At 68.4% G+C, this 54,250-nt stretch carries 57 protein-coding genes (1 of these 57 cut by a window edge); 34 read left to right on the forward strand and 23 right to left on the reverse strand.

Features of this window, described 5'->3' with window-relative positions; translation table 11 throughout:
• Positions 1-281: 281 nt before the first annotated feature.
• From mdeB to AC3WL8_RS04810, 3 genes are all read right to left on the reverse strand, one after another.
• Positions 282-2,978, reverse strand: coding sequence for an alpha-ketoglutarate dehydrogenase (mdeB, locus tag AC3WL8_RS04800; protein WP_211981313.1), 2,697 nt, complete (start codon positions 2,976-2,978; stop codon positions 282-284).
• Between the two features lie 183 nt (positions 2,979-3,161).
• On the reverse strand, positions 3,162-3,641 hold the full coding sequence (locus AC3WL8_RS04805) for an Lrp/AsnC family transcriptional regulator (RefSeq protein WP_010809356.1): 480 nt from the start codon (positions 3,639-3,641) through the stop codon (positions 3,162-3,164).
• A gap of 168 nt (positions 3,642-3,809) precedes the next feature.
• Positions 3,810-4,742, reverse strand: a complete 933-nt coding sequence (locus tag AC3WL8_RS04810; RefSeq protein WP_153956198.1) for a LysR family transcriptional regulator — start codon at positions 4,740-4,742, stop codon at positions 3,810-3,812.
• A gap of 166 nt (positions 4,743-4,908) precedes the next feature.
• On the opposite strand from AC3WL8_RS04810, the gene AC3WL8_RS04815 reads away from it, so the two are divergent.
• The 6 genes from AC3WL8_RS04815 to AC3WL8_RS04840 all read left to right on the forward strand — a co-directional run bounded on the left by AC3WL8_RS04815 (position 4,909) and on the right by AC3WL8_RS04840 (position 9,600).
• A complete protein-coding gene (locus tag AC3WL8_RS04815) occupies positions 4,909-5,673 on the forward strand; it encodes an SDR family oxidoreductase (protein ID WP_153956199.1) in 765 nt (254 codons plus the stop codon).
• 128 nt (positions 5,674-5,801) lie between these two features.
• Positions 5,802-6,656, forward strand: a complete 855-nt coding sequence (phnC, locus tag AC3WL8_RS04820) for a phosphonate ABC transporter ATP-binding protein (RefSeq protein WP_492377967.1) — start codon at positions 5,802-5,804, stop codon at positions 6,654-6,656.
• 55 nt (positions 6,657-6,711) lie between these two features.
• Complete coding sequence (gene phnD / locus AC3WL8_RS04825) at positions 6,712-7,704, forward strand: phosphonate ABC transporter substrate-binding protein (RefSeq protein WP_013952926.1); 993 nt, start codon at positions 6,712-6,714, stop codon at positions 7,702-7,704.
• 81 nt (positions 7,705-7,785) lie between these two features.
• Positions 7,786-8,598, forward strand: a complete 813-nt coding sequence (gene phnE, locus AC3WL8_RS04830) for a phosphonate ABC transporter, permease protein PhnE (protein WP_492377968.1) — start codon at positions 7,786-7,788, stop codon at positions 8,596-8,598.
• Between the two features lie 4 nt (positions 8,599-8,602).
• Positions 8,603-9,139, forward strand: coding sequence for a phosphonate degradation HD-domain oxygenase (locus AC3WL8_RS04835; protein WP_013952924.1), 537 nt, complete (start codon positions 8,603-8,605; stop codon positions 9,137-9,139).
• Complete coding sequence (locus AC3WL8_RS04840; protein ID WP_228772686.1) at positions 9,136-9,600, forward strand: GNAT family N-acetyltransferase; 465 nt, start codon at positions 9,136-9,138, stop codon at positions 9,598-9,600. Before AC3WL8_RS04835 ends, AC3WL8_RS04840 begins: the two co-directional genes overlap by 4 nt.
• A 41-nt stretch (positions 9,601-9,641) precedes the next feature.
• On the opposite strand, the gene phnN is transcribed toward AC3WL8_RS04840, so the two are convergent.
• From phnN to phnF, 3 genes are all read right to left on the reverse strand, one after another.
• Positions 9,642-10,232 carry a phosphonate metabolism protein/1,5-bisphosphokinase (PRPP-forming) PhnN gene (phnN, locus tag AC3WL8_RS04845; protein ID WP_013952922.1) on the reverse strand — a complete coding sequence of 197 codons (591 nt, stop codon included), beginning with the start codon at positions 10,230-10,232 and terminating at the stop codon, positions 9,642-9,644.
• Complete coding sequence (locus AC3WL8_RS04850; protein ID WP_153956201.1) at positions 10,229-10,954, reverse strand: DUF1045 domain-containing protein; 726 nt, start codon at positions 10,952-10,954, stop codon at positions 10,229-10,231. The genes phnN and AC3WL8_RS04850 overlap by 4 nt, the downstream gene beginning before the upstream one ends.
• 129 nt (positions 10,955-11,083) lie before the next feature.
• Positions 11,084-11,818, reverse strand: coding sequence for a phosphonate metabolism transcriptional regulator PhnF (phnF, locus tag AC3WL8_RS04855; protein WP_041228631.1), 735 nt, complete (start codon positions 11,816-11,818; stop codon positions 11,084-11,086).
• 178 nt (positions 11,819-11,996) lie between these two features.
• Between phnF and phnG the strand changes: the two genes are divergently transcribed.
• From phnG to AC3WL8_RS04890, 7 genes are read left to right on the forward strand one after another with little or no spacing between them, the layout of a single operon-like run.
• Positions 11,997-12,482: a phosphonate C-P lyase system protein PhnG gene (gene phnG / locus AC3WL8_RS04860; RefSeq protein WP_153956203.1), complete on the forward strand. Its 486-nt coding sequence runs from the start codon at positions 11,997-11,999 to the stop codon at positions 12,480-12,482.
• A gap of 1 nt (position 12,483) precedes the next feature.
• Positions 12,484-13,101 carry a phosphonate C-P lyase system protein PhnH gene (gene phnH, locus AC3WL8_RS04865; RefSeq protein WP_153956204.1) on the forward strand — a complete coding sequence of 206 codons (618 nt, stop codon included), beginning with the start codon at positions 12,484-12,486 and terminating at the stop codon, positions 13,099-13,101.
• 1 nt (position 13,102) lies between these two features.
• Complete coding sequence (locus tag AC3WL8_RS04870) at positions 13,103-14,227, forward strand: carbon-phosphorus lyase complex subunit (RefSeq protein ID WP_211981309.1); 1,125 nt, start codon at positions 13,103-13,105, stop codon at positions 14,225-14,227.
• Positions 14,224-15,126, forward strand: a complete 903-nt coding sequence (locus tag AC3WL8_RS04875; protein ID WP_211981307.1) for an alpha-D-ribose 1-methylphosphonate 5-phosphate C-P-lyase PhnJ — start codon at positions 14,224-14,226, stop codon at positions 15,124-15,126. Before AC3WL8_RS04870 ends, AC3WL8_RS04875 begins: the two co-directional genes overlap by 4 nt.
• Positions 15,123-15,899, forward strand: coding sequence for a phosphonate C-P lyase system protein PhnK (gene phnK / locus AC3WL8_RS04880; protein ID WP_211981305.1), 777 nt, complete (start codon positions 15,123-15,125; stop codon positions 15,897-15,899). The genes AC3WL8_RS04875 and phnK overlap by 4 nt, the downstream gene beginning before the upstream one ends.
• Positions 15,900-15,904: 5 nt before the next feature.
• A complete protein-coding gene (gene phnL, locus AC3WL8_RS04885) occupies positions 15,905-16,630 on the forward strand; it encodes a phosphonate C-P lyase system protein PhnL (RefSeq protein ID WP_013952914.1) in 726 nt (241 codons plus the stop codon).
• 37 nt (positions 16,631-16,667) lie between these two features.
• Positions 16,668-17,885 carry an alpha-D-ribose 1-methylphosphonate 5-triphosphate diphosphatase gene (locus AC3WL8_RS04890; protein WP_013952913.1) on the forward strand — a complete coding sequence of 406 codons (1,218 nt, stop codon included), beginning with the start codon at positions 16,668-16,670 and terminating at the stop codon, positions 17,883-17,885.
• A 185-nt stretch (positions 17,886-18,070) separates the two neighbouring features.
• On the opposite strand, the gene AC3WL8_RS04895 is transcribed toward AC3WL8_RS04890, so the two are convergent.
• A complete protein-coding gene (locus tag AC3WL8_RS04895) occupies positions 18,071-18,907 on the reverse strand; it encodes an IclR family transcriptional regulator (protein WP_492377969.1) in 837 nt (278 codons plus the stop codon).
• Positions 18,908-19,041: 134 nt separating this feature from the next.
• Here AC3WL8_RS04895 and AC3WL8_RS04900 point away from each other — a divergent pair, with 134 nt between their 5' ends.
• Both AC3WL8_RS04900 and AC3WL8_RS04905 read left to right on the forward strand, forming a co-directional pair.
• Complete coding sequence (locus tag AC3WL8_RS04900) at positions 19,042-20,028, forward strand: Bug family tripartite tricarboxylate transporter substrate binding protein (protein WP_211981302.1); 987 nt, start codon at positions 19,042-19,044, stop codon at positions 20,026-20,028.
• Between the two features lie 71 nt (positions 20,029-20,099).
• Entirely contained in the window at positions 20,100-22,442 is a 2,343-nt protein-coding gene (locus tag AC3WL8_RS04905; RefSeq protein WP_153956209.1) for a cytochrome P450/oxidoreductase, read from the forward strand.
• A gap of 11 nt (positions 22,443-22,453) precedes the next feature.
• Here AC3WL8_RS04905 and AC3WL8_RS04910 read toward each other — a convergent pair whose 3' ends face one another.
• The gene (locus tag AC3WL8_RS04910) at positions 22,454-22,960 is read right to left on the reverse strand and encodes a GNAT family N-acetyltransferase (RefSeq protein WP_013952909.1); all 507 of its coding nucleotides are present in this window, start codon (positions 22,958-22,960) and stop codon (positions 22,454-22,456) included.
• A gap of 183 nt (positions 22,961-23,143) precedes the next feature.
• Between AC3WL8_RS04910 and AC3WL8_RS04915 the strand changes: the two genes are divergently transcribed.
• Complete coding sequence (locus AC3WL8_RS04915) at positions 23,144-23,707, forward strand: hypothetical protein (protein ID WP_153956210.1); 564 nt, start codon at positions 23,144-23,146, stop codon at positions 23,705-23,707.
• A 21-nt stretch (positions 23,708-23,728) separates the two neighbouring features.
• Here the strand turns inward: AC3WL8_RS04915 and AC3WL8_RS04920 are convergent, their stop codons facing one another.
• Positions 23,729-24,634, reverse strand: coding sequence for a LysR family transcriptional regulator (locus AC3WL8_RS04920; RefSeq protein WP_041228863.1), 906 nt, complete (start codon positions 24,632-24,634; stop codon positions 23,729-23,731).
• A gap of 213 nt (positions 24,635-24,847) precedes the next feature.
• On the opposite strand from AC3WL8_RS04920, the gene AC3WL8_RS04925 reads away from it, so the two are divergent.
• The 7 genes from AC3WL8_RS04925 (at position 24,848) to AC3WL8_RS04955 (ending at position 30,723) form a co-directional block, all read left to right on the forward strand.
• A complete protein-coding gene (locus AC3WL8_RS04925; RefSeq protein WP_153956211.1) occupies positions 24,848-26,842 on the forward strand; it encodes an FUSC family protein in 1,995 nt (664 codons plus the stop codon).
• 26 nt (positions 26,843-26,868) lie between these two features.
• A complete protein-coding gene (locus tag AC3WL8_RS04930) occupies positions 26,869-27,087 on the forward strand; it encodes a DUF1656 domain-containing protein (RefSeq protein WP_013952905.1) in 219 nt (72 codons plus the stop codon).
• On the forward strand, positions 27,084-27,992 hold the full coding sequence (locus tag AC3WL8_RS04935; protein WP_013952904.1) for an efflux RND transporter periplasmic adaptor subunit: 909 nt from the start codon (positions 27,084-27,086) through the stop codon (positions 27,990-27,992). The genes AC3WL8_RS04930 and AC3WL8_RS04935 overlap by 4 nt, the downstream gene beginning before the upstream one ends.
• Entirely contained in the window at positions 27,989-29,452 is a 1,464-nt protein-coding gene (locus tag AC3WL8_RS04940; RefSeq protein ID WP_492377970.1) for an efflux transporter outer membrane subunit, read from the forward strand. Before AC3WL8_RS04935 ends, AC3WL8_RS04940 begins: the two co-directional genes overlap by 4 nt.
• Positions 29,453-29,633: 181 nt before the next feature.
• Positions 29,634-29,987, forward strand: a complete 354-nt coding sequence (locus tag AC3WL8_RS04945) for a hypothetical protein (protein WP_249221282.1) — start codon at positions 29,634-29,636, stop codon at positions 29,985-29,987.
• An 88-nt stretch (positions 29,988-30,075) separates the two neighbouring features.
• A complete protein-coding gene (locus AC3WL8_RS04950; RefSeq protein ID WP_492377971.1) occupies positions 30,076-30,282 on the forward strand; it encodes a hypothetical protein in 207 nt (68 codons plus the stop codon).
• 105 nt (positions 30,283-30,387) lie between these two features.
• The gene (locus AC3WL8_RS04955; RefSeq protein ID WP_013952900.1) at positions 30,388-30,723 is read left to right on the forward strand and encodes a cupin domain-containing protein; all 336 of its coding nucleotides are present in this window, start codon (positions 30,388-30,390) and stop codon (positions 30,721-30,723) included.
• A gap of 11 nt (positions 30,724-30,734) precedes the next feature.
• On the opposite strand, the gene AC3WL8_RS04960 is transcribed toward AC3WL8_RS04955, so the two are convergent.
• Positions 30,735-31,619: a LysR family transcriptional regulator gene (locus tag AC3WL8_RS04960; RefSeq protein WP_013952899.1), complete on the reverse strand. Its 885-nt coding sequence runs from the start codon at positions 31,617-31,619 to the stop codon at positions 30,735-30,737.
• A 122-nt stretch (positions 31,620-31,741) separates the two neighbouring features.
• Between AC3WL8_RS04960 and AC3WL8_RS04965 the strand changes: the two genes are divergently transcribed.
• On the forward strand, positions 31,742-32,173 hold the full coding sequence (locus AC3WL8_RS04965) for a VOC family protein (RefSeq protein WP_492377972.1): 432 nt from the start codon (positions 31,742-31,744) through the stop codon (positions 32,171-32,173).
• 17 nt (positions 32,174-32,190) lie between these two features.
• Here the strand turns inward: AC3WL8_RS04965 and AC3WL8_RS04970 are convergent, their stop codons facing one another.
• Positions 32,191-32,514 carry a thioredoxin family protein gene (locus AC3WL8_RS04970; RefSeq protein ID WP_013952898.1) on the reverse strand — a complete coding sequence of 108 codons (324 nt, stop codon included), beginning with the start codon at positions 32,512-32,514 and terminating at the stop codon, positions 32,191-32,193.
• A 126-nt stretch (positions 32,515-32,640) separates the two neighbouring features.
• Complete coding sequence (locus AC3WL8_RS04975) at positions 32,641-34,950, reverse strand: ATP-dependent DNA helicase (RefSeq protein ID WP_492377973.1); 2,310 nt, start codon at positions 34,948-34,950, stop codon at positions 32,641-32,643.
• A 195-nt stretch (positions 34,951-35,145) separates the two neighbouring features.
• Here AC3WL8_RS04975 and AC3WL8_RS04980 point away from each other — a divergent pair, with 195 nt between their 5' ends.
• The gene (locus AC3WL8_RS04980) at positions 35,146-36,723 is read left to right on the forward strand and encodes a fatty acid--CoA ligase (RefSeq protein ID WP_492377974.1); all 1,578 of its coding nucleotides are present in this window, start codon (positions 35,146-35,148) and stop codon (positions 36,721-36,723) included.
• 3 nt (positions 36,724-36,726) lie between these two features.
• Here AC3WL8_RS04980 and AC3WL8_RS04985 read toward each other — a convergent pair whose 3' ends face one another.
• From AC3WL8_RS04985 to AC3WL8_RS04995, 3 genes are all read right to left on the reverse strand, one after another.
• Positions 36,727-37,200 carry an RES family NAD+ phosphorylase gene (locus AC3WL8_RS04985; RefSeq protein WP_492377975.1) on the reverse strand — a complete coding sequence of 158 codons (474 nt, stop codon included), beginning with the start codon at positions 37,198-37,200 and terminating at the stop codon, positions 36,727-36,729.
• A complete protein-coding gene (locus AC3WL8_RS04990) occupies positions 37,197-37,712 on the reverse strand; it encodes an Xre family toxin-antitoxin system antitoxin (RefSeq protein ID WP_035823930.1) in 516 nt (171 codons plus the stop codon). The genes AC3WL8_RS04985 and AC3WL8_RS04990 overlap by 4 nt, the downstream gene beginning before the upstream one ends.
• 97 nt (positions 37,713-37,809) lie before the next feature.
• Positions 37,810-38,775: a DNA-binding protein gene (locus AC3WL8_RS04995; protein ID WP_492377976.1), complete on the reverse strand. Its 966-nt coding sequence runs from the start codon at positions 38,773-38,775 to the stop codon at positions 37,810-37,812.
• A 113-nt stretch (positions 38,776-38,888) separates the two neighbouring features.
• Here AC3WL8_RS04995 and AC3WL8_RS05000 point away from each other — a divergent pair, with 113 nt between their 5' ends.
• Together AC3WL8_RS05000 and AC3WL8_RS05005 are read left to right on the forward strand one after the other, a co-directional pair.
• Positions 38,889-40,016 carry a site-specific integrase gene (locus tag AC3WL8_RS05000; RefSeq protein WP_153956215.1) on the forward strand — a complete coding sequence of 376 codons (1,128 nt, stop codon included), beginning with the start codon at positions 38,889-38,891 and terminating at the stop codon, positions 40,014-40,016.
• A gap of 249 nt (positions 40,017-40,265) precedes the next feature.
• On the forward strand, positions 40,266-40,691 hold the full coding sequence (locus AC3WL8_RS05005; RefSeq protein ID WP_035823937.1) for a hypothetical protein: 426 nt from the start codon (positions 40,266-40,268) through the stop codon (positions 40,689-40,691).
• A gap of 51 nt (positions 40,692-40,742) precedes the next feature.
• Here AC3WL8_RS05005 and AC3WL8_RS05010 read toward each other — a convergent pair whose 3' ends face one another.
• From AC3WL8_RS05010 to cls, 4 genes are all read right to left on the reverse strand, one after another.
• Entirely contained in the window at positions 40,743-40,925 is a 183-nt protein-coding gene (locus AC3WL8_RS05010; protein ID WP_153956216.1) for a hypothetical protein, read from the reverse strand.
• A 77-nt stretch (positions 40,926-41,002) separates the two neighbouring features.
• Positions 41,003-41,320 carry a hypothetical protein gene (locus AC3WL8_RS05015; RefSeq protein ID WP_153956217.1) on the reverse strand — a complete coding sequence of 106 codons (318 nt, stop codon included), beginning with the start codon at positions 41,318-41,320 and terminating at the stop codon, positions 41,003-41,005.
• 314 nt (positions 41,321-41,634) lie between these two features.
• Positions 41,635-42,279 (reverse strand): TetR/AcrR family transcriptional regulator, encoded by a 645-nt coding sequence (locus AC3WL8_RS05020; protein ID WP_153955736.1) that lies wholly within the window; start codon positions 42,277-42,279, stop codon positions 41,635-41,637.
• Between the two features lie 129 nt (positions 42,280-42,408).
• Positions 42,409-43,845 (reverse strand): cardiolipin synthase, encoded by a 1,437-nt coding sequence (cls, locus tag AC3WL8_RS05025; protein WP_153955735.1) that lies wholly within the window; start codon positions 43,843-43,845, stop codon positions 42,409-42,411.
• A 408-nt stretch (positions 43,846-44,253) separates the two neighbouring features.
• Between cls and AC3WL8_RS05030 the strand changes: the two genes are divergently transcribed.
• Positions 44,254-45,009, forward strand: a complete 756-nt coding sequence (locus tag AC3WL8_RS05030; RefSeq protein ID WP_153955734.1) for a response regulator transcription factor — start codon at positions 44,254-44,256, stop codon at positions 45,007-45,009.
• Here AC3WL8_RS05030 and AC3WL8_RS05035 read toward each other — a convergent pair.
• A complete protein-coding gene (locus tag AC3WL8_RS05035; RefSeq protein ID WP_041228626.1) occupies positions 45,006-46,856 on the reverse strand; it encodes a phosphodiesterase in 1,851 nt (616 codons plus the stop codon). The genes AC3WL8_RS05030 and AC3WL8_RS05035 overlap by 4 nt on opposite strands.
• Before the next feature lie 230 nt (positions 46,857-47,086).
• Here AC3WL8_RS05035 and AC3WL8_RS05040 point away from each other — a divergent pair, with 230 nt between their 5' ends.
• The 3 genes from AC3WL8_RS05040 to AC3WL8_RS05050 all read left to right on the forward strand — a co-directional run bounded on the left by AC3WL8_RS05040 (position 47,087) and on the right by AC3WL8_RS05050 (position 49,985).
• Positions 47,087-48,715 (forward strand): methyl-accepting chemotaxis protein, encoded by a 1,629-nt coding sequence (locus tag AC3WL8_RS05040; RefSeq protein WP_249678745.1) that lies wholly within the window; start codon positions 47,087-47,089, stop codon positions 48,713-48,715.
• A 191-nt stretch (positions 48,716-48,906) separates the two neighbouring features.
• Positions 48,907-49,503, forward strand: coding sequence for an HAD domain-containing protein (locus AC3WL8_RS05045; protein WP_013952884.1), 597 nt, complete (start codon positions 48,907-48,909; stop codon positions 49,501-49,503).
• 113 nt (positions 49,504-49,616) lie between these two features.
• Complete coding sequence (locus AC3WL8_RS05050) at positions 49,617-49,985, forward strand: 5-carboxymethyl-2-hydroxymuconate Delta-isomerase (protein WP_035823957.1); 369 nt, start codon at positions 49,617-49,619, stop codon at positions 49,983-49,985.
• A 224-nt stretch (positions 49,986-50,209) separates the two neighbouring features.
• Here AC3WL8_RS05050 and AC3WL8_RS05055 read toward each other — a convergent pair whose 3' ends face one another.
• The 3 genes from AC3WL8_RS05055 to AC3WL8_RS05065 form a co-directional block, all read right to left on the reverse strand.
• Positions 50,210-51,196, reverse strand: a complete 987-nt coding sequence (locus tag AC3WL8_RS05055) for an alpha/beta hydrolase fold domain-containing protein (RefSeq protein WP_153955733.1) — start codon at positions 51,194-51,196, stop codon at positions 50,210-50,212.
• A 130-nt stretch (positions 51,197-51,326) separates the two neighbouring features.
• On the reverse strand, positions 51,327-51,785 hold the full coding sequence (locus tag AC3WL8_RS05060) for an HU family DNA-binding protein (RefSeq protein WP_010809407.1): 459 nt from the start codon (positions 51,783-51,785) through the stop codon (positions 51,327-51,329).
• A gap of 181 nt (positions 51,786-51,966) precedes the next feature.
• Positions 51,967-52,356: a hypothetical protein gene (locus AC3WL8_RS05065; RefSeq protein ID WP_013952880.1), complete on the reverse strand. Its 390-nt coding sequence runs from the start codon at positions 52,354-52,356 to the stop codon at positions 51,967-51,969.
• 78 nt (positions 52,357-52,434) lie between these two features.
• Here AC3WL8_RS05065 and AC3WL8_RS05070 point away from each other — a divergent pair, with 78 nt between their 5' ends.
• The 3 genes in view from AC3WL8_RS05070 to AC3WL8_RS05080 are tightly spaced (at most 16 nt apart) and all read left to right on the forward strand, a layout consistent with a single transcriptional unit that may run on beyond the window.
• Positions 52,435-52,785 carry a PepSY domain-containing protein gene (locus AC3WL8_RS05070; RefSeq protein ID WP_153955732.1) on the forward strand — a complete coding sequence of 117 codons (351 nt, stop codon included), beginning with the start codon at positions 52,435-52,437 and terminating at the stop codon, positions 52,783-52,785.
• 16 nt (positions 52,786-52,801) lie between these two features.
• Complete coding sequence (locus tag AC3WL8_RS05075; RefSeq protein WP_492377977.1) at positions 52,802-53,476, forward strand: response regulator transcription factor; 675 nt, start codon at positions 52,802-52,804, stop codon at positions 53,474-53,476.
• On the forward strand, positions 53,477-54,250 hold the 5' portion of the coding sequence (locus AC3WL8_RS05080; RefSeq protein ID WP_153955730.1) for a sensor histidine kinase. Its footprint extends 567 nt past the window's final position; only the first 774 of its 1,341 coding nucleotides appear in the window; it begins with the start codon at positions 53,477-53,479; its stop codon lies off the right edge, out of view.

Genomic DNA, 54,250 nt, shown 5'->3' on the forward strand with positions numbered 1-54,250 from the left:
GCAGTAGATGTGGTGTCGTGCATGACCGTGATACCAATGCTGCGTTAAACATTCTCCGATGCGGACGTGCATCGCCAGGTGTGGGAATCCCCTGCCTTTAGGCAGGGGAGGACGTCAAATCTGACGCTTTGCGATCATGCTGGGGCGCGGCGCCGGTCCATGGCGGCACGGGCGCGCACCTGGAACGGCTGCAGAGGGATGAAGCTTAACAGCCGCAGCCGGAGCATGTGGAGTCCCGCACCGGTTCGCCCCGCCGGGCCTGCAGGGCGAACCGGACGATATCAGAGCGAGGACGGCGCAGGCTTGTCCGTGTCGATGCCGTAGCGCGCGATCGCCTCGGCCACCACCGACGCCGGCACCGTGCCCTGCGCCGCAAGCGCGCGCAGCGCCGCCACGCAGACATAGGCGCGATCGACCTCGAAGAAGCGGCGCAGCGACGGCCGGTTGTCGCTGCGGCCATAGCCGTCGGTGCCCAGCACCGTGAAGGGGGCCGGCACATAGGGCGCAATCAGCTGCGGATAGGCGCGCACGTAGTCGGTGGCCGCCACCACCGGGGCGTCGCCGGCCAGCAGCGCTTCCACATGGCTGGGGGCGATGCTGTCCTGCGGATGATGCAGGCGTTGGCGCGCGGTCTCGCGCGCCTCGCGCTCCAGCTCGGAGAAGCTGGTGACGCTGAACACCTCGCTGTCGACCTGCCAGTCCTCGGCCAGCATCCGCGCCGCGGCCTCCACCTCGCGCAGGATGGTGCCGCTGCCGAGCAGCCGCACCCTGGCGCGCCCGCCCCCTGCCACCTGCGCAAGCCGGTACATGCCGCGCACGATGTCGCGCTCCACGCCGGCCGGCATCGACGGCTGGGCGTAGTTCTCGTTCATCACGGTCAGGTAATAGAACACGTCCTCCTGGCGCTCCATCATCGCGCGCATGCCCGCGTCGACGATCACCGCGAGTTCATAGGCATAGGCCGGGTCATAGGCACGGCAGTTGGGGATGGTGGCGGCAATGATGTGGCTGGTGCCGTCCTGGTGCTGCAGCCCTTCGCCCGACAGCGTGGTGCGGCCGGCCGTGGCGCCCACCAGGAAGCCGCGCGCACGCTGGTCGCCGGCGGCCCAGATCAGGTCGCCGATGCGCTGGAAGCCGAACATCGAGTAGTAGATATAGAGCGGCAGCATGGCCGTGCCATGGGTGCTGTAGGCAGTGCCCGCGGCAATCCACGACGACATCGCACCGGCCTCGGTGATGCCCTCTTCCAGGATCTGGCCGCGGATGTCCTCGCGGTAGTACAGCATCGAGCCGGCGTCCTCGGGCTCGTACAACTGGCCCTGCGACGAATAGATGCCGACCTGGCGGAACAGGCTGGCCATGCCAAAGGTGCGCGCCTCGTCGGCGACGATGGGCACCACGCGCGGGCCGAGTGTCTTGTCCTTGAGCAGACCAGTCAGCATGCGCACCATCGCCATGGTGGTCGACATTTCCTTCTGGCCAGCGTCCACGGCGAACTGGCCGTATTTCGCCAGCGGCGGCACCGGCACGGCGTCGGCCTGGCGCCGACGCGCCGGCAGGTAGCCGCCCAGGGCCTGGCGGCGCTCGCGCAGGTAGCGCAGCTCGGCGCTGTCCTCGGCAGGGCGGTAGAAGCGCATCGATTCCAGGTCCTCGTCGGACAAGTCCAGGCCGAAGCGGCTGCGGAACACCTTCAGCGCCTCGAGATCCAGCTTCTTCTGCTGGTGCGTGGTGTTCTGCGCCTGGCCGGCATTGCCCATGCCATAGCCCTTAATGGTCTTGGCCAGGATCACGGTGGGCTGCCCCTTGTGCGCGCGTGCCGCGGCAAAGGCCGCATGGAGCTTGCGCAGGTCGTGCCCGCCGCGGTTCAGCGCGGCCACCTCTTCCGGCGTCATATGGGCGACCAGCGCCTTCAGCGCTTCGTTCTGGCCGAAGAAATGCTCGCGCCCGTAGTGGCCGTCCTTGGCCTTGTAGGTCTGGAACTGGCCGTCCATGGTCGAGGCGAAGGCGCGCAGCAACGCGCCGGAGTGATCGCGCGCGAAGATCGGGTCCCAGGCGCTGCCCCACAGCACCTTGATCACGTTCCAGCCGGCGCCGCGGAACAGCGCTTCCAGCTCCTGCACGATCTGGCCGTTGCCGCGCACCGGCCCGTCCAGGCGCTGCAGGTTGCAGTTGATGACAAAGGTCAGGTTGTCGAGTTTCTCGCGCGCCGCCAGCGGCAGCGCGGCGATCGATTCGGGCTCGTCCATCTCGCCGTCGCCGAACACGCCCCACACGTGCCGGCCCGAAGTGGCCTGCAGCCCCCGGTGCTCCAGGTAGCGCATGAAGCGCGCCTGGTAGACCGACTGGATTGGGCCCAGCCCCATCGAACCGGTCGGGAATTGCCAGAAGTCCGGCATCAGCCAGGGGTGCGGATACGAGCACAGGCCCTGCCCGCCCGCCTCGCGGCGGAAGTTGTCGAGCTGGGCTTCGGACAGGCGCCCTTCCAGGAAGGCGCGTGCGTACACGCCCGGTGCCGAGTGCGGCTGGAAGTAGACCAGGTCGCCGCCGTTGCCGGCATCGGCGCCCTGGAAGAAGTGGTTGAAGCCGACCTCGAACAGGTCCGCCGCCGAGGCATAGCTGGAGATATGCCCACCCAGCTCACCGTAGGCCTGGTTGGCGCGCACCACCATGGCAAGGGCATTCCAGCGCACGATGCCGGTGATGCGCGCTTCCATCGCCAGATCGCCCGGATAAGGGGGCTGGCGCTCGACCGGGATGGTGTTCAGGTAAGGCGTGTTGCTTTGCGCCGTGGTCGACACACCCAGCGCGGGCGCGGCATCGAGCAGCCGGCTGAGCAGGAAGCGCGCGCGCTCCTGCCCGCATTGCGCCACCACCGCCTCGAGCGCGTCCAGCCATTCGCGCGTCTCCTGCGGATCGTTGTCGCCCTCGGGCATGGCTTGGGCGAGCAGCCGGGCGTGAGGGGAGCCAAGGTCGGTCATGGGGAAGTCTCCAATGGGTTTTGTCCCATTCTATGGAGTGCCCTCCCGCATGAGATGCTGAAGTTGACTGCCCATTCGGCAGATGGCAGCACAATCCACTGCCGTTCACCGTCCGGGCTACGCGAGAATGCTGAGGCTGCGGCGTATCCCACGCCGGACGCCGGGGGGGGGCGCATTGCCCGGTTAGCGCGGATTGCGCAGCGGCAACGCTGTGTCGTACATCACTTGCTTGAGTGCGAAGCTGCTGCGGATGTTGGCGACGCCGGGGATGCGCGTGATCTCGTCGACGATCAGCCGCTCCACGGCCTGGACGTCGGCCACCACGGCGCGGATCAGGTAGTCGGCATCGCCCGTCATCAGGTAGCACTCCATCACGTTGGGCAGCGCGCGCACGGCGCGCTCGAAGGCATCAAGCCCCTCACGCGCCTGCCGCTCCAGCGACACGTGGATAAAGACGTTGACGTTGAGGCCAAGCTTCTGCGGATCGAGCAGCGTCACGCGCTGCCGGATGATCCCGCGCTGCTCCAGCGCGCGCACGCGCGCCAGGCAGGGCGACGGCGAGAGGTTGACGCGCGCGGCCAGCTCGACGTTGGTCAGGCTGGCGTCGCGCTGCAACGCCTCGAGGATCCGGATATTGATTTCATCCAGTTCGGGTTCCTGCATGGGGTTCCTGTATGGCCGGCTCGATGTAAAGCGCATGGCGCCCTGCCTCCTTGCGGAAACGGGGCGCCGGGCAGAGCACTAGAATACAGGCCGCGCCACGCGGGCGGCAATCTTCCGGGCTTGCGGGGTCGCCACATGGCGCTCATGGGACCCGGCCAGCAGCCGGCATCAGGTTCCCGCGCCCTCCCCGCGTGCCTGCGCCCATGCGTCCCAGTACGGCGGACTCCCGATGGCCGTGCGCACGCACTCCGCAAACGCGCGCAGCCGCGCCGACACCCGCCGGCCTTCCGGGTGGGCGATATAGATGGATTCCGGCTCGGCCCGCAGGCCGACATCGATCACTGCCAGCGCACCCTGCCGGATGGCATCGCCGGCAATAAAGGTCGGCAACAACGCGATGCCGACTCCCGCGATGGCGGCATCGCGCATCATGTCGCCGTTGTTGACGCGCAGCGCAACGGCGGCACGGGCGATCTCGGTGCCGTCCGGGCCTTGCAGGCGCCAGTCAGCCGCGCCGCGGTTGGCGTAGAAGATGCCACGGTGCTGCTGCAGCTCCGCCAGCGTAGCCGGCGTGCCCATCTGCGCGAGGTAATCCGGGGATGCGACCAGGAGGCGGTGGCTGGGGGCAAGCTGCCATGCCACCAGGCGCGAGTTCCCCAGCGGGCCGTGCCGCACCACGGCGTCATAACTGTCCGTGGCCGCGTCCACGCGCCGGTCGTCCAGGTCCAGGCTCAGCTCCAGTTCTGGATGCCGGGCCAGGAACGGATAGATGGCAGGCCCCAGGTGCATCCGGCCAAATGTGACCGGCGCGGAAATCCGCAACGACCCGGCCAGAGTGCCGCGCCGCTCGGCAACATCGGTTGCCGCCGCCTCCACTTCATGCAGGATGCGCGCGGCCCGCTCCAGGAAGGCGGCGCCGTCCTCGGTCAGCGACAGCCGCCGCGTGGTCCGGCGCAGCAGGTTGGCACCCATCGCCTTTTCAAGCTCGGCCAGGCGTTCGCTGACCACGGACTTGGACAAGTTGAGCCGCCTCGCGGCCTCGCTGATGGAGCCTGCCTCCACCACGGCGACAAAGCTGGCGACACCTTCTAGCTTGAACATTGTTCGGCATATCCGGAAAGTTGTTCCGCGATCTTCAGTCTAGTGCGAACCGCGCGCGGTACCCATACTGGTTTCACGAGGCAGCGGGACGGTTCCTGCTGCCCTACCCGCAAAACCGGCGCCGTCGACCAGCAAGTTGCCCCGCGCGCCAGACCGGAGATCGATCATGGGACGTTTGTCTGGAAAAGTTGCCATCATTACCGGCGCCAGTGCCGGCATTGGCCGCGCCACTGCCTTGCTGTTTGCCGCCGAAGGCGCCAGGGTGGTAGTCGGTGCCCGCCGCCAGTCCGAACTGGACAGCCTGGTGGCGCAGATCAGTGACGCCGGCGGCGACGCGGTGGCGCTCGCCGGCGATGTGCGGCGCGAGGAATACGCCAGCGCGCTGGTGGCGCTGGCGGTCGAGCGCTATGGCCGCCTGGATATCGCCTTCAACAACGCCGGCACGCTCGGCGAGGGCGGGCCCAGCACCGGGGTTTCGGCGGAGGGCTGGAACGACACCCTTGCCATCAATCTCACCGGCGCGTTCCTCGGCGCCAAGCACCAGCTTGCACAGATGCTGAAGGATGGCGGCGGTTCGGTGATCTTCACATCGACCTTCGTTGGCTACACCGTCGCCTTTCCCGGCGTGGCCGCGTATGCGGCAAGCAAGTCCGGCCTGATCGGCCTGACGCAGGCGCTGGCGGCCGAGTATGGGCCGCAGGGCATCCGCGTCAATGCGATCCTGCCAGGCGCCGTGGACACGGACATGTATCGCACCATGAACGACACCGCGGAGTCGCAGGCGTTCATCACCAACCTGCATGCGCTCAAGCGCGTGGCAACGCCGGAAGAACTGGCGCGCTCGGTGTTGTACCTGGCATCGGACGATTCGGCTTTCGTCACCGGCACGGCGTCGCTGGTGGATGGCGGCGTCTCGATCACGCGCACCTGACCCACCGGCGCCGGCGGCCAGCACGGCTGCCGGCGCTGCCGACTGGTTTCAGCCCCCTTCCGCTCAAGTCATCGTTCTGTCATCCGCCCCGGCCAGAATGCGCAGGTCATTCAAGTCAGGGAGTGGACATGACGCACGCAATTGAAGTCCGCGGGCTTTCCAAATCGTTCCGCGCGGACAGCAAGGCGCTTGACGATGTCACGCTGCACATCGCGCCAGGCGAGATGGTCGCCCTGCTGGGTGCATCGGGATCGGGCAAGTCCACGCTGTTGCGCCACGTTGCCGGATTCATCACGGGCGATGCCGGCGCCGGCGAAATCCTCGTCAACGGCCGCCATGTGCAGCGCAACGGCCGCCTCGCCCGCAACGTGCGCAAGGTGCGTGGCGAGATCGGGTTTGTGTTCCAGCAGTTCAACCTGGTGGGCCGTCTTCCGGTCATCACCAACGTGCTGGTCGGCATGCTGGCCCGCGTGCCCAAGTGGCGCAGCCTGCTGCGCATCTTCACGGCCGATGAAGTCCAGGGCGGGCTCGATGTGCTTGCACAAGTTGGTATAGACGACTATGCGTTTCAACGGGCCTCGACGCTGTCGGGCGGCCAGCAGCAGCGCGCCGCCATCGCCCGCACGCTGGTGCAGAACGCCAGCGTGATCCTGGCCGACGAGCCGATCGCCTCGCTCGACCCGGAATCGTCGCGTCGGGTGATGTCGCTGCTCAGGCAGATCAACCGCACGCGCAAGGTCGCGGTGCTGGTGTCGCTGCACCAGGTGGATGTGGCGATGCGCTACTGCCCCCGCGTGGTGGCGCTGCGCCACGGCAAGGTGGTCTATGACGGACCCTCTGCCGCGCTCACGCCCGGCATGCTGCGCGATCTCTACGGTACCGAAGCCGACGAGCTGCTGCACGATTCCGTGCCCGACGAAGACGTATCCACTACGGCCATGCCGGCACCGGCGATGGTCACGATGAACCTGGCGGCCGCCTGAACGGCAGCCTGTCCAGACCGCTTTCCACCCAAACCGCTTCCCACCGGAGTTGTCCATGCTTCGCAGAACCTTTCTCGCCGTCGTGGCCTCGGGCGTGGTCGCCCTGCCCGCCTTTGCGCAGGATGCCAAGAGCCTGAACATCGGCTTTATCTCGACTGAATCGTCATCGAACCTGAAGTCTGCCTGGCAGCCGCTGATCGACGATCTCAGCAAGACGCTGGGTGTACCCGTCAAGCCCTTCTTTGCGTCCGACTATGCCGGCATCATCGAAGGCATGCGCTTCAACAAGGTGCAGATCGCCTGGTTCGGCAACAAGTCGGCCATGGAGGCCGTGGACCGTGCCAGCGGCGAAGTCTTTGCATCGGTGATCGACAAGGACGGCAACCCGGGCTACTGGTCGGTGCTGATCGTCAACAAGGACAGCGACCTGAAGAGCGTCGAAGACGTGATCAAGCGCGGCAAGGATCTCAGCTACGGCGCCGGCGACCCCAATTCCACCTCTGGCACGGCCGTGCCGGGCTTCTACCTGTGGACTGCCAACAAGGTCGAGCCGAAGACGCTGTTCAAGGCCGTGCGCATCGGCAACCACGAGACCAACCTGCTGTCGGTGCTGAACAAGCAGGTGGATGTGGCGGTGAACAACACCGAGAACATGGAGCGCTATCGCATCAACACCGGCAAGAACGCCTATGACCAGGTGCGGGTGCTGTGGAAGTCGCCGCTGATCCCGGCCGATCCGATGGTCTATCGCAAGGACCTGCCGCCGGAGATGAAGAAGAAGATCCAGGCCTTCTTCGTCAACTACGGCAAGGGTGCCGAGGCCGCGCGTGAAAAGCAGGTGCTGGCCACCCTGACCTACCAGGGCTTCCGCACCGCCAGCGATGCGCAACTGGTGCCGATCCGCCAGATCGAGCTGGCCCGCGAGAAGGCGAAGATCGAATCGGACACCACCCTGGCCGCTGCCGACAAGGAAAAACGGCTGGCCGAAGTGAGCCGCCGCCTGGCTGAGCTGGACAAGGCCGCCGGCAACGCCACCAGCACGCAATAAGCCCCACCCCGACGAGGCCGGTGGCACCCCGCCGCCGGCCTCGCATCGCCTTCGTTCCCCCGCTTGATTCCGGATTGCCCCATGACTGTCACCGCCAGGCCCGGCCTGCCTCCCACACCCCGAAGTAACGTGCGCCCGCCGCGCACTTCCCTTGCCGTGATGCTGACCTGGGCAGTCCTGCTGGCCATGCTCGCCCTGTCCTGGCAAGGCGCCGACATGCGCCCGCTGGACCTGCTGCGCGACTCGGATAACATGGCAAAATTTGCCGCCGATTTCTTCCCGCCCGACTTCCGCGACTGGCGGCACTACCTGGACGAGATGCTCGTCACCGTGCAGATCGCGCTGTGGGGCACCGCCCTGGCCGTGGTGATGGCGGTGCCGCTGGGCCTGCTGTGCTCGGACAATATCGTCCCGGCGTGGGCCTACCAGCCCGCACGCCGCATCATGGACGCCTGCCGCGCCATCAATGAGATGGTGTTCGCCATGCTGTTCATCGTGGCCGTAGGCCTGGGACCGTTTGCCGGCGTGCTGGCGATCTGGATCCACACCACCGGGGTGCTGGCCAAGCTGTTCGCCGAAGCCGTCGAGGCCATCGACCCGCGCCCGGTGGAAGGCGTGCGCGCCACCGGCGCCGGCCCGATCGAGGAGATCGTCTATGGCGTGATTCCGCAGGTGCTGCCGCTGTGGCTGTCGTTCGCGCTGTACCGCTTCGAGTCCAACGTGCGCTCGGCCTCGGTGGTGGGCATCGTCGGCGCCGGCGGCATCGGCACCGTGCTGTGGGAGATCATCCGCAGCTTCCAGTACGGGCAGACCTGCGCCGTGATGATCATCATCATCCTGTTCGTCTCGGCCATCGACATCATCTCCGCACAAATCCGCAAGGTACTGGTCTGACATCATGCTGAACCTGTCCCACATCGAAACGCTGTTTGCCGACCATGGCAATGCCTGGTACGGCGGCGAAGCCATCAGCCAGACCGAGCACGCGCTGCAATGCGCGCAACTGGCCGAGCAGGCCGGCGAGCCCGAGCCACTAATCGTCGCGGCCCTGCTCCATGACGTTGGCCACCTGCTGCTGGCCGAAAGCACCACCACCGACATGCGCCACCAGGAGGCCGCCGCCGATGCGCTGGCCGGGCTGTTCGGCGATGAAGTGACCGAACCCGTGCGCCTGCACGTGGCGGCCAAACGCTACCTGTGCGCCGTCGATCCCGCGTATTCCGGCACGCTGTCGCCCGCTTCCGTGCAAAGCCTGGCGCTGCAAGGCGGCCCGTACAGCGCCGCCCAGGCCGATGCGTTCGCCGCGAGCCGCCACGCCGCCGCCGCGGTGCGCCTGCGCCGCTACGACGACCTGGCCAAGGTGGTCGACCTGGCCACGCCGCCGCTGGCGCACTATCTGGACATGGCCGCGCGTTGCGCGCGGACTGGCGCATGAACACCATGGCTGAAGCTGTACTTACCCTGCGTGAAGTGCGCGGTTCCGACTCGGAACTGCGGCACCTGTCCGCGCTGCTGGCCGCGATGGACGACGAAACGCCGCTGCCGCTGGCCACCATGCGCGAGCGCTACGCTACCATGCGCCGCTATCCGGACTACCGCTGCTACATGATGGTGGACGAGGACGAGGTGCCGCTGGGCACCTTCAGCCTGCTGGTATTCCCCGTGATGGTCCACGACGGGCGTCCCGAGGCGATTGTTGAGGCAGTGGTGGTGGCGCCGTCCGCGCGCGGCATGGGCGTCGGCAAGGCGATGATGCGCGAAGCCATGCGCCTGGCCCGTGAGGCTGGTGCGGCCAAGCTGGCGCTGTCGTCCAACGCGCGGCGCCTGCAGGCCCACCAGTTCTATCGCCGGCTCGGGTTCACCGAGCACGGCATCAGCTTCAGCATCGAAATCTGATGGCAAGGCCGTGCCGTAGGCTTCGCTTCGGCACGGGCTTATCAGCTTAATGTTGCGCTATCGGAAGTAGCCCCAACCAACCGCGCGAACGCATCCGCCGCGCTTTCCAGGGCGCCGCTATTGTCGAACTCGACCAGGCGGCACCCAGCCGGCACGGTGAATGCCTGCGCCGCGCGCGCCAGGCGCCGGGCAATCGCTTCTTCCGACTCGCGGCCACGCTGGCGCAGCCGGGTGGCCAGCACCTCCGGGCGCACGCGCACATGCACGGCGCACAGCTTCGGGTAGCGCGCCACGGCTTGCGGCAGGTACTCGCGCGAGCCATTGACGATCACGGTCAGGCCCCTGGCCAGCCACTGCTCGATCTCGATGCCGATGCCGTAATGCAGCCCGTGGCTGTGCCAGTCCAGCGCCAGGCATCCGAGCGCCTGGCGGCGCCGGAATTCATCGGGGGTGAGCGCAACGGAGGCCTCGTTGGCATCGGCCTCGCGGGTGATATAGCGATGCGCGATGACGATGCGGTCGTCCGGCCCGAGGCGCTCGCGCAACGCGCGCAGCAGCGAGTCCTTGCCGCTGCCGGACGGCCCCATCAGGTAGAACAGGCCGTGTCCGTCGGCCGCGCCATGTGCGTTCATGCGTCCAGGTACGCCGCGCCGGCGCCATCGATGGTGTTGCCATTGAAACCGTAGTGGCGAGCAACGATAAAGTCGTCGCCCGGCGCCGGCTGCACGAATACGCTGATTCCGTCCACATGAAGCGGCGCCTGCAGCAACTTGCCGCTCGCGGCCCCCAGGCGCTCGATGGCGGCGCGCTGGGCGGCAGTATCAAGCATGCCAGTCAGCGTGATATGGAAGACGAAGGTACCGAACACGTACGGGTAGCCCCATGCGTCGAGCATGCGGCGCTCTTCGTCGCTCAACTGGTCCGGTTTGCGCCGGCCGAGTTCTTCGGCCGTGGGCGGAGCGCGGAAGCGCTCGAATGCCAGTACGCTTGTATCGGCCAGCGCCTGCATCGGGGGGGATCCGCCATCGGCCAGGCACCATGCCACAAAACCCCGCAGCGCACGCAGCGCCAGCGGCGCGTCGAATGCCTCGCAGCCACGCACGAAGTCCCGTGCAGCGGCGTCGAGCATCGGGCCGTTGGTGCCCTGCGCAAGCCGGAATGGCGGCTTCAGCGTGGCATGCAGGCCGTAGTGAGCCGGGATATGGACCCATTCCGCGGGCGGCGGCGCCATGCCCGCCGGGGCGGGCAGCGCGGTGCCGGTATCGGCGTCGCGGCCCAGCCACTGGCTGCCAAATGTGCGGAAGGGATCGGAGGGCGCCAGGTAGATGGCGTAACGGTGCGCTGGCAAGGTCATGCGGCAAGGTTACCAGCGGCGCCAAACGCCCGGCGGCGGCGACTGCCCTGGTTTGTGGTCTGGACCGCAGACACGTTAGCGCAGGCAGATGACAGCCGGATGTCTAGACCAATGCCACGGCGCTCCGCCTCAATCACTGTCGGAAACCGTCAGCTGCACCCAGTCCCCGGCAAAGCGCACCACGCTGTACTGCACCGGCGCCCCGTCGATATCAACGTTCAGCGCCTCCACCTGCAGCACCGGGCGCGTCTTCGGCTGGTTCAGCAGCCGCGCCACCGGGGCGCTGGGCATGGCCGCCGTGATGCGCGACCACTTGCGCGTGTAGTCGGCAATGCCGAAATGCGCCAGCGCGCGCGACACGGATTGCCTGGCGCGCAGCACCTCGTCGATACCCGGGAAGCGCTTGAGGTCGAAGTAATGCTCGGCAACGTCGATGGTGCGCGCTTCGGTCTTGCCGATCATCTGCACGTGCAGGATCTCCGCCGTGCGCGCCAGGCCCAGTTGCTTTGCCACTTCCGGCGCGCGCACCACCTGGCTGTCGATGATCTCGGTATGCCCGCGCATGCCCTGCGCGGCCAGGTTTTGCGAGAAGCGCGTGCGGCGCCCGATCGCGTAGTCGATCGCATGCTCCTGCACGAAGGTGCCGCGGCCCTGCTCGATCCGCACCAGCCCGCTCAGCTCCAGCTCGCCCATGGCGCGGCGGATGGTGTGGCGGTTGACCGCGAAGCGCGTGGCCAGTTCAGGCTCAGGGGGCAGCTGTTCGCCGGGCAGGTACAGCTTCTTGCGGATGTCGTCCGCCAGCGCCTCGCCAATCTGGCGCCATACCGCCACGCCGGAACCCCGTTCCACTTCTCGATCAGACATCTCGCGCTGCCCTCTTGTCATCAAGCGTTCACCATTGCCATGCGATTGTGCCTCAACCGCGCCGCGATGGCCGGGTGCCCGAGCAATGCCCCGCCCCGTCATGAAACGTTCATCTGCCTGTGGTCTAGTAGCTGCGTGTTCAAGCAGTGACATCTAAACGTATAGACGTATAGGGGTGATGATGCAAAGCGAAACCGCGCAGGCCCATGCCGCCCGCGCCGCCTGGCTCCGGATCCTGGCGACGGCGCCCACCGACGCGCTCGACGGCGCTTACCAGCGGCTTGGCCAGGCGCAAGCCCTGCCGGCCTACAGGCTGCTGCGCAAGCCGGAGTCCGGCATGGCCATGGTCCGGGCGCGCGCGGGCGGCACCGGCGCCCAGTTCAACCTGGGGGAAATCACGGTCACGCGCTGCGCGGTCGTGCTGGAAGACGGCGCTGCCGGGGCCGCTGCAGGCGTTGCCTATATCCAGGGCCGCAGCGCCCGCCATGCCGAACAGGCCGCGGTGCTGGACGCGCTGCTGCAGCGCCCGGCCTGGCACCAGCGCGTGCAGGACCTTGTGCTGGCGCCGTTGGCAAGCACGCAGGCGGAGCGCGCCGCACACGCAGCGGCCACTGCCGCCCAGACCCGCGTCGAGTTCTTCACCATGGTCCGGGGAGAGGACTGAGATGACTGCCATGCAACCGATCCCGTCCACCCCCGCCGCCTCGCTGCTGCCGGGTTTCAACAACCCGGTCGACGACGCCCAGCAGGTCTTCCGCGCCGCGCTGCAGGCGTTTGCCCATCCGGGCCGGCTGCAAACGATGCCCGTGGCCAGCGGCCTGCCCGACGGCCTGTCGCCTGCGCTGGCCGCGCTGCTGCTGACGCTGGCCGATCCCGATACCCCGGTCTGGCTGCCTGCCGGCGTGCCGGCCGCGGCGCGCGCGTTCCTGCGCTTCCATTGCGGCTGCCCGCTGACCGACGATGTCGGCGCCGCGGCCTTTGTCTGCGTGCCCGCCGGATATGCCATGCCGGCACTGGCGGACTGCGCGCAAGGCGACCCGGCCTTCCCCGACCGCTCGGCCACGCTGCTGATGGAGGTGGCCTCGCTTGCCGATGGCGACACCCTCACGCTGCACGGCCCCGGCATCGAAACCACGCAGGTGCTGCGCGTGGCCGACCTGCCCGCGGACTTCCGCGCCGGCTGGCGCGCCAACAACGCCGGCTTCCCGCTCGGCGTGGACCTGCTGCTGGCCAGCGGCGACCGATTCTGCGCCTTGACGCGCACCACGCTGGTGGAGGACTGACATGTACGTAGCCGTCAAAGGTGGCGAGCGCGCCATCCTCAATTCCTACCGGATGCTCGATGCCTACCGCCGCGGCGATACCGCGGTGCCGGAACTTACGCTGGCGCAGATCCGCGAACAGATGCCGCTGGCGGTGTCGCGCGTCATGGCCGAGGGCTCGCTGTACGACCCGCACCTGGCCGCGCTGGCCCTGAAACAGGCCGCCGGGGACCAGATCGAGGCAATCTTCCTGCTGCGTGCCTATCGCACCACGCTGGCACGCTTCGGCTACACCCATCCGGTGGATACGGGTTCGATGCGCCTGCAGCGGCGGATCTCGTCCACGTTCAAGGACGTGCCGGGCGGCCAGGTGCTGGGGCCGACCTACGACTACACCCAGCGCCTGCTGGATTTCACGCTCGAAGCAGGCCGCGACCCCGAGCCGCTGCCGCCCTCGCCCGAACCCCTCGCCGCCAGCATGCCGCGCGTGACCGGCCTGCTGGAAGCGGATGAACTGGTCGAAGCCGACCAGATCCCCGCGGGCGACCCCACGCCGCCCGACCTGACGCGCGAGCCGCTGGCCTTCCCCGCCAACCGCGCCGCGCGCCTGCAGAACCTGGCGCGCGCCGATGAGGGTTTCCTGCTGTCGATGGGCTATTCCACCCAGCGCGGCTACGGCAACTCGCACCCGTTCGCGGCCGAGATCCGCTACGGCACGGCCGAGGTCGAACTGTTCGTGGAAGAACTGGGCTTCGCGGTCACTATCGGCGAGATCGAGCTGACAGAATGCCAGATAGTGAGCCAGTTCGCCGGCAATGCCGACGAAGCCCCGCGGTTCACACGCGGCTACGGGCTGGTGTTCGGCTACAACGAGCGCAAGGCCATGTCGATGGCGCTGGCCGACCGCGCCATGCGCGCCGAAGAGCTCGGCGAAGCCGCCGACGCCCCGGCCAACGATATCGAATTCATGCTGTACCACAGCGACAACGTCGAGGCCTCCGGGTTCGTGCAGCACCTGAAGCTGCCCCACTACGTGGACTTCCAGGCCAACCTGGAACTGCTGCGCCGGCTGCGCGCGGAACAGGATGGCGCCGTGACCGCTACCGTCCAGGCGCAACCGCAGCCGCAAGAGGAGACCCTGGCATGACCACCGCCGACACCACCATGGCAACGGGCATTGCCCGCGACGACCACTACAACTTCGGCTATCTGGACGAGTCGACCAAGCGCATGCTGCGCCGCGCGCTGCTCAAGGCCGTGGCGATTCCCGGCTACCAGGTGCCCTTCGGCAGCCGCGAGATGCCGCTGCCTTACGGCTGGGGCACGGGCGGCATCCAGGTGACGGCCGCCATCATCGGCAAGGATGACGTGCTCAAGGTGATCGACCAGGGCTCGGACGACACCACCAATGCCATCAATATCCGCCGCTTCTTCGGCCGCGTCACCGGCGTGCAGACCACCGAGCGCACTGCCGAGGCCAGCATCATCCAGACCCGTCACCGGATTCCGGAAACGCGGCTGCGCGCTGGCCAGACCATGGTGTTCCAGGTGCCCATCCCCGAGCCGCTGCGCTGGCTGGAACCGAGCGAGGGCGAGACTCGCACCATGCACGCACTGGCCGAATACGGCGCGATGCACGTCAAGCTGTATGAGGACATCGCCCATCACGGCCATATCGCCACCACCTACGACTACCCCGTGATCGTCAACCAGCGCTACATGATGCGGCCGTCGCCGATCCCCAAGTTCGACAATCCCAAGCTCGACCGCAGCCCCGCGCTGATGCTGTTCGGCGCCGGGCGCGAGAAGCGCGTCTATGCCGTGCCGCCGTACACCGCGGTCAGGAGCCTGGACTTCGCCGACCATCCCTTCACGGTGGAAAAGTGGTCCAGTTGCTGCGCCCAGTGCGGCGCCACCGACAGCTACCTGGACGAGATCATCACCGACAACGCCGGCACGCGCCTGTTCGTGTGCTCGGACACCGAGTACTGCGCCGACCGCCAGGCGGCCCAGGCCGTCAAGGCCGCTGCCGGAGGTGCCCGATGAGCGCCACTCCGCTGCTATCGGTGCGCAACCTGACGCGCACCTGGGAGGGCCTGCACGGCTGCCATGACGTCAGCCTCGACCTGTACCCGGGCGAGGTGCTGTGCGTGGTGGGCGAATCGGGCTCCGGCAAGAGCACGCTGCTGCAGGCCTTGTCGATGCAGGCGCCGGCGCAGCGCGGCAGCGTGAGCTACGACATGCGCGAGTCAGGCCTGACCGACCTGGCCACGCTGTCCAGCGCGCGCTTGCGGCTGCTGGCCCGCACTGACTGGGGCTTCGTGCGCCAGCATGCGCGCGATGGCCTGCGCATGCAGGTCAGCGCCGGTGCCAATATCGCCGAGCGCCTGATGGCCGTGGGCGAGCGCCACTACGGCAACCTGCGCGAGCTCGCCGGCAACTGGCTGGAGAAGATGGAAATCGACCTGGCCCGCTTGGACGACGTTCCCGGCACCTTCTCCGGGGGCATGCAGCAGCGTTTGCAGATCGCGCGCAACCTGGTCACGCACCCGCGCCTGGTGTTCATGGACGAGCCCACGGCGTCATTGGACGTGTCGGTGCAGGCCCGCTTGCTCGATCTGCTGCGCCGCCTGGTGGCAGACCTGGGCCTCGCCGCCGTGCTGGTCACGCACGACCTGGCCGTGGCGCGCCTGCTCGCACACCGCACGCTGGTCATGCAGGGCGGCCGCGTGGTGGAGCAAGGCCTGACCGACCAGATCCTCGACGACCCGCAGCACCCGTACACGCAGTTGCTGGTCTCTTCCATCCTGCAGGGCTGACGACGATGCACGCAGAATACCCACAGAAACTGGTCGAGGTTCGCGGCCTCGGCAAGATGTTTACGCTGCACAACCAGGGCGGCATCCGCCTGCCGGTGCTGCGCGCGATGGATTTCGATGCCGCCCGCGGCGAATGCCTGGTGCTGTCGGGGCCGTCCGGCACCGGCAAGAGCACCCTCCTGCGCTGCCTGTACGGCAACTACCTGGCCACCGAAGGCAGCATCCGCCTGCGCGATACCAGCGCCGAGGGCGAGCCGTGGGTCGAGCTGACCCATGCCCCCGAGCAACGCGTGCTGAAGCTGCGCCGCGACGTGATCGGCTATGTCAGCCAGTTCCTGCGCGCGATTCCCCGCGTCGGCGCGCTCGACGTGGTGGCCGATCCGCTGCAGCAGCGCGGCGCCAGCCATGAGGAAGCGCGTGCCCGCGCGGCAGAGCTGCTGGCACGGCTGAACCTGCCGCGCCGGCTGTGGGATTTGCCGCCGGCCACTTTCTCCGGTGGCGAGCAGCAGCGCGTGAACATCGCGCGCGGCCTGATCGGCGGCCACCCGATCCTGCTGCTGGACGAGCCCACCGCCTCGCTGGACGCCGACAACCGCACCGTGGTGGTCGACCTGATCCGCGAGGCCCTGACCGAAGGCCGCGCGCTGATCGGCATCTTCCACGACGAAGCCGTGCGCGATGCCGTGGCCACGCGCCTGCTGCCGCTGCAACCCGCTACCGCCCTTGCCTGATTTGATCCCAGAACGGAATCCCAGAACGGAGCCGGACATGTCTGCTACCTACCTGACGCACGCCACCCTGGTGCTGCCGGACCGCGTGCTGCACGACAGCGCGCTGCTGATCGAAGATGGCCGCATCGCCGCCATCGAACCGGCACCCGCCGCGGTGCCCGCCCACGCCGCCGTGATCGACCTGCATGGCCACACGGTGATGCCGGGCCTGGTCGACGTGCATTGCGACGCCATCGAGAAGGAAGTCGAACCGCGCGCCAGCGTGCTGTTCCCGCTGGACTTTGCCGTGGCCCAGGTCGACCGCCGCAATGCCGCGGCCGGCATTACCACGCCGTACCACGCGCTGTCGTTCGCCGGCAACCAGTTCGGCGTGCGCAATGTCGATACCGCGGCCACGCTGGTGCGCACCCTGGCCGCGTATCGCCGCCACAGCCTGGTCGACAACCGCATCCATTGCCGCTACGAAGTCACCGATTCCAGCGCCGTGCCGGTGCTGGAAGCCCTGATGGCCGAAGGCGTGGTCGACCTGCTGTCCGTAATGGACCACTCGCCGGGCCAGGGCCAGTTCAAGACCATGGATGCCTACCTGGCCTACATGATGGGCAACCACGGCATGAGCCGCGAGGAAGCCGCCGATGCGGCCCACAAGAAGGCCGCCGCGCTGGAAGGCGCCCATGAGCGCGTCAACCGGCTGGTGGCCAGGGCGCACGCGCTGGGCATCCCTACCGCCAGCCATGACGACGATTCACCGCAGCGCATCGCCGCAATGCACGCGCTGGGCGTGCGCATGAGCGAGTTCCCGATCAACCTGGAAACCGCGCAAGCCGCGTGCGCCCAGGCGCTGCCGACCATCCTGGGCGCGCCCAACGTGCTGCGCGGCAAGAGCCAGAGCGGCTCGATGCGCGCCATCGACGCCATCCACGCCGGGGTCGGCACCATCCTGTGTTCGGACTACCAGCCGTCCACGCTGATCGCGGCCGCGTATGCCGCCGCGCGCCTGGCCGACCTGCCGCTGAACCAGGCGCTGGCGCTGGTCACCGCCAATCCCGCCGAGGCCTGCCTGCTGGACGACCGCGGGCGCCTGGCGCCGGGGCTGCGCGCGGACGTCATCGCCGTGTCCGGCGTGGCAGGCCAGCCGATGGTCACGCATACCTGGTCCGGCGGGCGGCTGGTGTTTGCGGCGGGGTATCCGTCGGTGCGGCACGTTGGCGACGCCGCCATGCCGCGCGAAACCGCGCTGCGCGAGGTGGCATAAGGAGGATTGGCGGGATTCGTAAAATTCCGCTGCGCCTCCGCCAGGCTGCTGATTTGAACAGGAAATCGAGCGCAACCTCGGACAGCGCTTGGACGAGCCGGCGCCGGTCAGGCCGGCAACACTGTAGCGCTGGCTACGGCCGTTCGCTGCTGGCCGATGGCGGCTTCACCGGCTGAGGGACCGGATCAGGCCCCGGGGTTGAACCCCAGCGCCGTGCTGACCGCGCGCGCCTCGCGCCGGACGGCGCTGCCGATGGGCCCGTCGATGGCGGGATCAAAACCGCCGGTGGCGCCCAGCGCCGTCAGCACCGCGCAGACGCGCCCCGTGTAGTCGCGCACCGGCGCCGCCACGGCGCTGATGCCGGTCAGGTTGGTGTCGCGCACCCAGGCGCAGTCGTCGGCCTGCACCGCGCGCCGCAGCGCGCCGATGGGATCCCTGGCATCGAGCAACGCCAGCCGCGCCGGGCTGGCCGTGGCCAGTTCTTCTTCGGCCTGGGCATGCACGCGCTTTTCATCGAGCAGCCCCAGGAACACGCGCCCGGTGGCCGACCACAGCAATGGCATCACCGAACCCGCGCGCACGTTCACCGTCACCGGCAAACCCGGTTCCTCAAAGCGCATGATGGTCGGCCCCTTGTTGCCCATCACCGCGACAAAGCAGGTCACTTCCAGTGTTTCGCGCAGGCGCACCAGCGAGGCTTCGGCCAGCCGGATCGGGTCGGCCTGCCGCATCGCCGCCATGCCGATCTGCAGCGCCTCGAAGCCCAGATGGTATTGCTGCGTGCCCGCCTCCTGCGCCACTAGCCCCTCTTCCACCAGGCTGACCAGGTAGCGGTGCACCTTGGCCGGGCTTTCGTCGATATGCGCGGCCAGCGCGGTCAGGCTGGCGCGTCCGCCCAGCCGGGCCAGTCCCTTGAGCACCGCCATGCCGGTGACGGCCGATTGCACGCGCTGGCGGCGTTCGCGCGTGCGGGGTGCGTCGGCGGGTTCGATGGGAGGTTGGGCAGCTTTCGGTCGGGGCATGGCGGGAAGGTCCGGCAAACGGAGGTCATTTCAAGGTTAACCCGCATTTAATCATTACGCAATGCGTATATGATTTACGCAAAATAGAAACACCGGTGCTGTACACCGGGCTGACCAACAAGGAGACAAGCCCCATGCCCCGCCCCCACTTCAAGCGCCTGGCCATTGGCGCCCTGGCGCTGCCGATGCTGGCCGCCATCCCCGCGCACGCCGCCGAAGCCTACCCCGCCAAGCCGATCCGCTGGATCGTCCCCTACGCCGCCGGCGGCGGTTCGGACTTCCTCGCGCGCACCATCAGCCAGGGGCTGTCGGCCAAGGTCGGCCAGCCGGTGGTGGTGGACAACAAGCCGGGCGGCAATACCGCCATCGGCGCGGCCGAGACGGCGCGCTCGGCCGCCGACGGCTATACCGTGCTGTCGGCCGACAACGGCACACTGGTGTTCAACCCCGTGCTGTACAAATCGCTCTCCTACAACCCTGGCAAGGACCTGGCTCCGGTGACGCTGCTGGGCCGCTTCCCGATGATCCTGGTGGTGGGCGCGACCAGCCCGGTCAAGAGCGCCAAGGAGTTCATCGCGCAGACCAAGGCCACCCAGGGCGGCATCAACTACGGCTCGGCAGGCGCGGGCAGCCCGCACCACCTGGCGATGGAGCTGCTGAAGGTGGAAGCCGGCCTGTCGATGACGCATGCCCCCTACCGCGGCGCCGCGCCGGCGCTGTCGGACGTGGCCGCCGGGCAGGTGGTGGCGATGATGGTGGACTACGCCGCCGGCGCCGGCTTTATCAAGGGCGGCAAGGTCCGGCCGCTGGCGGTGGCCAATGCCACCCGGCTGCCGCAGTTGCCTGACGTGCCGACCTTTGCCGAGCTGGGCTACCCGCGCGTGGAAGCTGCCGCGCTGGTGGGCATGGTGGTGCCGGCCGGCACGCCGCCGGAGGTGGTCAACACGCTGAGCAAGGACGTGGTCGCGGCAATCCGTGAGCCCGCTGTCAACAAGCGGCTGGTGGAATTCGGCGTAGAGCCGGTCGGCAACTCGCCGGCGCAGTTCAGCGAGCTGCTGCGCAGCGAGTCCACCCGCTGGACCAAACTGATCCGCGACCTGAAGATCACGCTGGACAACTGAGTCCGGCGGCAACACCGAATGGCCGTCCGGCCCTGACCGGACGGCCCTGTTTTTCGCCAGGAGTACGCAGTATGGCCAAGCCCTCCCCCAGCGCCGCGCGCAGCGGCTGCCCGATCGACCACAGCGCCTTGACCGCGCCCAACGGCTGCCCGGTCAGCCACAACGCGGCGCAATTCGATCCCTTCGGCGACGGCTACCAGCAGGACCCGCCCGAATACGTGCGCTGGTCGCGCGAGCAGGAGCCGGTGTTCTACAGCCCCGCGCTGGGCTACTGGGTGGTCACGCGCTACCAGGACATCAAGGCGATCTTCCGCGACAACCTGACCTTCAGCCCGTCGATCGCGCTGGAGAAGATCACGCCCACCGGCGACGAGGCCAATGCCGTGCTGGCCTCCTATGGCTACGCCATGAACCGCACGCTGGTCAACGAGGACGAGCCCGCCCACATGCCGCGCCGGCGCGCGCTGATGGCACCGTTCACGCCCGCGGAACTGGCGCACCATGAGCCGCTGGTGCGCCGCCTGGCGCGCGAGTATGTCGACCGCTTTATCGACGATGGCCGCGCCGACCTGGTCGACCAGATGCTGTGGGAGGTGCCGCTGACCGTGGCCCTGCATTTCCTGGGCGTGCCCGAAGAGGACATGGACCTGCTGCGCCAGTACTCCATCGCCCATACCGTCAACACCTGGGGCCGGCCGAAGCCGGAGGAGCAGGTGGCTGTGGCGCATGCCGTGGGCAACTTCTGGCAGCTGGCGGGCCGCATCCTCGACAAGATGCGCGAGGATCCGTCCGGCCCGGGCTGGATGCAGTACGGCCTGCGCAAGCAGAAGGACCTGCCCGAGGTGGTCACCGACTCCTACCTGCATTCAATGATGATGGCCGGCATCGTCGCCGCGCACGAGACCACCGCCAATGCCTCGGCCAATGCCATCAAGCTGCTGCTGCAGCATCCGGATGCGTGGCGCGAGATCTGCGACGATCCATCGCTGATCCCCAATGCGGTGGAAGAATGCCTGCGCCACAACGGCTCCGTCGCCGCATGGCGGCGGCTGGTGACGCGCGACGCCGAAGTCGGCGGCATCCGCCTGCCGGCAGGCAGCAAGCTGCTGATCGTCACGTCTTCGGCCAACCATGACGAGCGCCATTTTGCCGATGCCGATCTGTTCGACATCCGCCGCGACAACGCCAGCGAGCAGCTGACCTTTGGCTACGGCTCGCACCAGTGCATGGGCAAGAACCTGGCGCGCATGGAGATGCAGGTCTTCCTGGAAGAACTGACACGCCGGCTGCCGCATATGCGCCTGGCCGGGCAGACCTTCACCTACGTGCCTAACACCTCGTTCCGCGGCCCGGAGCACCTGCTGGTGGAATGGGACCCCGCGCAGAACCCTGAGCGCCGCGACCCGGCGTTGCTCAGCGTGCACCAGCCGGTGCGCATCGGCGAGCCGTCCGCCCACACCATCGCCCGCACGGTGGTGGTCGAGTGCGTCACGCCCGCCGCCGACGGCGTGGTCCGGCTGCGGCTGGCGGCGCCTGACGGCAAGCCGCTGCCGCGTTGGGCGCCGGGCTCGCATATCGACGTGGAATGCGGCGATACCGGGCTGTCGCGCCAGTATTCGCTGTGCGGCGATCCGGACGACGCCGCGGCGCTGGAGATTGCGGTGCTGCGCGACCCCGACAGCCGCGGCGGCTCGGCCTGGGTGCATGGCAGCGTCCAGGCCGGCGACCGCCTGCGCATTCGCGGGCCGCGCAATCACTTCCGTTTCGATGAAGGCTGCAAGCGCGCCATCTTTATCGCCGGCGGCATCGGCATCACGCCGGTCAGCGCGATGGCGCGGCGCGCCCGTGCGCTTGGCACCGATTACGAGTTCCACTACTGCGGCCGTTCGCGCCAGGCGATGGCGATGCTGGATGAACTGCAGGCCCTGCACGGTGCGCGGCTGCAAGTCCATGCCAGCGATGAAGGCCATCGCGCCGACTTCGGCAAGCTGCTGGCGCAGCCCGACCCGCGCACCCAGATCTACGCCTGCGGCCCGCAGCGCATGCTGGATGCGCTGGCCGAGTGCTGCGCGGCGTGGCCGGAAGATGCGCTGCGCGTGGAGCACTTCGTATCGAAGCTGGGCACGCTGGATGCGTCGAAGGAGCAGCCCTTTACCGTCGAGCTGAAGGACTCCGGCCTGGTCATGGAAGTCCCGGCCGGCCAGACCCTGCTGAGCGCGCTGCGCGGCGCCAATATCGACGTGCAGAGCGATTGCGAGGAAGGCCTGTGCGGGTCCTGCGAGGTGCGCGTGCTGGCCGGCCAAGTCGACCATCGGGACGTGGTGCTCACGCGCAGCGAGCGCGAGGCCAACCAGCGCATGATGGCGTGCTGCTCGCGCGCCTGTGGCGGCGGCCGGCTGGTGCTGGAGCTCTGAACGCCCGCCCGTCAGGCGGTGGCGTTGAAGGCGTCGTGGTATTGCACGCTGCCCGCCGGATAGCCATCGTCGAACGCCAGTGCCTGGAAGTACTCGGGCGGCACGCCGTCCAGCACCAGCCCGGGCCGCGCGGCAAAGCCGAAGCGGCCGTAGTAGGCGGGATCGCCCAGCAGCACGCAGCCGGCGGCGCCAAGACGGCGCAGGTCAGCCAGCGCCGCGTGCATCAGCTGTGAGCCGATGCCCTGCCCCTGCAGGTCCGGCGCCACCGAAATCGGGCCCAGTCCGTACCAGCCGGTCGCGCCGGATGAGACCGTCACCGGCGAAATCGCCACGTGTCCCACCAGCCTGTCGCCGGCCTGTGCGACCAGCGACACCGTCAGCTGGCCGGCGCGGCGCAGCGCATTGACGACGAACGCCTCGGTGTGGCTGGTGTGCGGCGCCGTCAGGAAGGCGGCGGTGGTCAGCTGCGCGATGGCGTCGGCGTCGGACGGCGACTCTGGGCGGATCTGCACGGACATGGCGGGACTCGGGACTTCGATCAGGTCCTAGGAACCCGGATTCTACGCTCCCCGTTCGCACGCATGCCGCGGCCGCCAGGGCAAGCCACCGTTGCGCCGTAGGACAACGCCTGACAACGGCAGCAACGCGCCAAGGCTAAAGTAGCAGCGCGAACCCCAAGGCAATCCCGTCCCCGTTGTGTCATGCGCCCTGCCCCTGCTGCCCCCGCTGCCCCCGCCGTCCCCGATCGCCATCCTTTGCGCCATGCCGCTGTGTGCCTGGGCCTGTCCCTGCTGGCTGCGCCACTTGCCGTTTCCGCCACCGTGGCTGCCCCGCCTGCGCCGTCCCCGCCACTGTCAGGGCTGGCCACGCTGCTGCTGGGCACCGTGCGCGGCAAGCCGACCGGCATGAACGGCGTGACCCGCCTGACCGCGGGCGATGTCGACCGTGAGCTGCGCATGGCCTGCCAGGAGCTGATGCGCGCCGGCCCGCTCGACCTGGACGACACCACCCGCTTCGACGGCTGCGTGACGCGGCCGGGCAAGATCGTCGAGTTCCAGCTGAAGGTTTCGGGGGTGGATGCCGCGCGTGACGATACCCGCGCGTTCATGGCGACGGCCAAGCCGATCCTGGAGCGCGGCATCTGCCGCAACCCGGATGTGCCGGTGCTCGGCAAGCTGGGGGTCAGGTTGCGCTACCACTACGTGGCCGGGCAGAAATCGCTGGTCTTGCTGGATATTCAGCCCGACCAGTGCCTGAAGAAGTGAGGCCGCCGCACGCGCGGCGGTTCAGGATCCTTTGCCGCCGCCCAGCACCTCATCGCAAACCGCCAGCCACGCCCGCGCCGCATGCGACAGGTAGCGTCCCGGCGACCAGATATGCGCCATGGTCCAGTCCATTGCCGGCTCGGTCAGCCGAGCCATGGCCAGCGTGCCCTGGCCCTGCAGGCGCTCAGCCAGCGGCTGTGGCAGGAAGGTAGTGCCCAGCCCCGCCGCCGCCATCGACGCCAGGAAATCCCAGTGCCCGCTGCGCGCCACCACGCGCGGCTCGATGCGTGCTTCCAGAAATGCCTGCCGCAGCTTGCGCGTCAGCGAGAAGTCATCGGTCAGCATCACCAGCGGCTCATCGCGCAGCGCCGCCAGCGTGACGGTGCGCCCGCGCGCCCAGGCGGCCTTGCGCGGCCCCACGGCCCAGATCGGGTAGCGGCCGAACTGGCGCGTTTCCAGCGCCAGGCCGCTGTCGCCCGGCAGCACCGTGGCGCCGACTTCGAGCTCGCCACTGGCCACCAGTTGCTCCACCACCTGCCCGCCGTGTTCGTCCAGGGTCAGCAACAGGTTGGGATAGCGCTGCCGGAAGGCGCTGACCGCCGGTGAAAAGAACAGGTTGACCATCGGCGGGATCCCCACCGTCAGCTGCCCCCGGCCCAGCGAGGACAGGTCGGACACCTCCAGCGTCAGCCGGTGCACCACGCCCAGCGCCTCCTGCCCGCGCTCGTAGACCACGCGGCCCACGTCGGTCAGCCGCACGCTCTTGCCTTCACGGATCAGCAGCGGCTGGCCGACCTCGTCCTCCAGCTGCTTGACCATCTTGCTGATGGTCGACTGGGTGACGAACAGCGAGGTCGCGGCCTGGGTAAAGCTGCGCAGCCGGGCAGTCTCGACGAAATAGCGCAGCGCGCGGATATCGATGGGCATGGTGCTGAGGGACGGCGGGCGTGCTGCCTGCAGGCCGCTTGCGCCATCCATGAACAAAGGGAATGGAAAGACCAATATTAAATCATGAATGGAATGCGAAAGGTTTGGCTACACTTCGCTTCCACACATCGCCCCCGCCCAACTGCGCCGCCAAATGAAGCGTGGAGCGGCAGGCCGCGGTGTGCCCTCAACTCCTCCTGAAGACCCCGCTCCATGGCTAGCTGGCCGAATGCACGACAGTGGCTGTTCTCGCTGAAGGCATTCGCCGCCGCGATGCTGGCGCTATATATCGCGCTGGCGCTGGGCCTGCCGCGGCCGTACTGGGCCATGGCGACGGTGTACTTTGTTTCCCATCCCCTGACCGGCGCCACCCGTTCCAAGGCGGCCTACCGCGTGGCCGGCACGATGCTGGGTGCCACCGCCGCGGTGGCCACGGTGCCGCAGCTGGTCAACATGCCGATCGTGCTGATGGGTGCAATCGCGCTGTGGATCACCGTGCTGGTATACCTGTCGCTGCTGCAGCGCACGCCGCGCAGCTATGTTTACCTGCTGGCGGCCTACACCCTGCCGATCGTCGCGCTGCCGGCCGTCAGCGCACCGGCGCAGATCTTCGATATTGCCGTGGCCCGGATCGAGGAAATCGTGATCGGCATCGTCTGCGCCGGGCTGGTGGGCTCGGTCGTCTTCCCGGCCAAGGTGGCGCCCGCGCTGCGGTCCCGCGCCGCCACCTGGCTCGCCGACGCGGCGGCCTGGGCATCGGACATCCTCGCCGGCAGCCCGCGCGCCGACGACAGCCGCCACCGGCTCGCCGCCGACATCCTGGCGCTGGACCAGCTGGTCAGCCAGCTGGCCTATGACACCGAGGGCAGCCACACGCTGCGCCATGCCCGCGCGCTGCGCCAGCGCATGACCATGCTGATGCCGCTGCTGTCGTCGCTGGAGAGCGTGCTGCAGGCGCTGCGCAGCCATCCGGACGGCATGCCGCTGCCACTGCGCGAGGCCCTGGCTGCGACGACCGCCTGGCTGGCGACCGATGCTGCCACGCCGCCTCCTGTCGCCACGGGCGGCTGGCTTGCCAATGGCTGCACGGGCGAGGTCGACTGGCAAGCCCGCCTCGCTGCCACGGCGGCGGACCAGCTGCAGCGCCTGGGCACCTTGTACGCTGAATGCCGGGCGCTGCAGCAAGGCATCGGCGACCGCAGTGCCGGCGCGCCGATGCGACGCGGCGACCCGGCCCCGGAGGCTGCCGGCCATCACCACGACCACGGCATGCTGCTGTTCGGCGCCATGTCCAGCGGCCTGGCTGTTTTCTGCGCGGGGCTGCTGTGGATCTTCTCGGGCTGGGAGGACGGCGCCGGCGCGGTCGCGGTGGCATCGATCGCCTGCTGCTTCTTTGCGGCCATCGACGAGCCGCGCCGCATGGCCGGCGCCTTCCTGCGCTGGAGCACGATCTGCCTGCTGGTGTCGTCCGGCTACCTGTTCCTGGTGGTGCCGCACGCGCACACCTTTGAAGCGCTGGCCGCGATGCTGGCGCTGCCCTACCTCGGTATCGGCCTGCTGATCGCGCGCCCGGGCTTCCAGTTGATTGCGATGCTGCTGTCGGTGAACACGGCGTCGTTCGCCAACGTGCAGGCCGTATTCGATGCGGATTTCCTCGGCACCTTCAATACCTGCCTGGCCAGCGCCGCGGCAATGCTGTTCGCGCCGCTGTGGTCGATGGCGGTACGCCCGTTCGGCGCGCGGGCGGCGGCGCACCGGCTGGTGCGCGCCAGCTGGCAGGACCTGGCCCAGGCCGCCACGCTGCGCGCGGCCGATGGTGATGCGCGGCTGGGCGCGCGCATGCTCGACCGGCTCGGCCAACTGGTGCCGCGGCTGGGGGCTGCCGGCGATCCCTTGTCGTCCGATGGCTTTCATGCGCTGCAAGTCGGCTACTGCGCGCTGGCGCTGCAGAAAGCGCTGCCGGCCTTGCCGCCCGCGGCGCGCAAGCCGGTGCGCCGCGTGCTGGCCGCGGTGGCCCGGCATTTCCGGGCACGGCTGCGCGCGGGCCATGCCGTGCCGGCGCCGGCGGGACTGGCCGGCTGGGTGGCCGACGCCATCGCCGGCGTGGCCGCGCTGCCCGCAGGTGGCCGCTCTGACCACCGCGGCACGCTTGGCGCGCTGGTGGTGCTGCAGGTCACGCTGCAGCCTGGCCCGGCGGCTGCCCGCTGATCTCCCCAACTTTCCGCTGCCGCCGAATGCTCAGTGAAATCGATCTCTATGGCGTCTTCGTGCCAGGCGTGCTGGTGCTGATGGTGCTGGCCTTCGCCGTCACTACCGCGATCCGCATGGTGCTGGCCGCGCTGGGCTGCTACCGGCATATCTGGCACCGCTCGCTGTTCAATCTTTCCCTTTACGTGATCGTCCTTGGCGCCGTGGCCGCAGTCTTTGTCGCGGTGCCGGGACTGCCTTCATGACCTTCCGACTCCGCCCCCTGCTTCCCTTGCTGCCAACGCTGCTGGCCGCCATCGCCGCCCTGCTGGTGCTGCGCCACCTGTGGGACTACTACACGGCCGCGCCATGGACCCGCGACGGACACGTACGTGCCGACATCATCCAGGTGGCGCCCGATGTGTCCGGGCTGGTCACGCGCGTGCTGGCGCGCGACAACCAGCGCGTGCAGCAAGGCGAAGTCCTGTTCGAGATCGATCGCGACCGCTACGCGCTGGCCCTGCAGCAGGCACTGGCCACGGTAGCGACGCAGCGCGCCGCGCTGGCGCAGGCGCGACGCGAAGCCGCGCGCAACCGCAATCTCGACGGCCTGGTTGCTGCCGAAGTCGCGGAACAGGGGCGTGCCCGCGTGGAGCAAGGCGAAGCCGCGCTGGCGCAGGCCGAAGCCGCGGTGCGGCTGGCCCGGCTGAACCTGGAGCGCACCAGCGTGCGCAGCCCGGTGGCGGGCTACCTCAACGACCGGCTGCCGCGCCTGGGCGACTATGTCTCGACCGGCCGCCCGGTGCTGTCGATGGTCGACGCCGGTTCCTTCCACGTGGAAGGCTATTTCGAGGAAACCAAGCTGCACCGGATCCGCATCGGCAGCCCGGTCGACGTGCATATCATGGGCGAGCCCCGGCACCTGCGCGGGCACGTGCAGAGCATCGCCGCCGGCATCGAGGACCGCGACCGCAGCGCGGGCTCAAACCTGCTGCCCAACGTCAACCCGACCTTCAACTGGGTGCGGCTGGCACAGCGCGTGCCGGTGCGCATCGTGCTGGAGGACGTGCCCACGGATGTGCGCCTGGTCTCCGGCCGCACCGCGACTGTGGCCGTTCGCGAAGCTAGGCGCGACGATGACGCCAGCCGCCGCGCGGGGCCGCGGTCGTGAGGCCGCGCCGTCTCTGGCTGGCGTGCGCCGCGGCCTGCCTGTGCGCCTGCACCACCGTGGGCCCGGACTATCGCGTGCCCGATCATGCGGCGGTGCGCACGCCCGCGGCCAACGGCCCGTTGCAGGGCGCCGAAGCGCACGGTGTGGCCATCGCGCCCGTGCCCGACGACTGGTGGCGGCTCTATGACGACGCGCGGCTCGACCAGCTGGTCGAACAGGCGCTGGCCGCCAACACCGACATCCGCGCCGCCAGCGCCAACCTGCGCCGCGCGGTGGCGCTGCTGCACGAGGTGGAGTCCGAGAACCTGCCCCAGGGCGGCGCCAGCGCCAGCGCATCGCGAGCGCAGCTGTCGGCCGAGAGCTTCCTGCAGACCACCAAGCCACCGGTATTCAACCTGGGGGACTTCGGTTTCGGCGTGTCCTACCTGATCGACTTCTTCGGCAAGCTCGCCCGCGCCGACGAGGCCGCGCTGGCCGGCGCCGAAGCCAGCGAGGCCACGCTCGACATGGTGCGCATCACCGTGGCAGCACAGACCGTGCGCGCCTACGTGCAGGGCTGCGCCGCCACGCATGACCTCGCCGCCGCCACGCTGCAGCTCGCGGTACAGCAACGCACGCTGGACGCCACCGGCCGCTTGGTCGCCGCCGGCCGCGGCGAGCCCGCCGACGCAGCGCGCGAGCGCGCCCGCACCGAAGCGCTGCGCGCTGCCTTGCCAACGCTGGAAGCCGCGCGTAGCGCCGCCCGCCACCGGCTGGCGCTGCTGCTGGGCAAACCGCCTGCGGCACTGCCAGAGGCCGAGGTGGACTGCTATGCGGAACCCACGCTGCGTGCGCCGCTGCCCGTGGGCGACGGCGCCGCGCTGCTCAGGCGCCGGCCCGATATCCGGCAGGCGGAACGCGAACTGGCCGCGGCCACCGCTCGCATCGGCGTGGCCACGGCGGACCTGTATCCATCGGTCCGCATCGGCGCCAGCGCCGGGCTGACCGGCGTGCTGAGCCACCTTGGCAGCGGCCCGACGGCGCGCTGGAGCGTGGGGCCGCTGCTGAGCTGGTCGCTGCCGACCAACGGCGTGCGCCATCGCATCCACGGGCATGAAGCCGCGGCCGACGCCGCCCTGGCGCGCTTTGACGGCGCGGTGCTGCGCGCGCTGCAGGAAACGGAAACGGCGTTGTCGGCCTACACGCGTGAACTGGAACGACACGAAGCCCTGCACGCGGCGCGTGAACAGGCCGCCGAAGCAGCGCGGCTGCAGCGCCGCCTGCAGCAGGCGGGGCGCATCCCGTACCTGGCACGCCTGGACGCCGAGCGCACGCTGGCCGATGCAGAGGCCGCACTGGCTGCGTCTGAAGGCCATGTCGCCGCGCGCCAGGTTGACCTGTTCCTCGCGCTCGGCGGGGGTTGGCAGGCCGCGCGCAAGGTGGCTGACGCCAATGCGACTGGTGATGAAAAAAACGACTGATCTTTCGACGTTTAAATCATCACAGGAATGGATCAGCCTGACTAAACTTCGTCCTGTGCCGCGCGCTTCCCACGCGACGGCACCGCCCAAAAGGCGAACCCGGACGGCGCGGGAGGCAGATCCGCCATCCCCGCGCGGCCCCTCGCGGGCCATGCCGTCCACCTACCCAAAAACAGCAGACATGCATAAAAACGCTCTCAAAGCCCTCCTTGCCACGACCCTCTCGATCGCAGCACTCGGTGCCGCCGCACTGGCCAGCCCTGCCATGGCGCAAGGCCTGAACGACCGCGGCGTCGCCGCCGACCGCTACGGCTACAACCTGCACAACGGCAAGCGCGACCCGTTCACCGACGGCGCGCACGTCAATGGCAAGCGTGACCCGTTCACCGATGGCGCCCGCGTCAACGACCGGCGCGACCCCTTCACCGACGGCGCCAACCGCGCTGCCGCCGCCATGGAAGTGGCGGGCATGGACCGCAGCGGCGTGTCGGCACCTCCGGCCCATAGCGGCTCGCGCGCTTCGGCTGCCGCCTGACCGGCGCCTGCTCGCGCCACGGCAGCCGCCGTGGCGTGTCGACGGGGCGCACGGCCCCGTCTCTTCTCCGTTGCTCCTGAAGACCCTCATGAAAACCATCCTGTTCGCGCTGCTCGGCCTTGGCGCCCTGGCCGCGTCTTTTCCCGCTGCCGCCGGTCCTGACTGGGCTGTGATCGAGCGCGGCCGCGCCGCTGCCAGAACCGCTGCCGAGCGCACCGCACAAGCCCGCAATGCCACGCCTTGCGCACAGGCGGACGTTGCCGCGCCGGCGGCTTCGCCGGTTACATCACGCTGAGTACTACTGAGGTGCGCGCTCCGGTGCTAGATTGAGAAGGCGTGCCGCCGCCAGGCGCCGGCCGTGCCTGACAAGCCACCCCACCAGAAGAGCGAGGAGCCGCGCATGTCCCTTCCCCATCTTGCATCCGGACAGATCGCCAGCGTGCTGCCACTGGGCACACGGCTGGACCAGACCGCCACCCAGGCCCTGTTCAAGGAAGGCCCGCTGGAAGTGATGCGGCTGGTGCTGAAGGCGGGCAAGCACGTGCCGCCCCATGCAGTGGATGGCCCGATGACCGTGCAATGCCTGGAAGGCGAGGTGCGCGTGCGGGTGGACGGCGCCGAGCGCCAGTTGCACCAGGGCGACCTGCTCTACCTGGGGCCGAGCGTGCGCTACGACGTGACCGCCATCTCCGATGCCTCGGTGCTGGTCACGTTGGTCCTGCCCGGCAGCCGCTGAGTCGTCCGGCCTTACGCCACGACAGGCTGCCAGCGCGCGCTGGCGGCCACAAAGGCATCGATCAGCGCCGCCACCGGCTCGCGGCGCAGTGCCGATTCGCGCACCAGCACGCCTACGTCGCGATAGAGCGGCCCGCCCGCCAAGGGCGCCTGCACCACGCCCGCGGACTGCTGCAATGGCACCAGTTCGGACGGGATGATGGCGCAACCCAGGCCCGCTGCCACCATCTGCAGGATCACGGCAGGCTCATCCAGCTCCATCCCTTCCCTGACCCATAGCCGCTGCCGCTTCAGGTAGCCGTCCACCAGCTGCCCGCCGGTGCTGTGGCGGTTGTAGCGAATGAACGGAAGCGTCTCCAGCAGCGCGCGCAGGTCTGCAGGCGCGCCGGCGGGACCAATGCCAACAAAGCCCTCGCGCACCAGCGGCACCCACTTGAGGTCTGGCGGAAAGCCCAGCCGCGGCCGGATCAGCACGGCGATGTCCAGCTCGCGCGCATCCACCTGCGTCAGCAGCTGGGTGGACATGCCCGGCACCACATTGACGTGCGAGTCCGGAAAGCGCCCCCGGAAATGCCGCATCGCATCCGCCAGCAAGGTGGCCTGGACCGTAGACACCGCGCCCAGCTCCACCGGCGCGGCGTCGGCGTGCGGGCCGGCGCGGTCCTTCATCGCGGCATAGAGCTCGACAAAGCGCCGCGCCTCCGGCACCAGCCGGCGCCCGGCTTCGCTGAGCGCGACCGACTTGCCGGTGCGATCGAAGAGTACGCAGTCCAGGTCCTCTTCCAGCCGCCGGATCTGCGTGCTGACGGCCGACTGCGTCAGCGCCAGCCGCGCCGCGGCGGCGGAAAACGAGCCAGTCTCGGCGGCCACCAGGAAGGTCTGGAAGTAGCGGATCATCTATCGAAAAGTCTGATGCTCAGAGCAAAAATGATTCGCTTCATATTACGGGTTGTGCTGGCTACAATCAACGCGCAGGCCAACGCCTGCCCGCATACCGACCCCCGACAAAGGCCCCCCGCATGAGCGCGACTTCCTCTATCCCCCTGTTCCACCTGGCTTTCCCCGTGCGCGACCTGGCCGAGGCAAGGCGCTTCTACGGCGACTTGCTTGGCTGCCCTGAAGGGCGCAGTTCCGAGGCCTGGGTGGACTTCAATTTCTATGGCCACCAGGTGGTGGCGCACCTGTCGCCCGAGGAATGTGGACACCGCGCCACCAGCGCCGTCGATGGCGATGACGTGCCGGTGCGGCACTTCGGCGCGATCCTGCCGATGGTCGAATGGGAGGCCCTGGCCGAGCGGCTGCGCGCGGCGGGCACGCAGTTCGTGATCGAGCCGCATGTGCGCTTCAAGGGCCAGGTTGGCGAGCAGGCCACCATGTTCTTCCTGGACCCGTCGGGCAATGCGCTGGAGTTCAAGGCCTTTGGCGACCTGAGCCAGGTGTTTGCCAAGTAAGGCAGCGCGCGGCCGGGCTATGCAATGCGGCGCATGGCCTCGCGGATCGGGTCGGACTCGGTCGGGCGCACCAGCCGCGCCACTTCCTGCCCGTCGCGCAGGAACACCAGCGTCGGCCACAGCTTGATGTGAAACGACCGGCCAAGCCGGCGCCCGCTGCCGTCCTCGATCTTGAGATGGCGCAACGCCGGATGCACGGCAAAGGCCTCGGCCAGCGCCGGCTGGGCGCGCTGGCAGTAGCCGCACCACGGGGCGCCGAATTCCAGCACGGTGGCGCCCGGCAGCGCATCCACTTCCGTGCGGGTCGGCTCGGTGGCCGCGTATTGTTGGGTCATGGGCATGGATCTGGTCCTTTCGCGATAGCTGGCACTGATGCCATCCGCATGCCTGCCAGATTCGTTCCAGCGGCAACTCCGGGCAGGCACCGCGCAAAGAGGATGCCCCAGACCGGCCCGGCTGTGTAATTTCTACGCCGCCGTGGCGATTTCCCACCATGCCGGCAGCAGCTCGCGCACTTCGGCCGCGGCAAAGCGGTCGTCGATCAGATAGACCACGCCCTGGTCCTGCTGCGTGCGGATGACCCGGCCTGCCGCCTGCACCACCTTGCGCAGCCCGGGATACAGGTAGGCATAGGCATATCCCTGCCCGAACACCTGCTGCATGCGCGCGCGGAACTGCTCGTTGACCGCGTTGAACTGTGGCAGCCCCAGCGTGGCAACGAAGGCGCCGATCAGGCGCTCGCCGGGCAGGTCCACGCCTTCGGCAAAGGCGCCGCCCAGCACCGCAAAGCCGATGCCCTCGCCGCCTTCCGCAAACGTATCCAGGAACGCCGCCTGCGCGGCTTCGTCCATGCCCCGCGACTGCACCCAATGCGGGATGTCGGGGTGAGACTGAGCGAAGCGGGCCACGGCTTGTTGCAGGTATTCATGGCTGCTGAAGAACGCCAGGTAGTTGCCGCGCCGCGCGCGGAACTGGCCGGCCATCAGCGCGACGATGGCCGGCAGCGATTGTTCGCGCCGCGCATAGCGGGTGGAGATGCGCGCTGCAATCCGCACCGACAGTTGCTCGGCGCGGAATGGCGATGGCACTTGCACCCGCGCGCAATCGGCAGGCAAACCCAGCGTATCGAGGTAATAGGCGGCAGGATCGAGCGTCGCGGAGAACAGCGTGACCGAATGCGCGGCGGCAAAGCGCGGGCGCAGGAACGGGGCCGGGATGACATTGCGCAGGCACAGCCGCGCATGGTGGCCGCGGCCGCTGCACGGCACGCGCTGGATATCGAACAGCGAATGCGCGTCGAGCTGCTCGGCCAGGCGGCCAAAATGCAGCGCATCGAAATAGAAGCGCTGCAGCGCCGGATCCTGCGCGCCTGGATGCTCGGTCATATGCGTCAGTGCCGCCGCGCAGCATTCGTCCAGCGCGCGGCGCAAGGCGGCGGGCACTTCGGGCAGGACTTCGTAGGCGTCATCACTCTGGCGCGCCAGCGTGCTCCATTGCCGGGCCAGCCGCGTCAATGGCTTGCGCACGACGGCCGGCGCGCTGCGGCGCACCTCGCGCAGCGATTGGGGGTCGAGTTCCGCGGTGTACATGGCGCGGCCGCGCTCGACCAGGTTGTGGGCCTCGTCCACCAGCACGCTGGCGCGCCAGGCATTGGCCGCGGTCAGCGCGTACAGCAACGCGCTGCGGTCGAAGTAGTAGTTGTAGTCGGCCACCACCACGTCGCTCCAGCGCACCAGTTCCTGCGACAGATAGTAAGGGCAGATCCCGTGTGCCAGCGCCAGCGTGCGCACTGCGGCGCGGTCGCGCACCGGCACGCCGCGCGCGGCTTCGCGTGCTGCCGGCAGGCGGTCATAGAAGCCGCGCGCTAGCGGGCAGGACTCGCCATGGCAGGCCAGCTCCGGATGCTCGCAGGCCTTGTCGCGGGCCACCAGCTCCAGCACATGCAGCGGCTGCGCGCCATGGCCGCGCAGCGCATTGGCGGCGTGCAGCGCCACGCCGCGCCCGGTGGAGCGGGCCGACAGGAAGTAGACCTTGTCGATGCCCTGCCCCGGCATGGCCTTGAGCACCGGGAACAGCGTGCCGACCGACTTGCCGATGCCGGTGGGCGCCTGCGCCAGCAGGTGGCGGCCCGCGCGGTTGGCGTTGTAGACCGCCTGCGCCAGTTCGCGCTGGCCCGGGCGGAAACCCTGGTGCGGAAAGGCCAGCTGCGCCAGCGCGCCATCGCGTGCCTGCCGATGGGCCAGTTCCGCCTGCGCCCAGTGCAGGAACTGCTCGCAGGTCTGCACGAAGAAGGCTTCAAGCGCCTGCGCAGTGAAGTGCTCCGCGACCGGGTGCTCGCGCTGGCTGATGATGTCGAAATAGACCACCGCGATCTCCAGCCCGGGCAGCCCCAGCTTGCGGCATAACAGGCAGCCGTAGACCTTGGCCTGCGCCCAGTGCAGGTGGCGGTGGTTGTCCGGCACGGCGGCATCGCCGCGCACGGTCTTGATTTCTTCCAGCCGGTTGGCGGCGGGATCGTAGCCATCGGCGCGGCCGCGCACATGCAAGGGGCCGAAATCGGCGGCAAGCGCCACCTCGGCCTGGTAGCCCTCCACGCGCCGGCTGGTCACTACGGCATGCCCGGCCACGCCCTCCTGCGACGATGGCGTCGGCACGAAGCGCAGGTCCAGGTCACCCGCCTTGGCAGTGAACTCGCACAGCGCGCGCACGGCCACCACGTAGGCCGGAGCGGCTGGCGTGGCAGGCGGGGCTGGAATGGGCGGCGGGACGGCAGACACAGGAACGGGGCGCGGCAATAACTGTATGAATATACAGTATCACGCAAGGGCGTTACCGCGTGACGGCCGCTCCGGCATAAGGAAAGAGCAAAACGTTATTTCCATGTGCCCCACCCGCCGCTCTATATTGTCTGGCTTACAAGACAACAACTACCTGCCGGCAAGCCGGCGGCGGACCATGACCGGAGCACAACCTTGACCCGCGGCATCACCCTTGGCGACACCCTCTCCTGGCCCGCGCGCTATCTGCCGCGCAAGACCGCGCTGGTCAGCGGCATCGGTGCCAGTCGACGCGCGTGGACGTATGCGGAGCTCGATGCCGAGGTCAACCGCCACGCGCACGCGCTGCAGTCGCTGGGGATCGGCAAGGGCGACGTGGTCGCGGCCTTCCTCTACAACACCCCGGCCTTCGTCTTCACGCTGCTGGCCACGGCGCGCATTGGCGCGGTCTACAACCCGGTCAACTACCGCCTGGCTGTGCAGGAACTGGCCTACATCCTGAACGATGGCGGCGCCAAGGCAGTGCTGTTCGAGCAGGAAGGCGCGGGCGTGGTGGAGAAGGCCGCCGAACTGGCGCCAGGCACCGCGCTGCGTATCTATGCCGACCCCGATGCCGCGCCCGCCTTCGCCACGCACCGGCTCGACACGCTGGCCGCGGGCCAGCCGGCCACGCCGCCCGCGGTGACGGTCCATGAAGACGACCCCTGCATCCTGATGTACACCAGCGGCACCACCGGCCGCCCCAAGGGCGTGGTGCACACCCATCGCAGCAAGCTGCAGCATAACGCGATGATGCACCAGGCCATGACGCTGTCGCGCGAGGACGTGGGCCTGTCGGTCGCGCCGCTGAACCATACTGCCGAGCTGCATACCAGCTTCCTGCCCCGCCTGCAGGTCGGCGCGACGCAGGTGCTGCAGCGCCGCTTCGACGCGGGCGAGGCCTGGCAACTGGTGGAAAGCGAACGCGTCACGCATTTCTTTGCCGCCCCGACCATGGTGGGCATGCTGCTGAACCATCCGGATGCCGACGCGCGCGACGTGTCTTCGCTGCGGCTGGTCGAATACGGCGGCGCATCGATGGCGCCGCACCTGATCCGCGAGTGGGACCGCAAGGTCGGCGCCGGGCTGGTGCAGGTGTACGGCACCACGGAGATGGGCCCGTGCATGTCGGTGCTTTACCCACATGAGCAGCTGAGCCACGCTGGCTCGGCAGGCCTGCCCGCGCTCGGCCATGAACTGGTGGTGGCCAGGCTGCGCGACGACGGCGAGCCGACCGACCCCTTGCAGCCGTGCGCGCCGGGCGAAGTCGGCGAAGTGCTGGTGCGTGGCCCCTGCATGATGCAGGGCTACCTGAACCGCCCGGATGCCAATGCGCGCGCGCTCGCGCACGGCTGGTACCACACCGGCGACCTCGGCAGCCTGGATGCGGACGGCTACCTGTGGATCCGCGACCGCATCGACTACATGATCAATTCCGGCGCGGAGAACGTCTATCCGCGCGAGGTGGAAGACGCACTGATCGAACACCCAGCCGTGCTGGAGGTAGCCGTGCTGGGCGAACCCGATCCGACCTGGGGCCAGGTGGTCGGCGCCTATGTGGTGACACGCAGCGACGCACCGGTCAGCGCGGCGCAGCTCGACGCCTTCCTGCTGCAGGGTGACCGGCTGGCAGCCTACAAGCGCCCGCGCCGCTATCACTTCCTGGACGCATTGCCCAAGACCACCAGCGGCAAGATCCAGAAGCACATGCTGCGCGCCGGCGCCACGGCCTGAGCCTCAGACTAGGCGCGCGTCATACTGCCAGCGGCGCAGCTTGACGTAGGCCAGCCGCGCCGCGTCGGGGTGTGCCGGGTTGACCAGCACGTTGTGTTCTTCAGGGATGACGATAGAGGGCACCAGCAGCAAGGCGCTGGTTCCCTCGGCGGTCCAGGCTTCGCCGGTGTCGAGGCTGGTCTTGCCGGCGGGAATGGCATCCCATCCAACGGGGGCAGTGTCCGCGCTCAGTTGCTGCGCCGCCGCCCATAGTTCGTCAGGGATGTCGATCCGGACCAGGTAGCGGTTCAGTGGCAGCCCGCCCGCGCCCAGGTGGACCAGCGTTTCCAGGCAAGCCAGCGCGATGCTGGACGCCGCATAGATCAAGGGCGTGCCCTGCCGGTTCCAGCGCCCGCCGGTGGCCTTGGCGCCGGCGCCGCTGGCATCGTCCGCGGTGTAGTCTGGGGTGTCGGTCGCGATCCGCCAGGCTGGCCTCACGCGTACGCCCCGCTCTGCATCCTGGCCACTAGGTCGGAAACGATGCGCTGGCCGGCGAGCGTATCCATCAGCTCAGCGGGGCGGCGCCCGCCCAGCGCCGGCGACGGCTGCTCCAGCCACTGCGCCACCCACTGTGCCGCGCTGAAACCGCGCGGATCGCCCGAGCTTTCCACCAGCGCCTGGACCTGTCCGACCAGCCGCGCCATGCCCAGCACACGCTCGCTCTGCTCGCTCGACAGGTTCTGGTGCGCCCGTGCCTTGCGGTCCACAGTGGCGCGCGGCAAATCCAGTGTCTTGATCAGCTGCTCCTTGGTCGTGCCCATGGATTCGGCCAGGCGGGTCAGGTCTGAAGCCGGCACGCCTTCACGAATCGCGCGGATGACCGACATGGCACCTTGCGTCGACAGGCTGGCCTCATAGACGGCGACATAGTTGTTGACGCTCAGCTCGGGCGGTGCCGGGCGTTCATGAGCCAGCGGATAGCGGCCTTCGGGAGTGAGCGTGAGCGGCATGGCAGACCTCATCAAATGAGCATTCAGTATAGCTCAATTGACAAAAGCCGCCTGCGCACCCGCCATGCATCCGTTGGTGGTTGCCCTGCCAGGCGCACTATAAGCCCCGCGTGTACCGCCGGCTGCCCTTGCCGGCGGCCAGTGCAGCGCGGGCCGGCCGTGTGCGGCGGACTGCCGGACTGGCGGGGCCGGCGGCGGCCGTGGTTGCGGCATCCGCCTGGTCGCGATACTCGGCCAGCAGGCTTTCCCGCTGCCGCACCCGTTCTTCCAGCACGGCGAGCGTCTGGCCAAGGCGTGTCATCTCGCTGCCCTGGCGCGACGCGGCCTCGGCGGCACGCGTCAGCCGCTCAACGGCCGCCTTGCGCTCGGCTTCCAGCAGCTTCTGGGCTTCCCTGGCCGTCACGCGCGCGGCATCCAGCTCCAGCGCCATGCGGCGCTCATTGGCGGCGGCGCGCTGGGTCACGGTTTCCCGCTCTTGGTCCCACGCCGCCCGCTGCGCGGCGAAATCCTGCTGCATCGCGTTGTGTGCCAACACCGCCGCGGCCGATTCTGCGCGCATGGTCTCCGCCTGTTGCTGCAAGGCGGCGGCCGCTGTTTCAGCACGCACGGCGCGCTCCGTGGCGTCGTCTCGGGCCCGTGTCAGTTCCGCCATGGCCGTCTCGGCCCCTTCCAGTCGGGCCTGCATGACCTGGCGTTCCTGCGCCAGCGCCTCGCGCTCCTGCTCCAGTGCCGCCCGGGCCTCGGCCAGCGCCGCCTCACGCTGCACCAGCGCGGCCTCGGCCGAAGCCTTGGCCACCTGCAGCGCCGCTTCCCACAGGTAGCGCGCTGCCTCCGTGACTGGCTCCGGGCATCCTGGTGCGGGCGCAAAGCCCTGTGGATCCTGGATACGTCCACCCAGCGCCGCAAACCAGGCATCCAGGTGCGGGCTGACCGTATTGGGCGAACCCCGCCCCAGGTGCAGGCGGATGCGTTCGATGGTGGGCCGCTGGCCGGCCTTGAGCAGGCTGTCGGCGGCCTGCCAGACGTCGTCTCGGGTAATGCCACGGCTGCGGAGGGTTTCCATGATGGGATCCGGCAAAAGTCTGTGAGGAAGACAAATAAGGTTCGATAATGGAGAGTTATCGGCTGTTATTTGTCTTTTCCGTATGATATATTACAGCATACATCCTATTTAATATGGTAAAAACCCGAGAAGCCCACGAGGCCTACTTTCCACCGATCGCATCCGATGTCGAACTACCGGCGCCGCTTCGCCCGTCCGAACTGGATCCTCTTGCCGAGCAAGCGGCCAATGCCCTGCGCCGCGAAGGCGAATCCCAAAACACGGTGGCGAGCTACCGGTCCGCATTGCGCTACTGGTCTGCCTGGTATGCCCTGCGCTACCGGCAACCTGTGCGGCTCCCGCTCGCGCCTGCCGTCGTCATCCAGTTCATCGTCGACCACGCCACGCGCCAGACGCCGCAAGGCCCTGTCTGCGAGATGCCTACGGCCATCGACCAGGCGCTGGTCGCTGACGGATACAAGGCACGACCCGGCCCGCCCGCGCTGTCCACGCTGACCCACCGGCTGGCGGTACTGGCCAAGGCCCACCGTCTGCAGGCCCTGCCCAACCCCTGTGCCGAAGCTGCGGTGCGCGAACTGATGGCCGGCATCCGGCGTGCCTATGCGCGCCGCGGGCAGCGGCAGGCGCGCAAGGCGGCGCTGACCCGCGATCCGCTGCTGCGCCTGCTCGATACCTGCGATGACTCGCTGCGCGGCCTGCGCGACCGCGCGCTGCTGCTGTTTGCGTGGGCCAGTGGCGGGCGCCGCCGCTCTGAAGTCGCGCGCGCGACCCTTGAGCACCTCACCCGGCTTGGCCCGGGTGACTTCGTCTATGCACTGGGCTGGTCCAAGACCAACCAGTCGGGCAACGAGCACGCCGATACCGCCAAGCCCGTCACCGGTGCCGCCGGCCAGGCGCTGGAGGCATGGCTTGCGGCCGCCGGCATCAGCAGCGGGCCGCTGTTTCGCCGCATCCGCCGCGGCGGGCATGTGGCAGAAGCTTTGTCCGATGCGGCAGTCAGCCGCATCGTCAAGACGCGCTGCGCACTGGCGGGACTGGAGGGCGACTACTCGGCGCATTCACTGCGCTCGGGCTTTGTCACGGAGGCTGCTGCGCAACAGGTGCCGCTGGCCGAGACCATGGCCATGACCGGCCACGCGAGCGTGTCGACGGTAGTGCGGTATTTCCGCGCCGCGGACGCGCGGCGCTCGCGTGCGGCCGACCTGCTGGCGCAAGCGCCGCAATCCGCCGAAGGCGACTGACGGCGGCTTGCAACTGGCGCCAATCATGCCGCGCAGCCGGCGCAAATACGGGTATTTCGCTAGCTGGCAGCGCTGGCTCGGGCTGCGGGGGGTGCCTATACTGGCAGCGCGCCGCACAGTGCCAGGCATGGCCGGCCGCGCCCGGAGAATCCGGCAGGCAATCGCCACTGGCACGATGTGCAGCGGCGGCCCATGGGATGCCATTGCGCACCACCTGCCTGGACCGGAACAAGCAGAAACGCGGAGAAGATGGGGATGCCCAACGAACAATTCCTCGCCACCCAGGAAACCCGGCGCTCGGGGCTGAAAGCCCTGCGGGCTGCCTTGCTGCAGGTTCACAAGGAAGTCATCGGCTATGACAGGACCCAGTATGAGCGCCTAAACGGCCCGATTCCGGCTGGCCTGTTTGTGCAACTGGTGACTGAAGACAACTACTTCCGCTGGCTCGACCCGCTGTCGCGCCTGATCATCGAGATCGACGAAGAGCTGGAGGCCAAGGAACACCACGACGAAACCTGCCGAGCAGTCGGACGCGCCGCGGAAAGGCTGTTCAGCGACGGTTCTGACCCGGCCTTCCGCAAGCGTTACCAGGAAGCCCTGCAGGACGAGTCCGGCGTCATCGTGGCGCACGGACGGCTGATGTCGGTGATCGGGCAGCTGCGCCAGTTGCCATAGCACGGCGGATTGCGCGGGCGCGTTGCGCGCCCCACGGTATAGCCTGCCCGCCTACTTCGCCGGTTTCGGTTCCGGCCCGGGTTTGCGCGGCGCATGGGTATCGACAGCCACGGGGTCGCTCGCCGGGAACGTCTCTTTCAGCGCCTCGTCCAGTTCGCGCTCGATCAGTTCATCCTTGCGCTGTTGTTCACTGGAGGCCGGCGTCTGGTGCTTCTGCGTTGCGGGCTTGGTCATGGCGATGGGGCTCCGTTGGCGTCCATGAGCGGATGGTAATCCCGTGCGGGCCGCCTTGCCATCACGGCGACGCATGGTCATCGGCCCCTGCCACCGTGGCCGCCACCGCGTCCGCCTCCATGCCAGCCGCCATTCCTGTGGCCACCACCGCCATGCCAGTGATGCCCGCCGTAACCGCCGCCATGGATATAGGTAAAGCTGCCGTAGAAGCCACCGTAGCCGGGCCAGGCACCGTAGTACGGGTAGTACGGCGCAACCGGGTAGCCATCGTAGTAGTAGGCAGACGACACCGGATAGGCCGGATAAGCGGGGTAGTAAGGGTCACCTGCATAGGGATAGGCGACGCAGCCAGCCAGCACTGCCACGCAGAGGGCCGCTCCCAATCCATATCGCATGATCTGCTCCTCACCGTGGCGCCGGTATTCGGCTGTCTGACAGCAAGTTAGACCGCGCCGCAAGCCTCACAATTCCTCGAAATGCAGCCGCGTCCTGATGACGTGCGGGCATCGACGTGCGCATATCGGGACAATTCAACGCCCTATTTAGGAAATATCCGATATTCAGATGAGAAACAACAGAATGCAGTCCTCTTGCACCCGGCCCGCGGGTGCCCCGACTGAGTCAGGTTGACCACCTTCCTGGTTCCTTACACTGCCACGTTGGTCCCCGCCATCGTGGCATTTTTTTCGCCGCGTTCCTGCTGCAGGCGCTACAGGCCCTTCTCGACCATGTCGAGCAAGCGCTGCCCGAGGATCTCTGCCTGCTCCCTGGCGCGGCTGCGCAGCGGGCCGTCGATCAGCAGGATGGCGAGGCCATGCACGGCCGACCACGCCAGGTACTCCGCGCCCGGCCGGCGCTCGGGCGGCAGCACGCCGGCTTCCACCAGCTTGTCGAGCGCCGCGCCCAGCAGCTGGAACGGATTGAGGCCGCTGTTGCCCGCCTTGGCCGGGTCGGCATCGTCTTCCACTTCATTCGGCACCGAAAACGCGGTGCGGAACAGTCCGGTCTCGGCCAGCGCAAAGCGCAGGTAGCCGGTGCCGACCGCACGCAGGCAGGCACGCGCATGCGCGGCGGCCCCGCGGCCCGGCCGCAGCCCGCCGATTTCACCCTCCATGGCAATGGCAAGCGACGACAAGGCCGAGGCCCGCACCGCCTGCAGCAGGTCCTGCCGGCTGGCAAAGTGCCGATACGCGGCATTGGGCACCACACCGGCACGGCGCGTGGCCTCGCGCAGCACGATGGCGTCGGGGCCACCCTCGCGCGCCAGGTCGATGCCGGCGTCCAGCAGCGCGCGGCGCAGGTCTCCGTGGCGGTAGGTGGCGCGCGCCGGGGGCGCGGGGACAGCCCGGGTCATGCGGACCCTCTTGAATATGGATAACGGTTCATGATGTGCATACGCTTATAGTGAACAGTGTACACAATCAAGCGAAAACAAGTCTGTCGCAACGAGGATTGCAGGAATCAGCGGACCGGAATGCGGGCTTCAGAGGATTGGCGCGAACAGCTTGGCGACGTGCATCGCCACGCGCAGCGGCGCCGGCGCGTCAAGGAACTCGTCTACGCCGATGCGCCGGGCCTGGGCGAAGTCGGCTTCGAGCATGGTGGCCACGCTCGCGGCAAAGCCCTTGTCGGCGGTCATCACCATCAGCTCGAAGTTGAGCCGGAACGAGCGGTTGTCCAGGTTGGCCGTGCCGACAGCCGCGGCTTCGTCGTCGACCAGGATGACCTTCTGGTGCAGGAAGCCCGGCTGGTAGCGATACAGCTTGATGCCGGCGGACACGGCCTGGTACGCATAGATGGTGGAGGCGGCATAGACTACCAGGTGATCGGGCCGCGCCGGAATCAGGATGCGCACATCCACGCCGCGCAGCACGGCCAGCCGCAGCACCGCAAACACCGCCTCGTCCGGCACGAAATACGGCGACGTGATCCACAGCCGGTGGCGCGCCGACTGGATGGCCTCGACAAAGAACAGCGAACAGGTCTCCTGCGCGTCGGCAGGGCCTGACGGCACCACCTGGCAGGTCATGCGCCCGCCCACCTCAGGCGGCGGCATCAGCAGGTGCGGCACCTCGCGCGCGGCCCAGAACCAGTCTTCGGCAAAGGCCATCTGCAGGTCCAGCACGGCGCTGCCGCGCAGCGCGATATGGGTGTCGCGCCACGGCGCCAGCGGCGGGCGTTCGCCCAGGTATTCGACGCCGACGTTGTGGCCACCAACAAAAGCCTCGCTGCCGTCGACGATCACCAGCTTGCGATGGTTGCGAAAATTGAGCTGGAACCGATTGACAAAGCCGCGGTGCGTGGAGAACGCCCGCGCATCGACACCGGCCTCGGTCAGCGTACGCACGTAGCGGCGCGGCAGCGCGTGGCAGCCGATGCGATCGAACAGGAAGTACACCTTGACGCCGGCCCGTGCACGCTCACACAGCAGCGCCTGCAGGCGCTGGCCCAGCGCGTCGTCATGCACGATGAAGAACTGCACGATCAGCACCTGGCTGGCCCGCGCGATCGCGGCAAAGATCGCCTCGAAGGTCTGCTCGCCATTGACCAGCAAGCGCACGTCATTGTTGGCCAGGCACGGCATGCCGGTCAGCCGGGGCAGCGCACGCATGCAGACCTGCGCCGGCGCATGGACCACGCAGGCGCTGCGCGCCTCGCGCTCGCGCGGGGTCATGCCGTGGCGCAGCTCGCGCAGGTGGTCGTCATTGAAACGCCGCGCATCGACGTAGCCGGCGAAGGTGCTGCGCCCGAAGACCAGGTAAGGCACCAGCGTGAAGTACGGCATCATCAGCAGCGACCCCGCCCACGCGATCGCGCCGGGCGCGGTGCGCACCGTCATGACGGCATGCAGGGCGGCCACCACGCCGACGACGTGAAAGCACAGGACGATGATGGCGATGACACTCGGGCTCTGCAGCATCGGTGGGCTTGAGTCCCCGGACCAGAACGGGATGCGCGCTATTTTGGCACACCCCGCCCGGATGTTGACAGCACGGCGCCCATAACTTCAACGCGGCTGCCTTCTTTTTTGGCACGCCGACAGCATCACGGTGCCAGGCCGTAGTCTGGCCACTGTTCCCTGGCTTGTCCACAGGAACTGTGGACAACTTTCCATATCGCCATCGGCCCCGTCGACACGCGCTCCGTCACGCCAACAACGCGAGCGCCATCAAAAAAACAGCAGAAATTTCAGAAATGTCTGATTGTCCCGTTGACCGCACTTTTTGTACGCTTGCTGCTTGCGAGCGGTAGTGCTGCGTGCGTGCGCGCCTGCCTTCGTTCCATCGCGGTCCGGCCGTCCCTGCCAAGCTCTCGTATTTCGCCATCGATGAATATTGCGCGGCTCATGGACAAGTCGCCCCAACTCCGGCCGGTGCCGGAACTGCTGGCACGTTCCGGTTATCGTTGCAACGTGTTTGAATCGGGCCGCGACCTGATCCACGGTGTCAGCCAGGTACCGTTCGACCTGCTGCTGATCGATGACGAGTTGCCGGACCTGCCAGCCGTCGACGTTATCCGTGCCGTGCGCTGTGCGCGCTCACGCGATGTGCCCATCATCATGCTTGCGGCCGACAGCAGTGAAGATGGCCTCGTCGATGCACTCGAAGCCGGCGCTGATGACTACGTATGCCGTCCGCTCAATGCGCGCGTGCTGATGGCACGCATCACGGCGCCGCGCCGCCGGGTGACCGGTGAGCGCCTGCGCCAGGGCCTGGTGGTGCGCGTCGGCCCCTATCAGCTCAACAGTGTGGGCCGCTTTGCCACGCTGCGCGACGAGCGCATCGAAATGACGCCGAAGGAATTCGACCTGGCCATGCTGTTGTTCTCCAATGTCGGCCGGGTCCTGTCCAACGACCGCATCCAGCAGGCAGTGTGGCGGCATGAACTGGCGCCGCTGTCACGGGCACTGGCCGGACTGATCTCGCGCCTGCGCAAGACCCTGCGCATCGGCATCGCCAACGGCATCGTCATCACCGTCGTCTACGCGCACGGCTACCGGCTCGACGTACTGGAAGGGGGCGACGCGCCCAGGCTGCCCGCAGTGGGCCGCCGGGTCACCAGACGCAGGCAGCCGGACCGCTAGACCGACAGCGTCGCGGCCAGCGACAGGAAGTCCAGCACGGCCATGCCGGTCGCCGAGCGCTTGGCCTCGCGCTTGGCCGCCGCCGCCGCGGCACCGATATGCTGGCTGCCCAGCCGCTGCAGGCCCGCCACGCCCTCGCCGCTCACACACACCACGCCAACCGCCATCGACACTGGCGCAAAGAAGACCGGCCGCCCGTGCCGGTCTTCGCCATGCATGCCACCGGCGCTGCGATCGGCGGGCGAATACATGGCGCGCGCCGCGTCGTTGAAGCGCCGGATTGCCGCTTGCAGGCGCGCGGCCCAGTCGCTGCTCTGGTACAGCACCAGGAAATCGTCGCCGCCCACATGGCCGAGAAAATCGCGTGCGGGATCACAGGCCTCGGCCAGGATGGCGGCCGCGCCCTTGAGCATCTCATCGCCCTTCCAGTAGCCATACTTGTCGTTGAAAGGCTTGAAATGGTTCAGGTCGACATAGCAGGCGCGGAACTCGCTGGCGGCTTCGATCAGTCGCTCGATATGCTGGTTCAGCGGAATATTGCCGGGCAGAAAGGTCAGCGGATTGGCGTAGCGCGCCGCCTCCATGCGCACTTCGGTGATGGCCCGGATCAGGTCGGCGCCGGTGCCCAGGCCGATATAGCAGCCCTGTTCGGTGATCACGAAACCATCGGCAAGCGAACGCGTGTTCTCGCCGGACAGGATCTGCGCCATTTCCTCCAGGCTGGCGCGATGGTCAAAGCAGGCCGGCTCGCGGTTGGCCATGGCGATGCAGGCCTTCTTGCCATACAGCTCGCGATGGAACGGCGCCGCGTAGCGGTCGACAAAGGCCTGGCGGCTGATGATCGCCAGCGGCCGGCCTTCGTCATTGACGACGGCCACGGCCTGCAGGTCGGGCTGGTCCTGGAAGACGCGCAGCACCGCATCGTTGCTGGTGGCAGGGGACACGGTCGGCGCTGGCCGCAGCAGGCGCCCGGCGGTGATGCCCGACCAGCCTGAGCGCACCATTTGCGGAAACACGGCGATATGGCGCGACGCCAGCGCCTGGTGCACGTGCAGCGGCGCCTGCGCGGCCGGCCGCGCCACGGGCCGGCCCACGTAGTAGCCCTGGGCGCCGGTCACGCCCAGGTCGCGGATCACGGCGAGCTCGTCTTCGTCTTCGATGCCTTCGGCGATCACGCGCCCGCCAAAGGCGCTCATCATGCGCAGCAGCGCGCGCAGGATTTCCAGCCGGCGCGAACAGGAAGCAATGCCCCGCACCAGCGATTTGTCGATCTTGACGAAGTGCGGCGACAAGTGCGCCAGCAGGTCGAGGTTGGCATGCCCGGTGCCGAAATCATCCAGCGCGTATTGCATGCCGAGCTCGCGCAGCACCGCCATCGCCTGGGCAAAGCTGGCCGCATCGCCGATCGGGGTCTGTTCGGTGACTTCGATCACCAGGCGCGATGGCGCAATGCCCGCTTCCAGCAGCGCCGCCATCAACCGCCCGCGCTCGGCCAGCAGGTGCCGCAATGTCATGGGGCTGAAATTGAGGAAGAGCTTGCCGGGCAGGTCCAGGCTGCGCCAGGCGGCCAGCGCGGTGCGCGCCGCGTGGATCTCCAGCGCCATGGTCGCGGCAACGCCCTGCGCCAGCCGGAACAACGCGTCGGGTTTCGCCCAGGGCGAGCCGGCCGGGCCCCGGATCAGCGCCTCGTAGCCAAGAATTTCGGCATTGTCGGCCTGCACGATCGGCTGGAATACCGCGTGCAGCGGCGGCAGCCGTGCACGCGCCAGTGCCGCCGCGACGGGGGTGCCAGAAGATGCGACAGGTGCGCGGTCGTGCGAAGGCGTGGCGGCAGGCAGGCCTGTCATGGAGGAAATCCGGGGGTGGAGCAAGATGGGCGAGCGACATTGCATGACATGGAGATGACAGCGTGATGACAAAGATCCTCATTCCATGTCACGCCGGCGTCACGTTGATGACCGACCATCCGTGCGCCGCCTGCGACCGCCCCGGACAGAGGACAGCGCGTGCGGCAATTCGGGTCAAGCCCGGGCCGTGCATCCTTCTGGAGCCAGCGTGCCCGTTTGGAGTCTTCTCCGTGTTGCAAGTCATCAAGACACACCTGCCCGGCCGCAGCCGGGCAGCTGCCCCCGCGCGGCTGTTCGCGCGGCTTTCCGCACGACTGGGCCGCCTGCCGCTGGTGGCGCGCCTGTGCGCCGCCTTTGCCCTGGTGTACCTGTTCGGCGCCGCCGTCGGGTTGACCGGCATCGCCAACCTGGTCTCGATCAAGGCGCGCACCGACACCCTGTACCAGCACGACATGCACGGCGCCATCTCGGCCGAGCGTGCGCAGTCGGCGCTGGCTACGCTTGGCCGTGCCCAGCTGGCGCTGACCATGGCCACCAGCAGCACCGAGCGCGACGATGCCGCCGCCGACATCGCGCGCGGCCTGTCGCAGCTCGATGCTGCGCTGGCCGGCGTACGCCAGGCCGCCGCGGCACAGGCCGCGCCGCTGCTGCGCGAACGCCAGCGCGCTGGCGAGCTGGTGCAGGCCTACGTGGCGCTGCTGCGCAAGCAGCCACTGGACTCGCTGCAATTCGACAGCGCGGTCTCGGTCGACGGCCACTTCGTCACCGAACAGCTGCAATCCCTCAGCCGGCAGGTGGAAGCCGTGCGCCAGCAGCAGGAACAAAAGGCCGCGGCCACGGTGGCCAGCGTGGCGGCCAGCCAGCTGCGCGCGCAGGCATGGATGGCCGCCCTGCTCGGCGCCAGCCTACTGGCGGCCGCCGCGCTGGCGTGGATCGCGGCGCGCAGCCTGCGTGCCGAGCTTGGCGGCGAGCCGCGTGACGCCGCCGAGATCGCGCGCCGCATAGCCGCCGGCGACCTGACCGCCACCATCGCCCTGCGCCCGTCGGACCACAGCAGCATGCTGCACCACGTGGCCGGCATGCGCGACCAGCTTGCCGGCGTGCTGGCGCGTATCCAGGCCAGCGCACAGGAGATCACCGCGGCCGGCCAGCAGATCGCCGAAGACAACCAGGCCCTGTCGGCGCGCACCCAGCAGCAGGCCAGCGCGCTCGATGCCACCACCGGCAGCATGCAGGCACTGGCCGCACGCGTGGCCGACGCGCACGCCCAGGCGACCGAATCGAGCCAGATGGCCAGCCAGGCACGTGCCGCCACCGATGCCGGCGCTGCCGTGGTGCAGCAGATGCGCGGCGCGATGGATACGCTGCACGGCCACTCGCGCCATATCGCCGAGATCGTCGGCGTGATCCAGGGCATCGCCTTCCAGACCAATATCCTGGCGCTGAATGCCGCCGTGGAAGCGGCCCGCGCCGGCCCCGCCGGCCGCGGCTTTGCGGTGGTTGCGCAAGAGGTGCGCGCGCTGGCCCAGCGCAGCGCCGATGCGGCGCGCGAGATCGGTGGCATCGTCGGCACGGCTACACATGAGATCGAGCAAGGCGCGCGCCTGAGCGCCAGCGTGGTGGAGGCGATGGACCGCATCGCGGCTACCGTCGGGCACAGCCATGCGCTGGCCGAGGCGTTGCGCACGATTGCCGACGAGCAGGCCGGCAGCGTGCAGGCCGCCGGGCAATCCGTATCGCAGCTGCGTCAGACCGCCCAGCAGAATGCGGCGCTGGTCGATGACCTGGCCAGCCAGGCAGCCCGGCTGGACCAGCAGGCAGCGGCGCTGGCCGACGATGTGGCCCGCTTCCGCTTCTAGTCTGTGTCATCTTTGTACCGGCCAGATGTGTCTGGGCGAAACATTTGTCATGGCGGCGTAACCGGCATTTACGTCTTCCCCGACAAAGTTACAGATCTGTTTCAACTGAACCCGCGCCGGTTACGTGTCAGCCTGCCCCTGGCGAGTAATCTTGGTTCACACCAACTGAACTGGCACCCGCACAGGAAACCATGGCTGAACGACTCATCATGCTGGACGTACCCGGCGTCCTGTATTCCGACCGCTCCCGCACCCGCCTCGGCGGCATTCCGGATTCGGGCACGCTGCGCGACGTCCGGTTCTTTGATCCTGTCGCGCTGGGGTTCGTACGCAGGTTGTTCGGCGTGGCCGGCGCCCGCGTGGTGGTGTCCGACGCCTGGCGCCGCGGCACGCCCGCGGCAATCCTGCAGCAGCTGGACCTGCAGGTCGAAGCCATGACCCCGCCGGCCGCAGGCGGCCATGGCGCGGAAATCGAAGCCTATTTCGCCCAGGGCGCCATGCCGGTCCACTACGTGATCATCTCCTGCGCCGCCCCGGAGTCGATGCCCGAAGCCTTGCGCGAGCACCTCGTCACCGTTGACCCGGCTGCCGGGCTGACGCTGGAGAACTTCCAGCAGGCGCTAGGCATCCTGGGCGTGGCCTGCCCGTCCACGGTGATGCCCGCACCGAAACTGGATGCCGGCCTGAAGGCCAAGCTGGCCCAGCTGCAGCAGCTCGCCCGGGAAAATCCGGCCCGCTTCGACGGCGCGCGGGCACCGGCACGCAAGCGCACGCCTGTCCACGCCTGATCCCGCAGCAGCACATCCCGACGGGGCGCCAAAAGGCGCCCCGTTTGCATTGGTACGCCCTGCGATCCCGTATCATGCTCGGTTTCACCGGAACGCACAGTCAGGACGCCGCCATGCCTCACCTCGTCATCGAACTCACCGAAAACACCCGCCTGAACTGCTCGCAGGAAGAGTTGCTGGATGAAGCCAATGCCGCCCTGCTGGCTTCCGGACAGTTCCAGGAGGCGGATATCAAGTCGCGCTGCATCACGCTGTCGACTTACCGCCAGGGCGTGGACGCGGTCGAGCGGGCCTTTGTCCACGCGCGCCTGTCGATCCTGGACGGCCGCGACACCGCCGTGCGCCAGGCACTGGCGCAGGCCGTCTGCGACGTGATCGCCGAAGCGGTGCGGGCTGGCTCCGGCACCGGCCAGGACGTGCAGGTGTCGGTAGAGGTCTGCGAGATGGCGCGGGCGACCTATGCCAAGCAGGTGGTGGCCTGAGGTAGCGGACCGGAGGGTGGCGGCCAAATAAAAAACCCGCGGCCATTGCGGCCGCGGGCGGAAGCTTCAGGAAGACTCCGGAAGCTCTGTCATGGGGAGCGCCCCCGCACCCATGACCTGACCGATTCTAGGGGGGCGCCCGTGCTTCCAGTTTGACGCAGGTTAAACTTGTTCCAGTCGGATCCGCTTGCGGCCAGCCTGGCATGAATCACCCGGCGGCCGCATCAACCCGGGTCGGTCACTTCCTGCGGGGCAACGGCAGCGCGCACCGGCGCCAGCCCGTCCCTGCCCTCCGCGCCATGGGCGTCGTCGGCAAGCACGGACCGCACAATCTCGGCAAACGCCGCGTCCGCTTCCGGCATCGGCAGCAGCATCCAGACGTGGAACATCCCCTCGCCCTCGTGATACCGAAGCGGCAGGCCTTGCTCGTCGGCCATCTGGCGGAACTTCCTGCAGTCGGGCAGCAGGATGTCATGGGTGCCGATGAACAACGTGGTGGGCGGCAACCCGCGCAACACGCTGTGCATGGGACTGACCTGCGGCAAGGTCACCGGATCCGCGCCGGCATAGACACGCCCGCATTCAATGCCCCCGGGGCGTGACAGCATCGGGTCGAACGGCTCCAGGGCATCGATGCCGGGATTGTTGCCGGTGGCATCCAGGAACGGCGACATCAATACCAGGCGCCGCGGCAGCGGTTGGCCGCTGTCGCGCAGCACCTGTGCCAGCGCCAGCGCCATGCCACCGCCAGCGGAATCGCCCATGACGGTCAGGTCTGCGCCCGGATAGCGCTGCTGCAGCGCCTGCCACAGCGGCACCATGGCCGCGAACACGTCGCGGTGAGTATGTTCCGGCGCCAGCGGATAGACCGGCACCGTCACCGCGCAGCCAAGCGCGTCCACCAGCTTGCCGACGAAATCCCAGTGCTGGCTTACGATATCGAAAACATAGCCGCCGCCGTGCAGGTAAAGGATATGACGGGCCTTACCGTGCGCAGGCCCGCTCCTGGGCTGCACGGTGTAGACCTCCATCCCGGCGATCCGCTCCTCGCTGACCGCGTGCCGCGCGAGCAGGCGGCGGGACGGATAGGCGCGCCCGGCGATACGGCGCCGCCGGATTTCATCATGGAGCGCCTGGGCGCTGGCAAACCGCCGCTTGCGCCGGACCAGGCGCAAGGCAAGCCGCCACAGCTGGCATTGCAGACTTGGCATCGTGTCTCCTCCCGCGCCGGTCTGTCGCCGGCGGCTGAAAATGCAGGAACGCGCGGCACGTATTGCGCTCACGCATAAAAAAAAGGAGCCGGCAAGCGGCTCCTTTTTTGTCAGGACAATGTGGCGCAGATCAGGCTGCGGCGTCCTTCAGCTTCTTCAGCGGACGGACCTTGACCTTGACGCTGGCCGGCTTGGCCGGGAACCAACGCTCTTCACCGGTGAACGGGTCCTTGCCGAAGCGCTTCTTCTTGGCCGGCACTTGCTGCGCCGTGACCTTCAGCAGGCCGGGCAGCGTGAACTCGCCAGCGCCCTTCTTGTTCAGCGCGCCGATGATGGTGGTTTCCAGGTGGGCCAGCACCGTCTTCACGGCCTTGGCTTCCAGTTGGGTCTGAGCTACCAGGTGAGCGACCAGGCTCGACTTGTTGAAGGTGTCCTTCAGCGGGCGCGCAACGGGCGCAGCGGCCGGAGCAGCCTTCTTGGCCGGCGTGGCCTTCTTGGCGGCAGCCTTCACGGGTGCCTTGGTTGCCGCAGCCTTCTTGGCAGCGGGCTTGGTTGCAGTCTTCGCGGTCGGTTTCGCTTTGGTCGCCATATCGATATTCGTAAGTTGAACAAATGGGTGTCGGCAGGTGTTTCGCATTGCTTCTCAGCGTTGCGCAATCGTCTTCTCGACGCCCACTGAATCATAGCGGAAAGTACCGTAAGTCAAGGGGTTTTCGTGCATGCGAAACGTAAAACCCCGTGAAAACCCCGGGTTTTGTCGCGGCTTTGCCTCAGTGGAAACGCGAATACGGCCTACGTACCCCCGTTTTGGCGTTCGCGTCAGCCGCTTCAGGTGCCTGCGCGCGCAGCGATGCGCGTGCGGCGGCGCTACCGTTTGCTGCCTGGTCACCCGTGCAAAGCGCCAGCACCGAACCCGCGAAGAGAGTGCCGAGCGCAATCATCGCCAGGCTTGCATCGGCATGCCACCATGCCTGCCAGGACGCAAGCAGGCCGGCCTGCATGCCGAACAGGCTCGCCACGCACAGCAGTGAAACCGGCACGCCGGCCGCCAGTGCGAGCCAGCGCAGGCACCTTGCGCGCGGCGAAGACAAGTGGCGGTTGGGTGTCGATACGGGCGGCATGGGCGGGCTCTCTGGCAGGATGGCTGTGATGGCGGCCATTTTCCGTGCCGGCGGCTGAACGCCGCCTGAGGGTTACGTTCAGCCCGCATTCAGGCAATTTGATGCAAACTCCGGCCCATGAAGTTCAATTTCCCGGCCCTCCTGAGCCCGCGCATGCTGGTCGCTGCGGCGCTGCTGGCGCTGGCGGCGATGCCGGCCGCGCACGCCGACAAGGACGCCGACCGCGCCCGCGCGGCCGTGCAGTCGGGCGAAATCCTGCCGCTGTCGCGCATCCTGGAGACAGTATCGCGCCAGTACGCGGGCGACGTGATCGGCGTGGAGCTGGACCGCGATGACGGCATCTGGCAGTACGAGGTCAAGCTGCTGTTGCCCGGCGGTTCGGTGGCCAAGCTCGAGTACGATGCACGCACGGCCGCCCTGCTCAAAGCCAAGGGGCGTGGGCTGGAAGACGCCCGCCGCAAACCCTGACCGACAGGAGATCCCGATGCGCATCTTGCTGGTCGAAGACGAAGCCGCCCTCGCCGCCCAGGTCCGTGCCAGCCTGGCCGACGCCGGCTATGCCGTCGACGTGGCCGCGGACGGCCTGGACGCCTGCCACCTGGGCGAGCAGGAGCCCTACGACGCCGTCATCCTGGACCTGGGCCTGCCGCGGCTGGACGGCCTTTCGGTACTGCGCCGCTGGCGCGCCGCGCAGGTCAGCGTGGCGGTGCTGATCCTGACCGCGCGCGACAGCTGGACCGAGAAGGTCGAAGGCATCGACGCCGGCGCCGACGACTACCTGGTCAAGCCATTCCGCATGGAGGAGCTGCTCGCGCGCATCCGCGCGCTGATCCGGCGCGCGCACGGCATGCCGGCGCCAGAGCTGCAATGCGGCCCGGTGCGGATGAATCCGCGCGCAGGCACGGTCACCGTCGACGGCACGCCGGTGGCGCTGACCTCGCATGAATTCCGCGTGTTGGACTACCTGATGCACCATCCCGGCGCCATCATCAGCAAGACCGCGCTGACCGAGCATATCTATGCCCAGGACTTCGACCGCGACAGCAACACCATCGAGGTCTTTGTCGGGCGGCTGCGCCGCAAGCTTGGCGTGGACGTCATCGAGACCGTGCGCGGCCAGGGCAACCGGCTGCGGCCGCCGTTGCAGCTGCAGCCCTAGATGCCCGCCCGCCTGCGCCGGTCCCTTGCGCTGCGCCTGCTGGCAGTGGCGGCGATCTGGCTGGCAGCGGCGCTGGGCGTCAGCGGCTGGCTGCTGTCGACACTGTTCGAGCGCCACGTCAACAACACCTATGTGCGCCAGCTCGACCACCAGTTGGCGGGCCTGGCCGCGGCGCTGGACTGGAGCGCCGACGGCAAGCTGGTCCTTACCCGTACCCCTGCCGATCCCCGCTACGAGCTGCCCTACTCCGGCACCTACTGGCAGGCGCGCGCGCCGGGCGCGCTGCTGCGCTCGCGCTCGCTGTGGGATACGGAAATGCCGGTGACGGTGGAGCGCCGCCTTGCCGGCGCCCAGGCCGACGTGCGCCCGGGGCCCGGCAACCAGTCGTTGCTGGTGGTGTCCCGGCAACTGGTGCTGCCGTCCGCGGATACCCCGGTGGAGATCTCGGTGGCGCTGGACCGGACCGAGCTGCGCGCCGCGCGCCGCAGCTTCAACCGGACGCTGGCGTGGTCGCTGACGGCGCTGGGGCTGGGGCTGATGCTGGCGGTCGCGGCGCAGGTGAAGTTCGGCCTGGCGCCGCTAGCGCGGCTGCGGCGCGCGCTGGGCACGATGCAGGCGCGGCGCGAGGCACGCCTGGGCGGCGACTGGCCCACCGAAGTCGAACCCCTGGTGGCCGAGATCAATGCCCTGCTGGCACGCAATGCCCAGGCGCTGGAACGCTCGCGCCGGCAGGCGGCTGACCTGGCGCACGCGGTCAAGACGCCGCTGGCAGTG

It is taken from the genome of Cupriavidus sp. FW305-F7, from assembly GCF_058782875.1.

Excerpts from the sequence above, each read along its gene's own strand:
- mdeB (WP_211981313.1), bottom strand. The coding sequence starts at position 2,978 with ATGACCGACCTTGGCTCCCCTCACGCCCGGCTGCTCGCCCAAGCCATG.
- AC3WL8_RS04805 (WP_010809356.1), bottom strand. The coding sequence starts at position 3,641 with ATGCAGGAACCCGAACTGGATGAAATCAATATCCGGATCCTCGAGGCG.
- AC3WL8_RS04810 (WP_153956198.1), bottom strand. The coding sequence starts at position 4,742 with ATGTTCAAGCTAGAAGGTGTCGCCAGCTTTGTCGCCGTGGTGGAGGCA.
- AC3WL8_RS04815 (WP_153956199.1), top strand. The coding sequence starts at position 4,909 with ATGGGACGTTTGTCTGGAAAAGTTGCCATCATTACCGGCGCCAGTGCC.
- phnC (WP_492377967.1), top strand. The coding sequence starts at position 5,802 with ATGACGCACGCAATTGAAGTCCGCGGGCTTTCCAAATCGTTCCGCGCG.
- phnD (WP_013952926.1), top strand. The coding sequence starts at position 6,712 with ATGCTTCGCAGAACCTTTCTCGCCGTCGTGGCCTCGGGCGTGGTCGCC.
- phnE (WP_492377968.1), top strand. The coding sequence starts at position 7,786 with ATGACTGTCACCGCCAGGCCCGGCCTGCCTCCCACACCCCGAAGTAAC.
- AC3WL8_RS04835 (WP_013952924.1), top strand. The coding sequence starts at position 8,603 with ATGCTGAACCTGTCCCACATCGAAACGCTGTTTGCCGACCATGGCAAT.
- AC3WL8_RS04840 (WP_228772686.1), top strand. The coding sequence starts at position 9,136 with ATGAACACCATGGCTGAAGCTGTACTTACCCTGCGTGAAGTGCGCGGT.
- phnN (WP_013952922.1), bottom strand. The coding sequence starts at position 10,232 with ATGAACGCACATGGCGCGGCCGACGGACACGGCCTGTTCTACCTGATG.
- AC3WL8_RS04850 (WP_153956201.1), bottom strand. The coding sequence starts at position 10,954 with ATGACCTTGCCAGCGCACCGTTACGCCATCTACCTGGCGCCCTCCGAT.
- phnF (WP_041228631.1), bottom strand. The coding sequence starts at position 11,818 with ATGTCTGATCGAGAAGTGGAACGGGGTTCCGGCGTGGCGGTATGGCGC.
- phnG (WP_153956203.1), top strand. The coding sequence starts at position 11,997 with ATGATGCAAAGCGAAACCGCGCAGGCCCATGCCGCCCGCGCCGCCTGG.
- phnH (WP_153956204.1), top strand. The coding sequence starts at position 12,484 with ATGACTGCCATGCAACCGATCCCGTCCACCCCCGCCGCCTCGCTGCTG.
- AC3WL8_RS04870 (WP_211981309.1), top strand. The coding sequence starts at position 13,103 with ATGTACGTAGCCGTCAAAGGTGGCGAGCGCGCCATCCTCAATTCCTAC.
- AC3WL8_RS04875 (WP_211981307.1), top strand. The coding sequence starts at position 14,224 with ATGACCACCGCCGACACCACCATGGCAACGGGCATTGCCCGCGACGAC.
- phnK (WP_211981305.1), top strand. The coding sequence starts at position 15,123 with ATGAGCGCCACTCCGCTGCTATCGGTGCGCAACCTGACGCGCACCTGG.
- phnL (WP_013952914.1), top strand. The coding sequence starts at position 15,905 with ATGCACGCAGAATACCCACAGAAACTGGTCGAGGTTCGCGGCCTCGGC.
- AC3WL8_RS04890 (WP_013952913.1), top strand. The coding sequence starts at position 16,668 with ATGTCTGCTACCTACCTGACGCACGCCACCCTGGTGCTGCCGGACCGC.
- AC3WL8_RS04895 (WP_492377969.1), bottom strand. The coding sequence starts at position 18,907 with ATGCCCCGACCGAAAGCTGCCCAACCTCCCATCGAACCCGCCGACGCA.
- AC3WL8_RS04900 (WP_211981302.1), top strand. The coding sequence starts at position 19,042 with ATGCCCCGCCCCCACTTCAAGCGCCTGGCCATTGGCGCCCTGGCGCTG.
- AC3WL8_RS04905 (WP_153956209.1), top strand. The coding sequence starts at position 20,100 with ATGGCCAAGCCCTCCCCCAGCGCCGCGCGCAGCGGCTGCCCGATCGAC.
- AC3WL8_RS04910 (WP_013952909.1), bottom strand. The coding sequence starts at position 22,960 with ATGTCCGTGCAGATCCGCCCAGAGTCGCCGTCCGACGCCGACGCCATC.
- AC3WL8_RS04915 (WP_153956210.1), top strand. The coding sequence starts at position 23,144 with ATGCGCCCTGCCCCTGCTGCCCCCGCTGCCCCCGCCGTCCCCGATCGC.
- AC3WL8_RS04920 (WP_041228863.1), bottom strand. The coding sequence starts at position 24,634 with ATGCCCATCGATATCCGCGCGCTGCGCTATTTCGTCGAGACTGCCCGG.
- AC3WL8_RS04925 (WP_153956211.1), top strand. The coding sequence starts at position 24,848 with ATGGCTAGCTGGCCGAATGCACGACAGTGGCTGTTCTCGCTGAAGGCA.
- AC3WL8_RS04930 (WP_013952905.1), top strand. The coding sequence starts at position 26,869 with ATGCTCAGTGAAATCGATCTCTATGGCGTCTTCGTGCCAGGCGTGCTG.
- AC3WL8_RS04935 (WP_013952904.1), top strand. The coding sequence starts at position 27,084 with ATGACCTTCCGACTCCGCCCCCTGCTTCCCTTGCTGCCAACGCTGCTG.
- AC3WL8_RS04945 (WP_249221282.1), top strand. The coding sequence starts at position 29,634 with ATGCATAAAAACGCTCTCAAAGCCCTCCTTGCCACGACCCTCTCGATC.
- AC3WL8_RS04950 (WP_492377971.1), top strand. The coding sequence starts at position 30,076 with ATGAAAACCATCCTGTTCGCGCTGCTCGGCCTTGGCGCCCTGGCCGCG.
- AC3WL8_RS04955 (WP_013952900.1), top strand. The coding sequence starts at position 30,388 with ATGTCCCTTCCCCATCTTGCATCCGGACAGATCGCCAGCGTGCTGCCA.
- AC3WL8_RS04960 (WP_013952899.1), bottom strand. The coding sequence starts at position 31,619 with ATGATCCGCTACTTCCAGACCTTCCTGGTGGCCGCCGAGACTGGCTCG.
- AC3WL8_RS04965 (WP_492377972.1), top strand. The coding sequence starts at position 31,742 with ATGAGCGCGACTTCCTCTATCCCCCTGTTCCACCTGGCTTTCCCCGTG.
- AC3WL8_RS04970 (WP_013952898.1), bottom strand. The coding sequence starts at position 32,514 with ATGCCCATGACCCAACAATACGCGGCCACCGAGCCGACCCGCACGGAA.
- AC3WL8_RS04990 (WP_035823930.1), bottom strand. The coding sequence starts at position 37,712 with ATGCCGCTCACGCTCACTCCCGAAGGCCGCTATCCGCTGGCTCATGAA.
- AC3WL8_RS04995 (WP_492377976.1), bottom strand. The coding sequence starts at position 38,775 with ATGGAAACCCTCCGCAGCCGTGGCATTACCCGAGACGACGTCTGGCAG.
- AC3WL8_RS05000 (WP_153956215.1), top strand. The coding sequence starts at position 38,889 with ATGGTAAAAACCCGAGAAGCCCACGAGGCCTACTTTCCACCGATCGCA.
- AC3WL8_RS05005 (WP_035823937.1), top strand. The coding sequence starts at position 40,266 with ATGGGGATGCCCAACGAACAATTCCTCGCCACCCAGGAAACCCGGCGC.
- AC3WL8_RS05010 (WP_153956216.1), bottom strand. The coding sequence starts at position 40,925 with ATGACCAAGCCCGCAACGCAGAAGCACCAGACGCCGGCCTCCAGTGAA.
- AC3WL8_RS05015 (WP_153956217.1), bottom strand. The coding sequence starts at position 41,320 with ATGCGATATGGATTGGGAGCGGCCCTCTGCGTGGCAGTGCTGGCTGGC.
- AC3WL8_RS05020 (WP_153955736.1), bottom strand. The coding sequence starts at position 42,279 with ATGACCCGGGCTGTCCCCGCGCCCCCGGCGCGCGCCACCTACCGCCAC.
- cls (WP_153955735.1), bottom strand. The coding sequence starts at position 43,845 with ATGCTGCAGAGCCCGAGTGTCATCGCCATCATCGTCCTGTGCTTTCAC.
- AC3WL8_RS05030 (WP_153955734.1), top strand. The coding sequence starts at position 44,254 with ATGAATATTGCGCGGCTCATGGACAAGTCGCCCCAACTCCGGCCGGTG.
- AC3WL8_RS05035 (WP_041228626.1), bottom strand. The coding sequence starts at position 46,856 with ATGACAGGCCTGCCTGCCGCCACGCCTTCGCACGACCGCGCACCTGTC.
- AC3WL8_RS05045 (WP_013952884.1), top strand. The coding sequence starts at position 48,907 with ATGGCTGAACGACTCATCATGCTGGACGTACCCGGCGTCCTGTATTCC.
- AC3WL8_RS05050 (WP_035823957.1), top strand. The coding sequence starts at position 49,617 with ATGCCTCACCTCGTCATCGAACTCACCGAAAACACCCGCCTGAACTGC.
- AC3WL8_RS05055 (WP_153955733.1), bottom strand. The coding sequence starts at position 51,196 with ATGCCAAGTCTGCAATGCCAGCTGTGGCGGCTTGCCTTGCGCCTGGTC.
- AC3WL8_RS05060 (WP_010809407.1), bottom strand. The coding sequence starts at position 51,785 with ATGGCGACCAAAGCGAAACCGACCGCGAAGACTGCAACCAAGCCCGCT.
- AC3WL8_RS05065 (WP_013952880.1), bottom strand. The coding sequence starts at position 52,356 with ATGGCCGCCATCACAGCCATCCTGCCAGAGAGCCCGCCCATGCCGCCC.
- AC3WL8_RS05070 (WP_153955732.1), top strand. The coding sequence starts at position 52,435 with ATGAAGTTCAATTTCCCGGCCCTCCTGAGCCCGCGCATGCTGGTCGCT.
- AC3WL8_RS05075 (WP_492377977.1), top strand. The coding sequence starts at position 52,802 with ATGCGCATCTTGCTGGTCGAAGACGAAGCCGCCCTCGCCGCCCAGGTC.